We start from the raw sequence: 57,671 nt of genomic DNA, 5'->3' as shown, positions 1-57,671 counted from the left end.
TGCGCAACTGCTCGAAGAAGGCATGCAGCCCTTGTTGGGCCTGATCGTGCGCGAGGCGGGCAAATCGCTGCCCAATGCCATTGCCGAGGTACGCGAGGCCGTGGATTTTCTGCGCTATTACGCGGACCAGGCCGAACGCGAATTCAACAACGATACCCATCGTCCATTGGGCACTGTGCTGTGCATCAGCCCCTGGAATTTCCCGCTCGCCATCTTTACCGGCCAAGTCGCCGCCGCGCTGGTCGCAGGCAATAGCGTGATCGCCAAGCCCGCCGAACAGACCTGCCTGATCGCGGCGCAGGCCGTACAGATTCTGCGTGCGGCAGGTGTGCCGAGCGGCGCGGTGCAATTGTTGCCCGGCCGCGGCGAAACCGTCGGTGCGCAGCTCGTCGAAAGTCCTGCGATTGATGGCGTCATGTTCACCGGGTCCACCGATGTGGCGCGCCTGATTGCGCGTACGCTGGCGCGCCGCCTGGACGACCAGGGCCACACCATTCCACTGATTGCGGAAACAGGCGGGCAAAATGCCATGATTGTGGATTCGTCCGCCCTGGCCGAGCAGGTCGTGTTCGATGTCCTGAACTCGGCCTACGATTCCGCGGGCCAGCGTTGTTCCGCCTTGCGCGTGCTGTGCTTGCAAGAAGACAGCGCCGATCACATCCTGCACATGCTGCGTGGCGCGATGCGCGAATTGCATGTCGGCAATCCCGATCAATTGGCCGCCAACGTCGGCCCCGTCATCGATGCCGAGGCGCGCGACAACATCCTGCGCCATATCGAGGCCATGCGTGCCGCCGGCCATCGTATTGATCAGGTCGAGCTTAATGCCAACTGCCGTTATGGCACGTTTGTGCCGCCGACCCTGATCGAAATCGGCAGCATCGACGAACTCACGCGAGAAGTGTTCGGCCCGGTATTGCACGTGCTGCGTTACCGGCGCGATGCCTTGGATCAGGTGCTGGATCAGATCAATGCCACAGGCTACGGACTGACCTTTGGCGTGCACAGCCGCATCGATGAAACCATTGCACATGTCACCGGGCGCGTGCATGCCGGCAATATGTACGTCAATCGCAACATCGTCGGTGCGGTGGTGGGCGTGCAACCGTTTGGCGGCGAGGGGCTCTCGGGGACGGGGCCTAAGGCCGGCGGCCCGTTGTACTTGTATCGTCTGCTGGCCGTGCGCCCGGCAGGGCTGCCGCCCTGCGTGGACGGAACCTCCTTGCCTGCCGCGCAGATCTTGCCCGGTCCGACGGGCGAACAGAACACCTATCAGTTGCAGTCCCGCGGTACGGTGCTGTGTGTGGCCGCCACCGAGACAGGCGCGCAGGCCCAGTATGCGGCCACGCAGGCCTCGGGGAACAAGGCTCTGTTCCTGGATACGCCGGCCGCCCAGGCGTGGCGTGCTGCAGCAGGCGCAGGCGTGAACGTGACGCTGTTGACTGACGACAAAGTCGACGAGACTGCATTCCAAGGCGTATTGTTCGAAGGGGACGGCGACGACCTGCGTGCCTGGAACGAGCGGATTGCCGCGCGCAATGGCCCGATCTTGATTGTGCAGGGCTTGACCCCGGATGCGCTGGCCGCCGGCGCCGCCTATACGCTCGAGCAGCTCGTGGCCGAACGTTCCATCAGTGTCAATACGGCCGCGGCAGGGGGCAACGCCAGTCTGATGTCTATCGGTTAATCGCAGATCCGCCGTATGACGCTGCGCATCCGTGTCGGCGTCGGCGGCAATGGTCTGCAGCCGCACGGCCGATCGCCGTTTGGTTGTAGAGCAACGCGCGGGTTATCGCCAATAGCCGAAAGGTTGTACTCGATCAAAAATCCGGTGCAACTTTTTTCGGTGCAGATTCAGAAGAGTCAGGCCGCTGCGCCAAAAGCAGCAGTGTGCCTATGCAGTACCTAATTCACACAGGAGGGTATAGAGATGACATTCGCATTTTCCCGGCCAGTTCTGCTGGCAGCATTGGCCGCCGCCAGCCTCGTCGGCGTGGCGCATGCCGAAGACATCAAATTCGGTTTTGCGGCGCCGTTGACCGGGCCGCAATCGCACTACGGCGAAGACATGCAGAACGGGCTGACGCTGGCCCTGGAAGAGGCCAACAAAAAAGGCATCAAGGTCGACGGCGAGACCGCCAAATTCCAGTTGGTGTCGCGTGACGATCAAGCCGATCCGCGTACCGCTGTGCAGGTGGCGCAGCAACTGGTCGACGAAGACGTCGACGGTATTCTGGGCCATTTCAACTCGGGCACTACCATTCCGGCTTCGCGGGTCTACAACGAAGCAGGCTTGCCGCAGATCGCGATGGCGACCTCGCCGGAATACACGGCCCAAGGCTACGACACGACATTCCGCATGATGACCAGCGACACGCAGCAGGGCGCTGCCGTGGGCCAGTTCATCGTTGAAAAGCTCAAGGCGAAAAAAGTCGCCATCATCGACGATCGCACTGCTTACGGACAGGGTCTGGCCGACGAGGTCGAAAAAGCCGTCAAAAAAGCCGGCGGTGAAATCGTGCGCCGCGAATACACCACTGACAAGGCCAACGACTTCACCGCTATCCTGACCAACATCAAGGCTGCCGCGCCGGACGCGATTTTCTACGGCGGTCTGGACGCGCAGTCCGGTCCCATGAAGCGTCAATTGGCCAGCCTCGGTATCAAGGCGCCATTGGTGTCGGGCGAAATGACGCGCAGCGATACGTTCCTGAAGTTGGCTGGCGATGCCGCAGAGGGCACCTATGCCTCGCTGGCTGGCGTACCGCTGGACAAGATGGCGGCCGGCAAGGATTTCGCGCAACGCTACGAGGCCCGCTTCAAAAAGGCTCCTGGCGTTTATGCTCCCTATGCCTATGATGGCGCCTGGACCATGATCACCGCGATCGAACAGGCCGGCTCCGCAGACCCTGAGGATTATCTGCCCAAGCTGGCCAAAATCGAGCGCAAGGGTGCGACCAGCGAACACATCGCCTACGACGACAAAGGCGATCTGAAAGAAATCTCGGTCACCATTTACGAAGTCAAGAACGGTAAATGGGAAATGGTCGAGACCATGGTCAGCCAAGCCAACTAAGCCTGGCCTCGTCTGCGGGCGCCGCGCGCCCGCAGCGCCGCATCAGTGCCGCGCGGCATGACGTCCGCGCGGCGCGGCAACCTCTCTTTACGAGCACATCACAGGCTCAGTATTCCTATGGATATTTTCATTCAGCAGCTCATTAATGGCCTGACGCTGGGCAGCGTATATGCGCTTGTCGCGTTGGGCTATACGATGGTGTACGGCATCATCGGGCTCATCAATTTCGCGCACGGCGATGTGGTCATGATCGGGGCCATGGCGGCCACCATGATCGCTACCGCACTGGTCGGCGGTGATCCCACTGTCTCGGCTTTTGCCGTGCTGGGGGTAGGCTTATTGGTGTCGGTGCCCTTGTGCATGGCCGTGGGCTGGACTGCCGAGCGCGTAGCTTACCGGCCGTTGCGCCGCGCGCCGCGCCTGGCCGCATTGATCACGGCCATCGGCGTTTCGATCATCCTGCAAAACCTCGCCATGATGGTGTGGGGGCGCAACTATCTGAACTTTCCCCAAGTCCTGGAACCCCGTGTGTTCGAGCTGGCCGGCGCGCGTATGAGCTCGCTGCAGATGGCTATCGTGCTGATTGCCGCGTTGATCATGGGCGCGCTGCTCGCGGTCGTGCATAAAACGCGATTGGGTACTGCCATGCGCGCCACCGCGCAGAATCGTGAGGTAGCGGGCCTCATGGGCGTGAATATCAATACGGTGATCTCCGCGGCATTCTTGATTGGCTCGGCATTGGCCGCCATCGCCGGCATGATGGTCACGACCTATTATGGGGTGGCGCAATACACCATGGGTTTCATGCTGGGGCTTAAGGCTTTTACCGCCGCCGTATTAGGCGGGATCGGTAATCTGGTCGGCGCGATGGCGGGTGGCTTGTTGTTGGGCATCATCGAGTCCTTGGGGGCGGGTTATATCGGCGACATTACCGGAGGATTCCTCGGCAGCCATTACCAGGATGTGTTTGCCTTTGTCGTATTGGTGCTGGTGTTGATCTTCCGCCCGTCGGGTCTGCTCGGCGAACGCGTAGGAGACCGCGCATGAATACCACCATATCCTCTCGCGGCCTGTCGAGCCGCCATTTGCTGGGCATCGTGTTGATAGGCGTTGTCCTGGCCGTGTTGCCATTTGTGCTGGGCATGGCCGGACAAAGCTGGGTGCGTATCGTCAACTTTGCGTTGCTGTACGTCATGTTGTCTTTGGGCCTGAATATTGTCGTAGGCTTTGCCGGCCTGCTCGATCTAGGCTATATCGCGTTCTATGCGGTGGGCGCCTATACATGGGCACTCTTGGCCTCGCCGCATTTCGGTTTGCATCTGCCGTTCTGGGCCATTCTGCCCATCAGTCTGGGCCTGGCGTGCGTGTTTGGTGTGTTGCTCGGCGCGCCTACCTTGAAACTGCGCGGCGATTACCTCGCGATCGTGACCCTGGGTTTTGGCGAGATCATCCGCATCTTTCTGAACAACCTGAACGCACCAGTGAACATCACTAACGGGCCGCAGGGCATCAACCGCATTGATGGTTTCAAAGTCGGCGAATTCATGTTCAGCCGTTCAGAAACCATCATGGGCATGCGGTTCACCAGCCCCGAGAAATACTACTACCTGCTGTTGGGCATCACGTTGTTGATCGTCCTGGTGTGCATGCGCTTGCAGAATTCCCGCATCGGCCGCGCCTGGGAGGCTATCCGCGAAGACGAAATCGCCGCCAAGGCGATGGGCATCAACACCCGCAACGTCAAGCTCCTGGCATTCGCCATGGGCGCGTCGTTTGGCGGTGTAGCGGGGGCGCTGTTCGCCTCGATGCAGGGGTTTGTCAGCCCCGAGAGCTTCAGCCTCACCGAATCCATTTCCGTGTTGTGCATGGTCGTGCTCGGTGGCATGGGCAATATTCCGGGCGTAATTCTGGGTGCGATTCTGCTGGCCGCATTGCCCGAGTTCTTGCGTGCCGTTGTAGAGCCCTTGCAGCGTTTGATTTTTGGCGAGGTCGTACTCGACCCCGAGGGCATCCGTATGTTGTTGTTTGGTCTGGCCATGGTGTGCGTCATGCTGTTCCGTCCTGCAGGGTTATGGCCGTCTGCCGTGCGTAAACGCGAGTTGGCCGGCACGAACGGAGGCCAGGCATGAGTATCATTTTGCAAGCCGAAGGCCTAGGTAAGCGCTTTGGCGGTCTGCAGGCGCTATCGGGCGTCAGCTTCGATATCCAAGCCGGCGAAATCTACGGCCTGATCGGCCCGAATGGTGCGGGTAAAACGACGTTGTTCAATGTGTTGACGGGTCTGTATATCCCGGAAGAAGGCCGCTGCACGTTCAACGGTGAATCCCTCATCGGCCGCAAGCCGCACGAGGTCGCCGAAGTCGGTCTCGCGCGTACCTTTCAGAACATTCGTTTGTTCGCCAATCTGAGCGCGATCGAAAACGTGATGATCGGCCGTCACGTCCGCACGCGTGCAGGGGTGTTTGGCGCGGTGTTTCGCACTCGCGCTACGCGTGCAGAGGAATCTGCCATCGAACAGCGTGCGCACGAGTTGCTGGATTACGTCGGCATCGGCGCGCGTGCCAATGATGTGGCGCGTTCGTTGTCGTATGGCGACCAGCGGCGGCTGGAGATTGCCCGGGCGCTTGCCACCGAGCCCAAGCTGCTCGCGTTGGACGAGCCCGCTGCGGGTATGAATGCATCCGAAACTGTGGTCCTGCGTCAGCTGATCGAGAAAATCCGTAACGACGGGATCACCGTATTGTTGATTGAACACGATATGAAACTCGTCATGGGACTATGCGATCGCGTGCTGGTCCTGGAATACGGCAAGGTCCTGTCCATGGGCAAGCCGGCCCAGGTCCAGCGCGATCCCAAAGTCATCGAAGCCTATCTGGGTGCGGGCGCGGCCCAGGATGCCCAGGCGATTCCTGCGGAGCATCCCCAATCATGAGCGCAACCCGACCTTTATTGGATCTGCGCGGCCTGGAGGTTGCCTATGGCGGTATCCGTGCTGTGCGTGGCATCGACCTGCACGTCGATGCTGGCGAACTCGTTTGCCTGATCGGGGCGAACGGCGCTGGTAAGAGCACCACGCTGCGAGCCATATGCGGCCTGGTACCGTTGGCAGGTGGCGATGTGCACTACGATGGCCAGTCCGTCAATGGCTGCAAATCGTTTGAACTCGTACGTCGCGGCCTGGTGATGGTTCCCGAGGGGCGAGGCATTTTCGGCCAACTCACCATCGAAGAAAATCTGGCGATGGGTGCCTATACGCGACGCGATGTCGCGCAGGTACGGCAGGACACCGAGCGCGTGTTCACGCTATTTCCGCGTCTGGCTGAACGCCGCAAACAGGCGGCCGGCACGCTGTCGGGAGGTGAACAGCAGATGGTCGCCATGGGTCGTGCCATGATCGCGCGTCCGAAATTGCTGCTGCTCGACGAGCCTTCGATGGGCCTCGCGCCCTTGATGGTGGAAAAGGTCTTCGAAGTCGTACGCACCATCGCCAATGAGGGTGTGACCATTTTGCTCATCGAGCAGAACGCCAAGCTTGCGTTGGAACATAGCCATCGTGGTTATGTGATGGAGTCCGGTGAACTGACTCTATCGGGGCCTTCCGATCAGTTGTTGACTGATCCGAAAGTTCGGGCGGCGTATCTGGGTGAGGTGTAAGTCGGTTGCTGTTGGAGGGGCGAGTGCTATTGGACGTCGAGGCGGGGCAGTGACCGTGTTGGCGCTTCACGGAGTCGGTCGGCCGCCTGCGCGGCCGACTGCCGCATCGCTCGTCTCGTCCGGCCCCTTCGGGCCTACCTACGACCTCCGCTCGCGCGACTCCGAGGCGCGCCAACACGGTCACTGCCCCGCCTCGACTCGCAGAATCTCGGATCCCCTCGTAGCTGGCACGACTGGTCTTCGTAGGCTTCGTAGCACTGGCGTTTGCAAGGAGGAAGATCTTGCAGGGCCGCTATTCATGGCCGCCTACGGGCGCGGCCATGAATAGCGTTCGGGATCTGCATGCGAAGGTTGTGGCATCAGCGGCAAACGGAAAATCTCTCGAGCTACGATTTCGTCATACCTAGAGATGAACTACGCATCATCGTCGCATGCATCAACGCTAGCCAAGCAGATCTTCCAACTTGGCAACACGCCACCCCGCCGCATGCCCGGACCGATCGCTATTCGCGCGTGTGCAGGGCACGCGCGAATAGCAGCCCTGCAAGATCTTCCTCTTTGCCAACACGGCCACAGAAAAACGCCAAGCACGAAAATCGTGCCAGCGATGTGATGAGCTTGAATTACTGCGAGTCGAGCCGAGGCAATCGGGCCGTGCGGGCGCCTCAAAGCCGAGTGGAGCGGAGGCTGAAGGGAGGCCCGTAGGGGCCGGACGAAGCGAGCGAACACGATGTCCGGCGCCCGCGCGCCGGACCGGCTTTGTGAAGCCCGCACGGCCCGATTGCCTCGGCTCGACGTCCAATAAACACACCAGCCTCACTCATTCCCCTGACGGAATCCACAGCTAGCCACACCTACGCCGTCGCAGCCTCACGATCAATCGCCGCCACGACCCCAGTCTTGATCAAATCGTCAATCTCCGACTCGCTATAGCCAAATTCCCCCAGAATAGCGACAGTATCTTCACCCAACTGCGGAGCAGGCCGATGATACTGCGCCGGTGTAGCCGACAACTTGACCGGCATCCCCACAGTACGCACTGTGCCCGCGACAGAGTGCTCCTGTTCCACCACCATGCCCCGCGCCAGTGTCTGCGGATGCGACAGCGCCTGTGCGATCGAATGCACGGGCCCGGCCGGTACGCCAGCTTCATCGAAAATATCCAGCCATTCCTGTGCACTGCGGGTTTTCAAGATAGCGGACATGCATTCAACGAGCTCATCGCGATTGTTCATCCGATCCCGGTTGCGTGCAAAGCGCGGATCCTCTGCCCATTCAGGTTTGCCCAACGCTGCTGCAATACGCTGCCAGTTCTTTTCGTTGGCCCCGCCGATGATGATCCAGTCCGTCCCTGTCGGAAATGCCTGGTACGGTGCGCTCAATACGTGCGCCGATCCGGTAGGCCCAGGCGATACGCCGCTGCCAAAATAAATCGCGGCATGCCAATACAACTGCTGCAGACTGGCCTCCAGCAGCGAGGTCTCGACAATCTGGCCTTCGCCCGTGCGCTGTTTGTGCTGATACGCAGCCAATACGCCGAATGCCGCCAGCAAGCCCGCATTGATATCGGCCACCGAATTCCCCGTGCGCAACGGCGGCCCGCCAGGTTCACCGGTAATGGCCATCAGGCCCGAGAAACCCTGCGCGACCAGATCAAAGCCACCCTTGTCCGCATAAGGACCAGACAGGCCGTAACCCGATACTGCGCAGTAAATCAGACCCGGATTTTCCTTGCGCAACGTCTCGTACCCCAGGCCCAGTTTCTCCATCGTGCCCTTGCGAAAGTTCTCCGTGACCACATCGGCGTCGCGGATCATGCGCAGCAGGACTTTCTTGCCCTCGGGATGCTTTAAATCCAGCGCGATGGCGCGCTTGTTCCGGTTCAACATCAAATACGGCGCCGAGATCCCATTGATCTGCGGGTCGCGATACTGCCGCGAATCGTCGCCGCCGTTGATTTTTTCGACCTTGATCACGTCGGCGCCCAAGTCGGCCAACATCATGCCGCAGGTGGGGCCCGCCATGATCTGCGACAACTCGATCACGCGCATGCCTGCTAGCGCGCCTTTCGCAGCGCCACTAGCAGAGGGGGGATTGGATGCGTGCTTTTCCATAGTGTTTCCTGAAACGAGGCTCAGCGTCCGTTGAATTGGGGTTTTTCTTTTGCCAAAAACGCGCGATAGCCGGTGCGGAAGTCTTCCGTATCAAAACAATCGAAGGCCTCGTCGCGATCAGCGTCGGTCAATGGCGTGCCCGCCATCAGATTGCGGACGAATTTCTTGTGCCAACGCGCTACCAGCGGCGCGCCTTCGGCAACGCGGCGTGCGGTCGCCTGGGCCTCGGCAGCGACCTGATCGTCCGCGGCTACGCGCGTGACTACGCCCAGCCTCAGGGCCTCGCTGGCGTCGAAAATCGTGCCTTCCAGCAGTACCTGCAGCGCCACGGTAGGTCCCACCAGACGTACCAGGGGCGACAGCTCCGAGTACGACATCACCAAGCCGAGATTCTTGATCGGCACGCCAAAACGCGAACTCTCGCCGCAGATGCGGATGTCGGCCAGGCTGGCGATTTCCAGGCCGCCGCCTACGCAGATCCCATGAATCTGCGCCACGATCGGATGGCGGCAGTTGGCCAGTGATTCAATCGTGCGGCGCATGACCGCACCGTACGCGACGGCTTGTTTTTTATTGCTGCGCGAGGTTTCGAATTCGCTGATGTCGTTGCCGGGCGAAAAGGATTTTTCCCCGGCGCCGCGCAATACGATGCAGCGTACGCTGTCATCATCGTTCAGTTCCAGAAAGGTATCGCCCAGCAATCTCCAGCCATCGATGGTGAAGGCATTGAGCTTTTCCGGACGATTCAGGACGACGGTCACGATGCCGCCATCGCGTTGCACCTGGACCAGCGATTCGCCGGCAGCGTTGGTGGTGGAAGTTGTGTTCATTGATTCTCCGATCGGCCTCGATATTGATGCCGGGTGGGAAAAGGGCGCAGCCGCCAGGCTGCAGGATCAGTCAAAAATGTTGCGTATGGCGTCTCAGACGCGCAGCCGTCCGGTGAGCCGGCAGGTCTACTGCTTGCTCAACCCCAGGCTGCTGGTGATTTTTCCGTATTTGCTCCATTCGTCCTTGATATAGCTGGCGAACTCGACCGGCGTCTCGGGGCCGCCGCCCAGCTCCATGCCTTGGTCGGCCAGTTTCGCCTGGATTTCAGGATCGGCCAGCGTCTGTGCCACGGCTTGGTCTAGCTTGTCCAGAATCGGTTTGGGTAGTTTGGCAGGCGCCAGCAAGGCATACCATTGGATGATGTCCATTCCCTTGATGCCGGCCTCGGCCAGGGTAGGGACCTCAGGCAAACGCTTGCTGCGCTGCGCGCTGGTGACAGCCAGCGGGCGCAATTTGCCGGCCTGGACCTGGCCGATCGCGCCTGGCAGCGTATCGAAATTCATGTCCACGTTGCCGCCCAGCAGGTCCGTCATCGCCTGGCCGCTGCCTTTGTACGGCACGTGTTCCATCTCGACGCCGGCAATCTGCGAGAACCGGGCGGCGCTCAGGTGCTGCGGGCTGCCCTGGCCGGATGAGGCGTATAGCAATTGCTTTGGACGAGCCTTGGCATCGTCGATCAGATTTTGCACTGTCTTGTAGTCGTGCTTGGTGGGATTGATCACCAATACGTTCGGCACCGACCCGATATAGCGCACAGCGGTGAAATCCCTGATCGGGTCGATGTCCGACTGGACCACATAGGGCGCGGACACCGTCGACTGCATATTGGCCAGCATCAGGGTATAGCCGTCGGGATCGGCCTTGGCCACGTAATCGGACGCGATCAAGCCCGAGGCGCCGGGTTTGTTTTCCACGACGATCTGCTGGCCTAAAACGCTGGACAGTTTCGCCGACAGAATGCGCGCTGATACATCGGTGCCGCCGCCGGGTACAAAACCGACAACCAGGCGGATCGGCCGTTCAGGCCATTTGGACGCGTCCTGGGCTAGAGCAGGGGAGCCGGCGGAAATCAGAGTGGTGATCGCCAAGGCGCTGGCCCAGGCACGAACGGGGGTATGCATAGGGGTGTGTCTCCTCAGTAAGTGAGCCTGTCCGGGCATTGCTTGCTCTATGATTGGTACAGGCTTGGTATGCCTTCGGTGTTTGGTATACCAGATACAACAATAGACGATTTAGGACGTACGAACAACCCATGGCTAACGCTGAAGCTTCGGTTTCCGACCAATCTCCCCTGGATTTGGCCATTCACCATCCCACTTTGCCGGCCGTCGTGGCTGAACGGCTGCGCCAATTGATCATCGATGGCACGCTCAAACCGGGCACCTGGCTCAACGAGCGGGATCTGTGCGACCGCCTGAAAATTTCGCGCACGCCGTTGCGCGAGGCCTATCGGATGCTGGCCTCTGACGGGTTGTTGACGCTGCAGCCTAAACGCGGCGCCATGGTGATAGAGCTGTCTGCCGAAGACATCGAGAACATCTTCGACGTCTTGGCGGTACTGGAAGGCTTGGCCGCCCGCAGTGCGGCCGAGCGCGCCACGGACGAAGAGCTCGCGCACATCGCGCAGTTGCACGAGCAGACCCGCGATTACTACAACAACCGCGACATCCGTGCCTATTACGCCACCAGCATGGGTACGCACATCGCGATCAACCGCGCGGCGCACAACCCGGCGCTGACGCACGCCTACGACCGATTCAATCTGCAAGTCCAGGCACTGCGCTATCGCTCAAATTTCGATCTGGACGAATGGACCAAGGCGATGAACGACCATGAGGCGTTTGTAGGCGCCTTGCTGCGGCGCGACGGGGAAGAGGCGGAATCCCTGATCCGCGGTCATTTAAAGGGACGCAAGGCTTATCAGATGCGGACGGTGCGCACGGCGCCGGCCGCTGCGTCGTGAGTTCTGAAATCGCGCGTGCCCGCGCCCGATAAAGGCGGGATAACGTCGTCGCCGATGGCGTACGCGATCGGCCTTGTCGTTTCTACTCGTTCGAATTCGGTTCGTCTCATTTCTGGACTCTAATCGGCGCATTTCCGCGGTTTCCGAAAGGTCGTGGCTCAATAACTCGCGTCATCTAACTGAGTGGGAGCGAGCGAATGATCACGATCTGCAAACTCAACGGGAACTCGGATGTCCGTGGCTGGGTGGTGTCCTCGGCAATGCGTAAGCGCGGGCGAAAGCCATCCGCAAGGGGCAAGTCGTTTGTCTTGCTGACGTGGTTGTTCCTGCCCTGCGCCGTTCAGTCTGCGGCGGGGCCGCATGTCGGCAACGATAGCCGCCTGTCTCAAGCCGTTCCTTTCTCTGAGTTCCGCAGTGAAAAGCAGTCCTGGCCTGAACGGGTTATCTGGCAACGGCCCAAGGTGTTTTTCGGCTCTCAAACCGTGATTGTCCGTGACGGTATGAATACACGGGACGATCATCCCTTCGAGGACGTGCATATTGTCGGTGATCACCTGGGCAAATTGATCATCAGAGGGGGAAGCATCTCCAAGCCGTTGGTCATGCATGACAACGATTTCAAGGGAGAAATAATCCTCGATGCGGGCACGCTGCAGGTGGACGATAGCCGTATCGCTGCAAAACTGATCAGAGTGAAAAATGATACGTGGTTAGTAGGAAGCGGCTTGGCCCTGCCCCTCGATGGGCCTCGACGGCAGCATGATCAACACGTTCTGATAGAGCGTGGTGGATCGCTGCAAGTAGGCTCGTTAGAGGCAAAGAAAAAAGATCAAATCAAAAGCTTTGTAATCAAAGGCAATCTGACTGTCCATGGGGACGTTTGGATTCACAATTTGGAAAGCGGGGCTGGCAGTACGCTGTATGTGGAGGGGGACTACCATGGCGAAAAAGGAAGTGTCGTGCATATGGCAATCGATGAGCGCTCTCGTCTGGTGGAGGTGGTTGCTCCGTCGCACAGCATGGCCCACGACAAATTGGTGATCATGGGAAATAGCAGCGGCGAATCCAAAGTCAGAATCATCAATTTGGGTCGTGGCGCCGATATCGATTACGCTCGCGGCCTTATCAAGTTGATTACCGTACGGGGGAATTCGGAGGCGGAGTTCACCCTGGCGGGGCGCGCCGTGGCGGGTTCCTATGAGTACCGTCTGGTACGACGAGATGATCGCGACCCAGCTTCGAGCTCGTTGAAGGACTGGTATTTGGTGAGTGATGCATCACCAACATCGGGGAATAAGCAGCAATCAGAAGAACCCGCGGGAGATTCATCGAGTCCAGAGGGCGGCACGTCTACCGAGCCGGTCTCCGAAGGACAGTCCGAGAGCGAACAGAACGCTGCGGCCAACGCTGGTCGTTCCTCAGACTCAAAGCTCAACACTGCACAGGGGAAAGCCCTCAGCATGCGGGCGCCCCTAGTGCCACGTATCAAAATCATCCGCCCCGAAGCGGGCTCCTACAACAGCAATGCCTTGGCAGCCAACACCATGTTTCGGATGAATCTGAACGACCGGCTGAGCAGCTACTATCAGGGCGAGGGCCATGGCCATCATGGCAGCGTATGGGTGCGGTACAACGGCTCCCGCAATCACCTCAATGAGGCTTCGGGGCAATTACGTATCCGGGGCAACAAAAACATGGCGATGCTGGGCATCGATATGCTGGCGAGCTCAACCAACCTGCTCGATCAGATCACCATTGGCGTCATGGGCGGATACGGACACTACGGTGGGCGCACGACATCGCGTGTGTCGGGTTATTCGAGTCACGGCAAAGTGGATGGTCACAGCGTGGGGATCTATGGCACCTATCAGCAAAATGCCGACACCCAGAGCGGGATATACCTGGACACCTGGGTGCTATGGAACCGGTTCAACAACAAGGTCAAAGGTGATGACCTGCCGCTCGAAAAGTACACCTCGAAAGGCGTCACGGCCTCGGCAGAACTCGGCTACAACGCCAAGATCGCCGAGCGCAATAACGTAAAGTACGTGTTGCAGCCCCACGCGCAGATCATTTATCAGAACGTACGCTCGGCTAATCTGCAGGAGGCTAACGGTACGCGCGTCGACTTCCTGAATCGAGGCCGTACGCAGACGGTCGTCGGTTTACGGGCGGCCGCACACATCCCCAGCGGCCTGACCTCGACCATCACTCCGCACCTCGAGCTCAACTGGCTGCGTTCCAGCAAAAACTACGGGGTGCGTATGAACGGGGTGGGCGCCGAGATGGACGGCGGCCGCAACGCGGGCCAATTGAAATTGGGCGTGGAGGGCGATATCAACCAGCGTGTCTCGCTCGATGTTGCCTTGTTCCGCAATCAAGGCAACTCGGGATATTACGAGACCGGTGGAAATCTGGCGTTGAAATATCGCTTTTAAGCCAAGCTCAGGTTGCTGCCAACGGATTCGGCTCGGGCGCTCTGCCCGAGCGCCGAATCATCAGCGCCAGGATGGCCGCGATGATGCCGGTCGCTCCCGCCAACACAAACGCCACCAAATAGCTGCCTTGCGTGTCGCGGATATAGCCCGCCATCCATGCCGCCGACGCAGCGCCGACCTGATGGCCCGCGACGATCCAGCCGAACACGATCGGCGCATCGCGCTCACCGAACGCCTCGGTCGTCAGGCGCAATGTGGGCGGAACGGTCGCTATCCAGTCCAGACCAAAAAATATCGCAAAAATCGACAGACTATAGAACGAGAAATCGGAATAGGGCAGGTACATCAGCGCCAACCCGCGTAGCCCATAGTAAACAAACAGCAGCTTGCGCGGGTCATAGCGATCCGTCAGCCATCCAGAGGCCGTCGTGCCGATCAGATCAAAAATCCCCATGACGGCCAATAGTCCTGCCGCACGCACTTCGGGAATGCCATGATCACCGCACAGAGCAATCAAATGCGTACCCACCAGACCATTCGTCGTGAAACCACAGACGAAAAACGTCGCAAACAAATACCAGAATGCGCGTGTGCGAATCGCACGATTCAGCGCACCGAATGTCGCGGTCAGCAAGCCTGTGCGCGGCGCCGGTGCCACCAGCGGCGTATCGGGCGCAGAGCCATAGGGTGTCAGGCCCACGCTGGCCGGCCGGTCACGCACCAGCCACCAAGCCAGCGGTACCAATGCCGCGGTCGCCGCAGTCACTGCCCACACCGCACGCCGCCAGTCGCCGGACGAGGCTAGTGCGGCCAAACCGGGCAAAAACAGCAACGTCCCAGTCGCCGTACTGGCGGTCAGCAAACCCATCATCAGGCCACGGCGTGACGAGAACCAGCGGTTGACCACCGTCGCGCCCAACACCACCGCCACCGCGCCCGAGCCAATACCGGAAAACACACCCCAGGTCAGCAGCAGATGCCAGGGTTCGGTCATGAAGCTGCTCAGCCCGGTGGATACCGCCATCAAGCTCAATGCAGCGATCAACACGCGGCGTACGCCAAACCGTTCCATCGCTGCCGCAGCGAAGGGGCCCACCAAACCGTACAGAAAAATCCCCACGGCGGCCGACAATGACGTGGTGGCGCGAGACCACCCAAAGTTTTCCTCCAATGGGACGAGCAACACGCTCGGCGTAGAGCGCAGGCCTGCCGAGGCTAATAGGGATAGAAAGATGACGGCAACCACGACAAAGGCGTAGCGTTGCCCATAGTGCCGAAAGGGGCGAGGGAGCTGGGATATACTCATGTTACTGACCAGTACGTATCGGGAACTCGTATGCTACGTACCGGTCAGTAACATCGTCAAGTAAAAAATATTGATCCGATGTCAGGAGTATTGCCATGACCCGTAAAACTGCGTCCTCTGCTGCGGCTGAGTTGTCCCCCCAATCGGCGTCGCCCAAGCTGGCGTCCGAGCGTATTCGCGAGACCGCGCGCCGCATGTTCTATGAGGACGGCATTCGCGCGGTGGGCGTAGACGCCTTGGTGGCCGAGGCGGGTGTGACCAAGCCCAGTCTGTATCGCAGCTTTTCGTCGAAAGACGAGTTAGCGGCGTCGTATTTACGCGACTACGAAGGGGAGTTCTGGGCCAAGTTCAATGAGGGAGCGGCCCTGTACCCCGATGATCCGCGCGCTGCATTGATGGTGTATTTCGAACGCCTGGCTCAACGGTCGGCAGGTAGGCGGGCACAGCCGGAATCAGATCGCGTTGTTGCGGACGAGGCTTTCATGCCCCCGGCCACCACGCGCTATCGGGGTTGCGGTTTGACCAATGCCGTCGTCGAGTATCCCGAACCCGATCATCCCGCTCATCAAGTTGCCGTGACGCACAAGGCGGCGCTGCGCGCGCGCATGGTCGAACTCGCGACGGCGATGGGAGCCGCCGAGCCGGCAATCCTGGCTGATGGCCTGGTGCTGCTGCTGGAGGGGGCGTTTGTGTCCGGCCAGATATTCGGCGAGGGCGGGCCGGCGCGCTATCTGCCCGAAGTCGCCAGCCGCCTGATAGACGCCAGCATGGCGCCTCCAGAGCCGGCGGCGCCGCTCAAACGCTGAGCAGCCAACCGGTTCAACGGCACATCACCGCGCATGGGCCAACACTGGCTGAAACCGCGTTGCGTCACGGCCATCGCATAAAGGCGTGAGGTCGGTGTTCTTCTGCGACAAATATCGCAGACAGCAGACACGTAAAAACGACGCAAAGCTCATGGGCATGTCCCCATGACGAGCGAGCAGTTCATCGTGCAATTTGATCGCGAACTGACTCGTCGTCAGGTCTTCGCGTTCGGCGATTTCCTGCAAGACGTTCCAGAACAGATTTTCCAATCGGACTGTCGTCACCACGCCATGAATGCGCAACGAGCGCGTGCGGGATTCGTAAAGAATCGGATCCGTATTTACATAGATCTGGCACACGATTGTCCTCCTACCTTGATGAATGGCGCAGCCCGGTCGAGCGCCGGGCTTGTCGCAATGATGTTACGCCGATTTCGTATTCGCTGGTGCGGGTACAGTATCGGCGTCGGTGACGAGAGCAGACGCAATGTGGCGTGCTCTCTGTTTCAAGGCCTCAAGCGTTCAAATGGATCCTTGCTTCATCTGTGCGGCAATGTAGTCCGCCTGGCGAATGGCCAATGACACGATCGTCAGCGTAGGATTCTCGGCCGCACCAGTCGTGAATTGGCTGCCATCCGAAATGAACAGGTTACGGATATCGTGAGATTGGCCATGCTTGTTGACGACGCCGTCTTCGGGCTTGTCGCTCATCCTCGCCGTGCCCAGATTGTGCGTGGAAGGATAGGGCGGTACACGATAGGTGTCTTTCGCACCCGCGGCTTTGTACAGGGCCTCCGATTGCTTGAAGCCATGTTCGCGCATGGCCACATCGTTTGGATGGTCGTCGAAATGCACGTTTGCGGTTGGCAGGCCGTATTGGTCCTTTAACTCGGTATTCAGCGTGACGCGGTTGGAGGATTGGGGCATGTCTTCGCCCACGATCCATAGCCCTGCCGTGTGCGCATACTGATCCATGGCATCCGCGAACTTCGGACCCCATGCGCCCGGATCCAGGAATGCCGCGTAGAACGACAGGCCCAGAGATATCGTCTCCATGTGATAGCCGCCTGCGAATCCTCGCGAGGTATCGTGGCGCGCCTCGTCTTCGACGATGCCTGCCATCACCGTGCCCTTGTACATATCGACCTTATTCGCAAACGTGGCGTAGACCGAGCCCGTCGTATGGCGCATGTAGTTGCGGCCCACCTGATCCGAGCTGTTTGCCAACCCATTGGCGAACTTCGCCGAGTGTGAGTTCATCAGCAGGCGAGGTGTTTCGATCGAATTCCCCGCCACGGCAACGGCGCGGGCTTTCTGTCGTTGCAGCGCGCCTTTGGCGTCGTAGTACAGCACGGCATTCACCTTGCCCGTCTCATCATGCTCGATACGCGCCACGTGTGCCTCGGTACGCAACTCCGCATGCCCGGTTTCAATTGCGCGCGGCAGCTCCGTATACAACGTCGACCACTTCGCACCGAATCGACAGCCCTGAAAACAGAATCCCCGCTGATAACAGTGCGCCCGATCGTCATTGGTCACGCTGTTGATGGCCATATGGCCTGTATTGACGTGCTTGTAGCCGATCTTGGTAGCGCCTTCGTGGAATATTTTGAAGTTGTTGTTGCCCGGCAGTCCGGGCAAGCCGTTGGTACGTGTCACACCGAGTTTTTTCTCGGCTCGTGCATAGTAGGGATCGAGATCCTCGCGCGAGATCGGCCAGTCGAGCAACGTTGCGCCGTCGACTTTTCCGTATGTCGTCAGCGCCTTGAATTCGTACGGTTGAATGCGCAGGCTCGCCCCGGCCCAGTGCACCGATGTTCCTCCGACGGTTTTACAGATCCATGCGGGCAAGTTGGGAAAATCTTTCGCGATACGCCATGAACCCGATGCGGTACGCGGGTCGAGCCACGCCAGTTGCTGAAACGACGCCCATTCGTCAGCCAGAAAATCCGCTTGGGTATGCAGTTTTCCGGCTTCGAGGATGACGACGTCCACGCCTTTCTGCGCGAGTTCATTGGCCAATGTGCCGCCCCCTGCGCCTGAGCCGATCACTACGATGACATGATCGTCGTCGAGAGAAAATTTTTTGCCCGGCTGTTCTTGGGTATTTGTGTTTGCCATGTCTGGTCTCCTCGTTTTAATCAGTTTGCCGGGATCGGCCCGCTGTCTTGTTCCGGGGGATTCGGCAGCCACGCCAGATCATTGAATCCCTTGTATAGATAGCCGCCGTCGCCTGCCTGCGCGCCATAACCGAAATGGGCATAGGCCAGGGCGTTGGAGTAGAGCGAGACCACTGCCGTCGAGCGTACAGTCTGAAAAAACGACGTGTCCGCCAGCGCCGCGATATCCCGGTCCTGGTCGCCAGCCGCACGCGCGGACCAATCGCCACCTGCTTGCGCATCGAGTTTGCGTACACCCTCGGCGAGTTGGTCACGTATCGTGGCAGTGTTTGCGGCCTTGCCATCCAGGTCTTTGATGACGAGCGCGTACACCGCGTCTTCTAGTGTGGCATGGGGATAGATGCGCTTGACCAGCGCAAGCAGGACTTTTCCTTGGTGCTCGTCCAGGCTTTTCAATTCCAACGCCCAGGCTCGGCTGGGCGCGATCAGGGCCAGCGCGGACGACATCGCCAAGGTGCCAAATAGCACGCCCGTGCCTTTTAACAAGGCTCTGCGCGTGAGCGAAATACAGGGCTTGCCTGTGGCGCGTGACTGTTCTCGCTCGACAGCGAGCGCGATGTGTTTGGATTGCATGCTTGTCTCCTTCTAGCCCCGTGCTTGGGCTTTTCTCGTGCGCAGGCTCTGATGCTCTCAGAGTATGGTGCGGCGGCAATAGCCTACTGATAATGCCCGTGGCGTTCGAGCACTTCGATCTTGTAGCCGTCTGGGTCCTGGATAAAGAAATAGCGCGCGATCAATGCACCGTCCGCGGCAAAGAATTCTTTGAGATCATTGGGCGTGAAGCCCAATGCGCTCAGGCGCTCGCGTTCGTGAATGGCATCGTCCACCACAAAGGCCACGTGCCCATATCCATCGCCGTGAGAATAGGGCTCAGCTCGGCCCTTATTCCACGTGAGCTCGATTTCAGTTTCGCTTTCACTGTTGCGTAAATACACGAGCGAGAAACTATCGAAATCCAGGCGATAACTCGGTTCCAGTCCGAATGCGCTTTGATAGAAGCTCAGCGATTTATCGAGATCGCGCACACGTATCATCGTGTGGATCAGTTTTGCCATGATGCAAGTCTCCAGCAGTTTTTATAGTCAGCAATGCAGTTCGTCATCGCTGCATGGAGAGCAGTCTAGGCAGATTTGATCGGGGATGGGTAATAGCGGGCTAAATACGGAAGCAAATAAAAATGTCTCCCACGCTGCGCCTGCGGCTTGCTGCCCCGGCGATAAAAAAACCACCGATGCTCGCACATCGGTGGTTTTTCCCCTTGGGGAGACGGTACGCCGCAGTGCGGCGTCAGCCCCTTCCTTTTAACTGTGGTATGCCGATTCGCCGTGGCTGGTGACATCCAGGCCTTCGCGCTCTTGGTCTTCCGGTACGCGGATGCCGCAGAGCATGTTGGCGACCTTGTAGGCAATCCAAGCCACCACGCCCGACCATACGATGGTCAGCAGCACGCCTTCCAACTGCACCCAGAGCTGAGACATCATCTCACCGGTGCCGGCGCCCAGACCGCCCAACGCTTTGGCATTGAAAACACCCGTCAGCAACGCTCCGACGATACCGCCGACGCCGTGCACGCCGAACACATCCAGCGAGTCATCCGCACGCAGCATGCGCTTCAAACCATTGACGCCCCAGACGCAGACAATACCCGCCAGCACGCCGATGATCAGTGCACCGCCAGGGCCCACGAAACCTGCGGCAGGCGTAATACCTACCAGGCCTGCAACGGCACCCGACGCGGCGCCCAGCATCGAGGGCTTGCCCTTGATGGCCCACTCGGTAAACAGCCAGGACAGAATCGCACCAGCGGTCGCAATCATGGTGTTAAAGAACGCCAGCGTAGCGCCTTCGTTCGATGCCAGCGCCGAACCGCCGTTGAAACCGAACCAACCCACCCACAGCAGTGCGGCGCCGATGAAGGTCATGGGCAGGCTGTGCGGCTGCATGGCTTCGCGGCCATAGCCTACGCGCTTGCCGATGACATAGGCGCCTACCAGGCCTGCAATCCCCGCATTGATATGCACTACGGTGCCACCGGCGAAATCCAGCGCCTTACGGGCATTGAGCAAGCCGGGTGCGGTCTCCGAGGCAAACCACACCATGTGCGCAATAGGCACGTAGGCAAAGGTGAACCAGATGACCGTGAACACGAGCACGGCGGAAAAGCGTGCGCGCTCGGCAAAGCTGCCTACGATCAGCGCGCATGTCAGCCCGGCGAACGTAGCCTGGAACGACGCAAACAGCAGTTCGGTCAGCGAACCGGACATGGCGTAGGTGCCATCCGCGGAATTGAACATCCCAGAGAAAAACGCGCGCGACAGTCCGCCAAAAAAGGCATTGCCTTCCGTAAAGGCCAAGGAGTAACCATAAACGAACCACAGCACGACGCCCAAGGCGAATGTGCACAACACCTGCAGCATGACGGACAGCACATTCTTGCTGCGCACCATGCCGCCGTAAAACAATGCCAATCCGGGCGCTGCCATCATCAGTACCAACAGCGTTGATACCAGCATCCAGGAGATATCCGCTTTATCCATTTTTCAGGCTCCAATGCTCTTGCTTTGTTGTTGTGCTTACAGGGCCGCTTCGCCGGACTCACCTGTGCGAATACGAATGACTTGCTCCAACGGAGCGGTAAAGATCTTGCCGTCGCCGATCTTGCCAGTGCGCGCGGCCTGCTCGATCACGTCGATCACTTGGTCCACCAGGTGATCCGGCACGGCGGCTTCCACGCGCAGCTTGGGCAAGAAGTCCACGGCGTATTCCGCACCGCGGTACAGTTCAGTGTGTCCCTTTTGACGGCCAAAGCCTTTGACTTCGGTGACCGTCAGCCCCTGTACGCCGATCCCGGAAAGCGCTACTCGTACTTCGTCGAGCTTGAACGGCTTGATGATGGCGATGATGAGTTTCATGGCAGTTCCTCTGATGGTTGCATTCACGCATGAGCAATAAAGCAATATGCGTGCCATCTTTTGGACGCCGCGCCGCCGCAGGACAAAAAAGCGTTGTCAGGGCGCAAATTCGCTATGAGCGCACTGGGAATGCCGCGCGGCGACGCCGTTGATGCCGTGGAGGCGCGGGGCGCTGATCAAATTTTGAACAGATATAGTGCGCCATTGCACTATTTTGGTGCATTTATGCCCTGGGTTAGTCCCTTGATTGGTGCGCAGCACCGGGGTAGGGACGGTTGAAACAAAACATTTGCCAACGGCTAGGGTTGTATCGAATTGCTGCGTCTGTTTCGGCCTCTCGCAGCAATGTATCGAATTTGTTGATACGCGGCATTACACCCAGTGGCTTGTTGTCGGCGGCAACGTCAGGAAGAATCAAACCGTACCAGATGCAGTGCGACGGGCACTCGGACAGTGTGTTTATCGCAAGCAATGGCTCTGGTGCAATTCGATTTTCTCCTGTGCTTTGAGGCGGTGCCGTGTACGGCCCGCCCATTTTTTTGTAGCTAGGGTTTGGCAGGGCTGAAGCGGCTACACTCTATACATTCAGAACATCGAATGCGAGGACGTCATGAACCGCACCCAATGGCTCGAAGATTTCCAGAAAAATTTATCCGACTTGATCGCCCGCAGCCCGGCCGCCGATCTGGAACGCAATGTAAAGGCGATGATGGGGCAGGCCTTTACGAAAATGGATCTGATCACCCGCGAGGAATTCGACGTGCAGGCTGATCTGCTTGCACGTGCGCGCGAGCGTGTGGATCAACTGCAGGCTCAGGTGCAGCAACTGGAGCTGCGCGTGTCAGCTTTGGAGAGCAAGCCGGAATAGGTTGGGCTCGCGCTGCCCTCGAAGGGCGGCGCGCAATGAATAGACAGGGATCTCTGCCGCTGCGTCGAGCGGTGCATTGAACTGTGGCTTTACGACGTGGTGCGCGGATCTCCGTCAAGCAGCATTTGCGCCATTTTCCTGAGCTCGTGCTTTTGCACCTTGTTGGAGTTGGCGCTTTGCACCATTGGAAACTGCTGCACAAACGCGACCCGTTCAGGGACCTTGAATTTTGCCATTGAGGCCTGACAGGCGCGAATGATGGCTGCCTCGTTCACATCGGCTCCAGGTATGGCAATGGCAAATGCCACCGGTACGGTTTTCCCGCCGCGTTCGGCGCCCACGACTTGCGCCGCTTGAATGCCCTCGAGCCCGCGGATGAATGTCTCGATTTCCATCGGGTTGACCAGAAAACCTGCCAGGCGCAGATGCTCCCCGTCTCTGCCCTGAAAAACAAACGTGCGTTCATCGACGGTGAAGCCCAGGTCGCCAGTGCGGAAAAATCCATCAGGATGGATCGCTTTGCTAGTGGCCTCAGGATTATCCAGATACTCCGACATCAGGCTCGGGGCCTTGATTTCAATCTGCCCGATGGCTCCGTGAGGCAGCGTGTCGCCATGCTCGGGATCCACGGCACGGACCCTGCCGGCTGGCGAGGCCAAGGTGCCTCCGGCGGCACGTCGATATTGCCAGTCTGCATCGAGCCTTTGGCCGGCGACCAAGGCCTGGAGCTCGCTGGATCCGTATAACCCGGCAATGGGAATCCCCGCCCGTAACGCGCGTTCGGGCAGATCGTCCATCGAGGGAGCAAAACTGGCGTAGCCCACATACTGCAGCGTAGGAAAGGGCCGCGCATTGCCTGCCGTTTCCTTTAGCAGCAGATCAATGAGTTCGTTATTGGCAAAGGTATGGGTCACCGCGTGATCGCCAATCTGCCGCACAGTAGTGCTGGCCTCGAATACTGGCAGTGAGACCAAGGAGGCGCCAGGGACCAGGCCGCTGAGCATCGTGGAAAACCCAAACGCGCCGCACATCGGCGCGGCAATGAGCACCACGCTCTGTGGCGTGACACCATAGGCCGAGGCTGCGATGGCTCCGTGATTGATCAGCCCCTCTTGTCGATGCAAAACAAGCTTTGGTGCGGAGGTGGTGCCCGAGGTGGTGTACACCAACGCGCCGTCATAGGCCTGTCCAGGGTCGGAAACGGCAATCCCCGCCGCGGTGTCGGAGTACGGGATCAGATCGAGCGCGGGCCACGCGTTGCGCAAGACTTGAGCGGTGTCTGCGTTGGCCTGGATGGCAATGACGCCTTTCAGTTGACCAACGATAGCAGTGTCCACGCGCTTGAGCACGTCAACAAACGGCAGCCCTTTAAAGGCCGGCCAGAATGCCAGCCAGCGGCATTGGCCGCGTTGCAACAGTTGGCCGACCTCATGTTCCTTGAAACGGGTATTGACAGCGATCACCGTCATTCCCAATCTGGCACAGGCGAGAAACGTCACGAGCCATTCAATGCAATTGGGCATCCACAGCGCCAGACGGTCTCCTCGGCGAGCCCCGCGCGAGGCCATCAGCGCAGCCACCCGATCCACCTCGGCCAATAACGCCGCGTAGTTCAGCTGGCGGTCTTTATCTTGAAACGCGATCCGTGCCGGCGCCGTCCGAGCATGTTGTGAAAGCAGGGAATAGAAATCCACTTTCTACTCCTTAGATCGTGGAAATCAATGTCATGAGTCTGTGTCCCGTAGGTCGGCCGATCTCTTTGCTGGCACCCGTCACCAGCACTCGCTTTGTACTCATCCGTGTCTCCTTGGGTTCTTGCGGCTTGTACGTCCTTGGTCAAACTCTACTAGATTGCTGCAGCATCATCACGAAAGGTCGAATCGGTCTTTTCTAATCGACCTTTTCTGCACTGATCGTATAGCCAAAGCCGCGAGCGGTGCGCAGCAGGGGGAGTTCGCCCTCTTGTTCGATCTTGCGTCGCAGATAACGGATATAGACATCTACCACCTTGGTGCCCGGATCGAAGTCCATTCCCCAGACGTCGCGCAATAACCGCGCACGGCTGACCACTGTACCGGCATGCTCCATCAGATAAGCCAGCAGCGCGAATTCGCGCGCCGTCAGTTCGATGCGGCGCTCGCCACGATGCGCAGTTCTGGCGGCGAAATCCAGCCGCAGATCGCCGACGCTGAGCGTCGTGCCTGGGGCGCGGCCATCCTGGCGCCGGCGCAACAGCGCCTGCATGCGCGCCACCAGCTCGTCGAATGCGAATGGTTTGGACAGATAATCGTCCGCTCCTTGTTTTAAGCCTTGAATCCGTTCTTGCAGTTCCGCTTTGGCCGTCAACATCAGAATCAGGCAGCGGCAACCATCCGCGCGCAAGCGGGCGCAGATTTCAACGCCCTCCATCCGCGGCAACATGCGGTCGAGGATGATGAGATCGAATTCGCCGTCGCGAGCGGTTTCGTATCCATGCTGGCCATCGCGCGAGACTTCGACGCCGTAGCCTTCGGCTTGCAGGCCGCGCTGCAGGAAAGAAATAATGCGAGGGTCGTCTTCGACCAGCAAAATTCTGGCGTTATACATGTTGATGTCTCAATGGCAGTCGAACGGTGAATGTCGAGCCTTCCCCGACGGTACTGCTGAACTCGACGGTGCCTTGGTGTTTCTGCACAATCCAGCGAGCGATCGACAGGCCCAGGCCGCTGCCGGCTGCCCAGCGCTCACGTGCCGCCGTACCGCGATAGAAGCGCTCAAAAACATGGCACAGCTCGTCGGCAGCGCAGCCCACGCCGTGGTCACGGATGACCAGCTGCGCCTGTGCGCCTGCGTGTACCGAGATCTCGACCGTCGTGCCGGCGAGTGAATACTTGATCGCGTTGTCCAACGCGATCATGGCGGCCTGCTTGAGCCGTGCCCGATCGCCCCATATGGGCACGCCGTCCGCTGGCGCATCCTGACGCATCACCAGACGCACATCCCGGTGGCAGGCCAGCACATTGGTGTCATGGATGGCCGCCCGCGCGACTTCCTTCAGGTCCAGGGCGTCTTTTTCAAATGCAATATCATCGCCCTCCGAACGCGCCAGGAAAAGCAGGTCTTCGATCAGATGTCCCATTTCCTGCGCGCGCGCCACCACCGCAGCGAGCGCCTCACGGTACATCGTTTCGTGCCAGGCTTTGCCGCGCAGCGCAATCTCGGCCTCGCCCCGCAGCGCGGTCAACGGAGTGCGCAGTTCGTGGCTGATATCGGCCAGAAGGCGTACGCGCTGCTGGTCTACCTGGGTCAGCCGATGATTGGCCTGGGCCAGGTCGCGTGTGCGTTGCGCAACCTCGCATTCCAATTGGCTCTTGGACGCGAGCAATTGCGCGTGCTGTGCATGCAGTTGCTCGGCCATCGCATCGAAACTGCGCGACAGTACGCCCAGTTCGTCACGCGCCTGGCTGCCGATGCGATAGTGCAGCGAGCCTTGTTCAATGGCGCGCGTGCCTGCTGCCAGGGCTCGGATAGGGCGGCCAATGGAGCGGGCCAGCAAATAGCCCGATACGGAGATCAATGCCAGCAGGGCTGCCAGCAAACTCAGCATGGACACCGTCACCTTCTGTCGCAATTGTTCAGTGACAGACTCCAGCGCGTCGACCTCGGCTTGTTTGCTGCGGACATTCTCGGCAATCAGATATTCGAGCTCCGAATCCAGCCGGTTCTCGATCTGATAACGGAACAGGGCAATGGCCTCATCGCGTTTGCCGGTCAAGGACAGGGCGAGCAACTCATCGACGGAGCCGCCTATGCTGTCGATAAGCAGATGCATGCGCTCATAGAGCGACAGCGTCATGATGTCGTCGCGCTCCGATTCTGCCTTGATGCGCAGATCCAGCTGCTTCAAGTCGAAGAACGATTTATAAACGTCGGCACGGGCGCTTTCGAAATCAGACAGTTCCGCAGGGCCGATCAATATCAGTTCGGCGATCTGCTCCGCATAGCGATTGGCGTTGATCGCCAGATCAGACGTCAGGGCCAGCTCTTTGCGCGCATGCAAAAGCCGGTCGAAATAATCCTTGGCTGTGCGCGTGGCAAAGACAGAAGTAATCGCCATGACTATGACGGAAAAGGCGACTATGGACTGGAACACCCAGATCCGAGTCTTGATACTCAAGTTATCCTCATACACTCAGAGTACGCGAATGGGCCGCGCATCATACTTGTGCGGAGGCGCCCGGCGAGGGCATCCTTTTATATATTTACTTCCGCACATGCATGTTCTGATGTATGTAGATGTTTCGTCTCTTTAACTGATTGGAGTTGCCCTGCATCCAGACGCCATACCGCGTCGGCCGCAGATAGCCATTGCGGATCGCTGGTGACCAGCAGAATCGTCGTGCTGCGGCGTCTTAACACCTGCGCAAGCGTACCGGTACGTACCTCGTCGAGCATGGCGTCTGCATCATCGATCAACAGCAGGCGCGGCCCGCCCATTACCGCCCGTGCCACGATCAGCCGCTGCCGCAGCGCTGCAGGCAGATCGGCGCCACGCTCGGCGATGCGGGTATCCAGGCCGCGTGGCAGGGCGGCAATGGCCTGCTGCAATCCGCACAACTGCAAGGCGTCGGCAATCTCGGCATCATTGGCGTCGCTCGCACGATAAGTCAGATTTCGCCGAATCGAGCCGCGCAACAGCGGCAGATCGGGCGAGATCATGCCTACCGCTTGGCGGATAGAGGTCAGATCATGCGCGGCCAGCGCTTGTCCGTCCAGGCGCACCGTGCCTTGGTCGGGATCGAACATGCGGGCAGCCAGCCCCAGTATCGTGGACTTTCCCGCGCCGCTGCCGCCTGTGATGGCGATCAGCGAGCCTGCAGGCGCCTCGGCGCTGACCTGCGTGAGCGCACCGGCCACCGATACCTGGTCCAGCGCCAAATGGCCTGGCCCAGGACTCAGGGGCGGCAGGCGCCGGCCCGACGCCAGCGTGGGCAGGCGCAAAAAGCCGCCCAGCACATCCCGCGCCGCGCGGAAGTTCTGCCAGAACACGAAAATACGGCCCAGATCGCGTAACGGCGAATCCAGCAGGTTGACTACCAGGATGGCCGCCAACAGGGTGCCCCATCCGGCCTGCTGCACGCGTAACAGGCCCGCAGCCAGCACCAACGCGGTCAGAATGGTCGACGCGGCATCCGGCACCGCACGCAGCAAAGCAGCCAGGCGAGCCTGTGATACGGCCGCCTGCGCCAGCCGCGAACTTTGCTTCTGCAGGCGCGAGCGTTCGCCGCGTGTGCGGCCGAATACGCGTACCGGCGAATAGACATTCAGTTTTTCCCCCAGATTGGCAGCCATGCGGCCGCGTGCGCGCCGTAGTTCGCGCACGCGCAGGTACAGGGGCGAACCGGCCGCCGCCAGCGTTGCCACTGCCACCGCGATCGCCCCAGCGACACAGGTGGCGATGAGTGGATCGAGCCAAGCCAATACGCCCACGGCCGACACGATCGTGATCGCCGCCACCGCCAGCCGAGCCAGCCCGCGGCTGACCCAGTCATTGAGCGCATTGAGGTCAGCGACAAAACGCACCATCAGGACGCCCTGAGTGCGTTTTTGCAGCACGCGGCTGGGCAGATTGTTCAGATGATCGAAAAGCCGCAGGCGAGTCGCCGTCAGATAACTCTGGCCCAGTCTTTCCGCCGTGGTCCGCTCTGCCATACGCAGCCACATCAGCGCGAGGCCCAGCACGGCAATTGCCGCGGCATGGGCCAGTACCGAATTCGGCGCAACTTCCGGTTGATGCAGCCCGTCAAAGCCATGCCGCGTGGCGATCGCGATACCCGCCATGGTGGCTGCTTGCGCGATTCCGTTGGCCAGCAGCCACGCCATCAGTCCACGACGGCTGCCCGCCAATACGGCTGGAAGCGGCCCGCGGCGCTTCACAGGACGGCCTGCACCGATTCCGCGCCGGTCAATTCTTCCAGCATGGCCGGGTCGCCCAACGCATCCAGGCCCAGCACGGGCAGCCCGACAGCCTCAGTGGCTTCCTGGATGGCCAGGGGCGCAATGGTGATGATGCCGCTGATCGCCAGCGTTTTGAGATGATGCCGCGCCAGCCAATCGACGCCGGCCTTGGCGCCGAGTGCGTCGCGCGCGGCGAAAAACACACCATCGACCAACTGCTGGAATTCCGGCGATTGCAGCAGCATCGCCGTTTCCCGCTGGTACAGCCCGTCGGCGATTTCCAGTACCAGAACATCGATGCCGGTCCTCATGGCATGCGATGCCAGGGTGAAGCAGATACGCAACAGCTCTGCGTGCTCTACCTTGTACGTGGACACCACGCCAGCAGAGGTGAAGTCCAGAGCAGGGCGGGCGCCGGCGTCCATCATGCGCCACAAATCGCCGCCTGCTCCGGTGCCCGTGACTTTCGCAGAACCGACGCGATATCCTGCAGCGCGAAAACCGCGTATCAGGCTCACGGCGGTTGTGGTTTTGCCGGCGTTCATCGACGCACCGATGACAGCGTAGACACGAGCGGTCTTGGGCTCACGTAAAGTTGGCAACGCCGCATCGGCCACGTTCAGGATCCGGCCCGTGCGATCGGCCAGCAACCCCACGGGCGTGATGGTAGTCGCAGCACTGGTTTTCGCGCTGCGCGACAACACATTGGAAGCGATGCCGCCTGCGGCGACCAGGTCACATGGGCCCAGGTCGCCGCGGATTTCCGCTTCGAATTGATCCGGTGCGTAGCGATTACCGTAAGCCACCACGATTTCGTCGCCGACAAACAAAGTGCAGCGCCGGCCATCACGCGATTCCAGCGCCTTGTGATGGCCGAGCTTGCTCACTACCGCGAGGACCAGGTCACCCGCGCGCGGGCTGACAGTGGTGACCAGATCCGTGGCCATGGACAGATCAACGTGGCGGGTGCTGTATGCCGTCTTGCAATGTTGCAACCGCTGGTGCAGGTCGAGGTCGTACATGTCTATCTCCGCAAGATATTCGATCGTGAAAAGTTGATGTGCTCACGATATCAAGCGCACCTCGCGCGCAATTGAGAAATAGAAAAGCGCCAGATTAAAAACAGGTAAGAGCCCCACGAGTTTCAAATCCGCGTGCTACAACGATTTCGCATCATCAATTCGCGCGGCACAGTGCCGCGCTGTGCACGAGGTAGGAGGCGAATCCGGTTTGAACCTGCGACACGTTTCAGATGCCGGGCATGCGCGCCGCCTCTGGCTGCGCGAAGGCCTGGCCTGCGTCTATATCAGCGACAGCACGTTGGACGAACCCCAGCCTGGCATACGTCGTGCAGTACTGGTCGTCCATGGCACCGAGCGCGACGGCCACCGTTATTGGCGAGCGTTGGACAGGGCCGCGCGTCTGGCGGGACGAGGCATCCGTAACCAGACCTTGCTGGCCGCGCCGCAGTTCTACACGCGACGCGAGGCCCGTGCGCGGGGCCTGGGCGCATCCACGCTGGCCTGGGCGCCGCAGGCCTGGAAACAGGGTGATGCATCGCGCCACGGCACAGGCATCAGCGCGTTTTCAGTGCTCGATGCCATGGTCCGGCGCCTGGCGTGCCGAGAACGCTTTCCCGATCTAGAACGCCTCGTTATCGTGGGACATTCGGCAGGGGCACAATTCGTGCAACGCCATGCGGCAGCGAGTTCTGTTCCTGCGTTGACCAGAGAGCTGGGCATTGCGCTGCGCCACATCGTGGTGGGGCCGTCGTCGTATCTGTACCTGGACGCCGCCCGCCGCGGCCACGGGCCCGATGGCGCATACGGCCAACCATCCGGGCAGGCCTTGCTGCATTGCCCGGATTACGACCATTACAAATACGGCTTGCAGCGACCCAACGCCTACGTCAGCCGCATCGATCCGGACGAACTGCGCCGCAGCTATGCCGGCAAAGAGGTCGTCTATCTGGTGGGTGAGCACGACAATGATCCCAACGATCCGCACCTGGACCGCAGTGCAGCGGCCATGCTGCAAGGCAGCGACCGGCGGGATCGCTGTCTCGCCTACCGAGACTATCTGGCGTATTTGTATGGCAGCCTGCCGGCCAGTCATGTGTTCGAGATCGTGCCGCGACTTGGGCACGAAGGCGCTCGCATTTTGCGTTCGCCGATTGGCCTGCGGTGGCTGTTTGATATGGAGTGACGGCGGGGCTAGTGCCGTTGCCTAATTCAGGAACGCCATCCATCGCCGCCGCAAATCAGATGAAGCTTTTTCTGCACCATAAAAAAGTGCCTGAAAAGCGTGACATCGCTATCACCATGGCACTGCCCAAGTCGAGTGCATTTACGCATACTGGCCGTCGTTTTCACTTCAGACGCCGCCATGACTCTAGCCATCCTTGCCAGCCGCGCCTTGTCCGGCGCCGACGCGCCTGCCGTGCGCGTAGAAACGCATTTGGGCGTGGGATTGCCGGCCTTTACCGTGGTGGGTCTGCCAGACACCGAGGTCCGCGAGAGCCGTGAACGGGTCCGTGCCGCAATCATCAATAGCGGCTTCGAGTTCCCGAACGGCCGTATCACTGTCAATCTGTCTCCTGCCGATCTGCCAAAGGCATCGGCGCGTTTCGACCTGCCCATCGCATTGGGCGTGTTGCTGGCGTCGGGTCAAATTGCGGTGCCAGGCGCGCATGGCGATGCCGCGCCATCGGGATTGCAGACGTTGGTGTTTGCCGGCGAGTTGTCGTTGACTGGGGCATTGGTGCCCGTTGGGGCGCCTCTGGCATTGGCGCTGGCTGTTGCCCGCGATCAGCCTGGCAGCACCATGATTCTGCCTGCGGCCAGTGCCGCCATGGCGGCGTGGGTGCCGGATTTGACTGTGCTCTGTGCAAACACCCTGGCCGACGTGGCGGCGCATTTGACGGGCAGCATGACACTACCGGCGGCGCAGCCCAGCCCATGGACCGAGGCGGCACATCCGCCTTGCCTATCCGACGTACGGGGTCAACCTCTGGCCAGACGGGCGCTCGAGGTCACGGCAGCAGGCGGGCACAGCTTATTAATGGTCGGCCCGCCAGGGGCGGGCAAGAGCATGTTGGCGCAGCGATTGCCTGGCCTGCTGCCGCCTCTCTCTCGAGTGCAGGCTCTCGAAGCCGCAGCATTGTCGAGCCTGGCAGGAGCGCTCGCCGCTGCGTTGCCAGGCCAGCCGCCGTTTCGCGCGCCGCACCATGGCGCCTCAGCCGCCGCCTTGATTGGCGGCGGCGCTTATCCCAGACCGGGCGAGATCAGCCTTGCCCATCATGGCGTCCTCTTTCTGGACGAGCTTCCCGAATTCAACCGCAGGTCACTGGAATCGCTGCGAGAGCCGCTGGAGACGGGCAGGGTGGTTATCGCCCGGGCCAGACATACGGTCGAGTATCCTGCGCATTTCCAGCTCGTTGCGGCGATGAACCCGTGTCCTTGCGGCTGGCGCGGGCATCCCAAACGCCCCTGTGCGTGTACCCCCGAACAGGTGGCTCGATATGTCGGCAGATTGTCCGGGCCGCTCGTTGACCGGCTCGACTTGTTGATCGAGTTGCCGGCGACAGGCACAGACTGCCTATCTCTGCCTGCCGGGGAACCTTCCGAGCCCGTACGCGAACGCGTTGCCCGTTGCCGCGAGCATCAACAGCAGCGGCAGGGGTGCACCAACGCCCAGCTCCAGGGCCCGGATATAGACTCTCACTGCGAGCTGGATGCCGAGAGTCAGCAGTTGCTGATTCAGGCCATACAGCGTTTGCACGGCTCCGCCCGGGCCACTCATCGCGTGCTCCGCGTGGCCCGCACGGTCGCCGATCTGGACGGACAGCCTCGTATACAGGCTCGTCATGTCGCCGAGGCGCTGCAGTATCGTTGTCGTTTGCGATAGGCTCCACCGGAGCCAGGGTTCTGCGTCGGCCGCCTGTGAATGGGCAATAGGGGACACAGTGTTCTCGGGATTGAGCACCACCTTGAACATTGGCAGCAATCAAATTAGACAAAAATCCCAAAATCACCATATAATCAAAGGCTTTCCCGGATCTTTCGGGGAAAACCAGAAGTGGATCCAGGTCCGGCAAGTCTTGCCGTGCCGGCAGGCGATGCGTCTGCCAGCCCGTCGAGCACCTGTGCGTCCATATTAAATTAACAAACGTAGGAATCATCATGCCCAAGATGAAAACCAAGAAAAGCGCATCCAAGCGCTTTCAGGTTCGCGGCAGCGGATCGATCAAGCGTGGCCAGGCTTTCAAGCGCCACATCCTGACCAAGAAGACCACCAAGAACAAGCGCCAGCTGCGCGGTTCGGCTGCGGTCCATGAAACCAACGTGGCTTCCGTGAAAGCCATGATGCCTTTCGCTTGATAACGGAGATCTACTATGCCTCGCGTCAAACGCGGCGTTACTGCCCGCGCCCGTCATAAAAAAGTCATTGCCGCCGCCAAGGGTTACCGTGGCCGCCGCGGTAACGTATTCCGCATCGCCAAACAGGCGGTCATGCGTGCTGGCCAATACGCCTATCGCGATCGCCGCAACAAAAAGCGCACGTTCCGTGCCCTGTGGATCACCCGTATCAACGCCGCTGTGCGTGAGCAGGGTCTGAGCTACAGCGTGTTCATCGCCGGCCTGAAAAAGGCTTCGATCGAACTCGACCGCAAGGTTCTGGCCGATCTGGCTGTGCGCGACAAGGCCGGCTTCGCCGCCATCGTGCAGCAGGCCAAGGCAGCATTGGCTGCCTAACGTGCGCTGATCGCATCGCGCATCGCGCATCGCTGCAAACGGGGCTTTTTGGCCCCGTTTGCGTTTTGTCTGGGACTGTACTTAGACAAAACACCCCTTGTGGGGCAGCAAGCCATCGAACGTAGTATCAGGGCGTATGCGCCCATCGAGCTGCGTCTTTAGGCAAAATGCCTCTTCGAGGCTTAGTTGCGTTTTGCCGTCGGGCCGCCCCAAGGCAAAACAGCCCCTCAAAGGGGGCAGCAAGCCGCCAGGCGCGGCGTGGGGGCGCATTTTATGGCACTGACTCCATGACTTTATTGGCTGAAGACCTGGTCTCCCAGGCCCAAGAACGATTCGCCGAAGCCACCGACGCTGCGGCTCTGGAAAATGCCAAGGCGCGTTTTCTGGGCAAAGAGGGCGCACTCACCGCGTTGCTCAAGGGTCTGGGCAAGCTCGACCCCGAGCAAAAACGCGAAATGGGCGGCCGCATCAACCAGGCCAAGCAGCAGATCGAAGCCCTGCTGAACCAGCGTCGTGCTGAACTGGCTCAGGCCGAGCTCGATGCTCGCCTTGCTGCCGAAACCATCGACGTCACCTTGCCTGGCCGTGGCCGTGGAATGGGCGGCATTCACCCCGTGGCCCGCAGTTGGGAACGCGTCGAGGAAATCTTCCGCTCCATCGGTTTCGACGTGGCCGACGGTCCCGAAATTGAAAACGACTGGACCAACTTCACCGCACTGAACAACCCCCTGGATCACCCCGCGCGATCCATGCAGGACACGTTCTACGTCGATCTGCAAGACGGCGATGGCCTGCCGCTGCTGTTGCGCACGCACACCAGCCCCATGCAGGTGCGCTATGCCCGCATGAACAAGCCACCCATCAAGGTCATCGCTCCGGGTCGTACGTATCGCGTCGACAGCGACGCTACGCACTCGCCCATGTTCCACCAGGTCGAGGGCCTGTGGATCGCCGAGGACATCTCCTTTGCCGACCTGAAAGGCGTCTACACCGATTTCCTGCGCCGCTTTTTCGAGAGCGACGATCTGGTCGTGCGATTCCGCCCGTCTTTTTTCCCGTTCACCGAGCCCTCGGCCGAGATCGACATGATGTTCACCTCGGGCCCGAACCGCGGCCGTTGGCTGGAAATCTCCGGTTCGGGCCAGGTGCACCCGCAAGTCGTGCGCAACTTCGGCCTGGATCCCGAGCGTTACATCGGCTTTGCGTTCGGCTCCGGCCTCGAGCGCCTGACGATGTTGCGCTACGGCGTCAACGACCTGCGCCAATTCTACGAAGGCGACCTGCGCTTCCTGCGCCAGTTCAACGTATAACCGACGGCTGATCATGCAATTTCCTGAATCTTGGCTACGCGCCCTGGTTAACCCCGCGATCACTACCGACGAACTGGCTCATCGGCTCACCATGGCCGGCCTGGAAGTCGAAGAAACCACCACCGCCGCGCCGCCGTTTACGGGCGTGGTCGTTGCGCACATCGTCTCGATCGCGCCGCACCCCGATGCCGACAAGCTGCGCGTCTGCCAGGTTGACGACGGCTCGGGCGAGCTGCTGCAAATCGTATGCGGTGCCCCCAATGCCGCCCAAGGCCTGACCGTGCCCCTGGCCCGTGTCGGCGCCGAATTGCCCGGCGGCATGAAAATCGGTATCGCCAAAATGCGCGGCGTTCAGTCCGCCGGCATGCTGTGTTCCGCTCGCGAACTGGGCCTGTCCCAGGATCACGCTGGACTGCTCGAGTTGCCCGGCACCTTGACCCCCGGTCAGTCGATCCGCGAGGCGTTGGATCTGGACGACACGCTCTTTACCCTGAAACTCACGCCCAACCGTGCCGATTGCCTGTCCATCCTCGGCGTCGCACGTGAGGTCGCAGCCCTGACTGGTGCTCCGCTGTCGGTCCCGACCGCCGTCGCCGTGCCGGTCGCCTTGCAGGATCGCCTGCCCGTGACCGTCTCCGCGCCGGATCTATGTGGCCGTTTCGCCGGCCGCGTGATCCGTGGCGTCAATGCGCGCGCCGCGACGCCCGAATGGATGAAGACCCGCCTCGAGCGAGCAGGGCAGCGTTCGATCTCGGCGCTGGTGGATATCTCCAACTACGTCATGCTCGAGTTGGGCCGTCCGTCGCACGTCTTCGATCTGGACAAGATTGGCGGCGATATCGACGTACGCTGGGCGCGCGAGGGCGAGACCCTTGAATTGCTCAATGGCCAAACCGTCGAGCTCAACCCCAAGGTCGGCGTTGTCGTGGCGGGTGATCAGGTCGAGAGCCTGGCCGGCATCATGGGCGGCGAGGCCACCTCTGTCACGCTGGATACGACCAACATCTATCTGGAGGCAGCGTTCTGGTGGCCCGAGGCCATCGCCGGCCGCGCACGCCGCTACAAATTCAGCTCCGAAGCCAGCCACCGATTCGAACGCGGCGTCGACTACGCCAGCATTCCCGAGCATCTGGAATTCATCTCGCGTCTGATCATCGACATCTGCGGTGGCCAGGCCGGACCCGTTGACGACCAAGTCGTGAATCTGCCTACACGCCAATCCGTACGCATGCGCCTGTCGCGCTGCCATCGTGTGTTGGGTGTCCCCGTGCCCCAAGCCGAGGTCGCGCAGATTTTCAACAGTCTCGGTCTGTCGTTCCAGGTCGATGGCGATGATTTCATCGTCGACCCGCCTTCTTATCGTTTTGACCTCGAGATCGAAGAAGACCTCATCGAAGAAGTCGCCCGCATCTACGGTTTCGAGCGTCTGCCCGATGTGCCGCCCATCGCGCGTGCCCAGATGTTCTCGCAGCCCGAGCAACGCCGCGGCCCGCATATGTTGCGCCGCATGGCCGCAGCCCAGGACTACCAGGAAGTCGTCAATTACAGCTTCGTCGAGGCCGATTGGGAACGCGACTACGCCGGCAACAACGAGCCCGTCCGCCTGCTCAATCCGATCGCCAGCCATCTGTCGGTCATGCGTTCCAGCCTGATCGCAGGCCTGGTCGCCAACATCCGCTACAACGCCAATCGCAAGCAATCGCGTGTGCGCGTCTTTGAACTGGGCCGCGTGTTCCTGCGCGACTCGGCGCACCAGGACGGTCCGCTCGATGTGGCCGGCGTACGCCAGCCCTTGCGCCTGTCGGGTGCTGCCTGGGGGCCGGCGGTTGAGGAACAGTGGGGCACGCCGACTCGCCAGGTCGATTTCTACGACGTCAAAATGGACGTAGAGGCTCTGTTCGGCGCGCGCGCCAGCGAATTGCGCTTCGAGGCTGCCACGCATCCTGCGTTGCATCCCGGCCGTAGCGCTCGCATCGATCTCGATGGTCAGCCCGTCGGTTGGATCGGTGAATTGCACCCGCGTTGGGCGCAACAGGCCGACTTGGCGCATGCCCCCGTCGTGTTCGAACTCGACGTCCAGGCCCTGTCGCAGGGACAGCTGCCTCAGGTGCGCGAGCTATCGCGTCAGCCCGTCGTCGTTCGCGACCTGGCCCTGTGGGTCGATTTGCCCGTCAGCGCGCAGGCGATGCTGGACACCGTTGCCGCAACCATCGCTGCAGATGCTACATTGGCTGTAGTGCAAGACACGCGCCTGTTCGATGTATGGCGCGACAAACCCCAGGACGGCAAACCCGTCACCGAGAAAAGTCTTGCTTTCCGTTTCTGGCTACAAGACACTGAAGTCACGCTGGACGAAGCCCGTGTTGCCGACTGCCTGGCCCGCATCACTCAGGCGCTCATCAGTGCACACGGCGCGCGTCAACGTACTTGATCATGGGAACCTCTATGCTTGCTGAGCCGCGTACCTTGACCAAAGCCGAACTCGCCGAATTGCTGTTCGAGCGGGTCGGCCTGAATAAACGCGAAGCCAAAGACATCGTCGATACGTTCTTCGAGGAAATCCGCGATGCCCTGGCGCGCGGAGATGCCGTCAAGCTATCGGGATTTGGCAATTTTCAGGTGCGCAACAAGCCTCCCCGTCCCGGGCGCAATCCCAAGACGGGCGAGACGATTCCCATCGCTGCGCGGCGCGTGGTTACGTTTCACGCGAGTCAAAAATTGAAAAGCGTGGTCGAACAGACCGAGCCGGCGGGTGCGGACTCCAACGAGGAGTGATACGCTTTGTCGGCAATTGTTATCGGCTTAACGTCCATCACGGCATAAAATCAATCCATGACTCGTCCCGAACCCACCGTTGCGCTTCCGCCCATTCCCGCCAAACGCTACTTCACCATCGGTGAGGTCAGCGATCTGTGTCTCGTCAAGCCTCACGTGCTGCGTTACTGGGAACAGGAATTCACGCAACTCAGTCCGGTAAAGCGTCGTGGCAACCGCCGCTATTACCAACACCACGAAGTCCTGCTGATACGCCGTATCCGTTCCTTGTTGTACGAACAAGGCTTCACGATCAGTGGCGCGCGCAATCGTCTCGGCGATACGCGCGATACACCGCATGATCAGGATGCTGCAGTGCGCTTGAGTGGGGCAGAGTTGCAGTCGCTGCGTACCGAATTGGGCAACATCTCGACGATGTTGGCAGAGGCGTTGAATTCATCATCGGGTGGCGCTGCTCCGACCGTTTCGGCAGGGCAAGCCGGCAGCAATGTATAAGTCTGTCTGGCATATCGAAGTCATCAAGTCGGTATCGCAAAGCCTTAAAAAATTTTTCGCATTTTTCTTCAAAAAAGCCTGCATTTCGATGCAGGCTTTTTTTATCTCTGCTATACTCTTTTTCTTTCGGGGCGTAGCGCAGCCTGGTAGCGCACTTGCATGGGGTGCAAGGGGTCGCGAGTTCGAATCCCGCCGTCCCGACCAGCAATACCGAGGGCCTACAGAGTTTTCTCTGTAGGCCCTTTCTGGTTTCTGAGCGAGCAATTCTGCGGGTATCTCACTCACTGATATGCAGAAACTCCACCGAATTCGGATCGACGCCTCCATTTCGCAGTCGTGCATCGATATCCTCTGACTGTCCATCATTAGTCTCTACCACAGGCAGGCTCTTGGCATGAGCTAATTCGCGTTTGGCGTGTACCAGGTCGGAAATGGCTCCGTCGACAAGCGCTACGCCATCGCTTCCATCGGTCCTTTTGAAGCTAATCTGCGTTTTCATTTTCGTCTCCTTTTTGCGGATGTTCGTACGGTAACCGTAACACCCTATAAGGCAGAGCCCCAACTCAGCCTGATTTCCGATCGATCAACAATCTTGATCCACCGATGCCAAAATTCTATTTGAAGGATCAAGGGATTGATTCCTACTATTGCAGCTCCGGCATCCTGATCCTTGCTTCTGCCATGGGATGCGTCTATTACCTATACCAAAAACGGAGACATCACCATGCAGAATCCTTCACGCCGCCGGCTATTGCAGGCTGGCGCTTCAGCGACGTTCGGGCTGGCAGTTTCACCTGTGTTGGGGCGTTCCGCTGATCCCGCTCTACCCAAAGGGCCGATTAATCTGGTGGTCCCTTTCGCCGCGGGCGGTGCGACCGATGTCGTTTCCCGTCTGGTGGCGCAAAAGCTCGGGGACCGTATCCAACGGACCGTCGTGGTGGAAAATTTATCCGGAGGCGGTGGTGCAATCGGTGCTGCGAAAGTCGCACGCGCTACGCCCGATGGCCATACCCTGTTGATGGGCACCATCGCCACGCACGTGATCAATCCGCTGTCTATGGGGCAGCAGTTGCCATACCACGCTCAGACCGATTTCACGCCCGTGTCGTTGGTCGTGACGGTGCCTAATGTGCTGCTGGTCAACAAGTCGGTCAAAGCCAACAACGTACAAGAGTTGATCGCCTTGGTGAAGGCGCAGCCCAATCAATTCAGCTATGGCTCATCGGGCGTGGGTACGCCACCGCATTTGTCTGGCGAGCTGTTCAAATCAATGATGGGATTGCAGATGGCCCATGTGCCATACAAGGGCGGCGGCCCGGCAATGACGGATCTCATCGCAGGCCACATTCCGATTCTGTTCGACGTATTGAGCGGCGCAGCGTCGCATATACGCGCAGGTTCGGTACGCGCGCTCGCGGTGACCACGAGCGAGAGGGTAGCGTCTTTTCCTGATCTGCCCACGATGGCGGAATCCGGTGTGCCGGGCTACGAGACATGGACATGGAACGCCGTATTCGGGCCTGCCGGTGTGCCCCGTCCTATGGTCGACGCGCTGAGCGGCGCCTTGCATGAGGTGGTTGCGCAGCCGGATGTGCAGGCTCAGCTCAAGGACTTGAGCGCAACCCCTGTGGGCTCGACGCCTGACGCGTTGACCCAATTAGTCGATTCCGAGACTAAAAAATGGCGGGCCGTGATTCAATCGATCGGCGGCCTGAATAAGACTTGATAGATTTGCTATGCTTGGCGGCATACCTACCTGGAGCCGCCGGCATCATGCATATCCATCGTTTGGCATCATCGCGAGTCCCGTTGGCGATCATGAGCGCGCTGCTCGTCTCGTGCGCCAATACGGCGTTCGAGCCTCCTGAGGTACAGGGTTCATCGCCGCCGGAATACACCTATACCGCAAAGGATGGCGATACCGTACACGTTGCGCCAAAACCCCGGCTGACGATCCAGTCTGGCGAGGGTGAACGATTAAATCTCCCCTGGTTCGTCAGGGATACACAGAACTGGATCAACGAGTAGTTGCTGCATTCAGAAGTCAGGGGTTTGTAAGTCGTCCCTATTTACGCTAGGGGCCTCGGATTTTTACCCGTTCACAACCAGCGAGCATGCGACGTGGCGACTTCAACGACTACCTTGGGCGACCCGAAAACCTGTCACTATGATCGCTTGACGATCTTCTTTCATTGGGCAACGGTGTTTTTGGTGGTGGGGCTTTTTGCCTTGGCGGAAATCTGGGAATTTTTGCCCAAAGGCACGCCGGTGCGGCGCCTGTTGCAGTGGCTGCATATTTCGTTTGGTTTGCTCTTCGCCGTGGTGTTCGTGCTGCGCATACTGTGGCGAGTGTCGTTGGGCCGGCGCTTGCCGCCTGCCTCGAGCGGTCTGATGCAAAGCGCCGCAGCGACTGTGCACGGCGTGTTCTACTTGTTGCTGGCTGCGCAGATTGTGTTGGGTTTTTTGTTCCGGTGGGCACAGGGCGAGCCTTTTACGTTCTTTGGGCTGTTCTCCATTCCCACACTGATTCCGATCGCTCATGAACAGCGCCAGCTCCTTGGCGCTCTGCACTACTACGTGGCCTGGACCATTATGGTATTGGCAGCTGGACATGCACTCTCGGCGCTGTTCCATCACTATGTATTACGCGATGGGGTGCTGCGCCGAATGACTTCCAGCCGGTAGACGTCAATACCCTCGTAAAGGATCGACGAGCCCATGAGGGTCTTTGCCCGCTAGTATCCGTTGCATATTGGCGATCGTCGCGGCGGCCGCGCTGTCGGCGCGCGTGTGTGCGGCAATATGTGGCGTCAGCACGACCTTCGCGTGAGACCATAGCGGATGATCAGCGGGCAGCGGCTCGGGTTCGGTCACGTCGACAAACGCGGCTTCCAATTGTCCGCTATCCAGTGCTGCCAATAGTGCATCCTGGTCCATGTGTTTGCCACGGCCCACTTGAACGAGCGAGGCCCCGCGAGGTAATTGCGCAAAGAGTTCGGCGTTCAAAATGTAGGTGGTCTCGTTGGTGAGTGGCAGCAGGCAGATGAGGATGTCGGTTGCAGCCAGCATGGTCCGCAATCCATCAGGACCATGATATGCATGGATGCCTTCGATGTTTTTCGGGCTGCGGCTCCAGCCGGCGAGTTGGAACCCGAATGGTTTGAGCGCCTCGAGCGACGCGCGCCCGAGTTCACCTAGACCCAGCACCGACACACGGCGTTGATCTGCCCAGACGAAATCGAGATTTATCCATTCATGGCGCCGCTGTTGCTCCAGATAAGCCGGCAGGCGGCGATGCAGCGCCAGGACGCTCATCACGACATAGTCCCGCATCAGGCTGGTCAGGCCGCTTTCTATCATGCGTACCAGCTTTGCCCCAGGCGGGACCGGCGTCTGGGCAACCTGATCGATGCCCGCACCCACAGAAAAAATCACTTCCAGATTCGGGTAGCGGTCAGCCAGATCGTCTGGAAAGGTCCACGTCATCAGATAGCGCACCGCATGCGGATCGACCTGCGTCGCGTCGCTGTAGAACGGGACGCTGGGTAAATCACGGGCGAAAGCGCGGCGAAACACTTCGACGCGTTCGGGATAGGACAGCATGAGAAAAGCCATCAGACATCCTTATGAAATCAAAACTGCCGAGCGCGTCCCAGGCTGGAACTGCGCAGGCAGAACGTATTCAGCGCTCGGCGCGAGCCAGCGCCAGGCGATCCTGCAGCCGATAGACCTGGATGAGCGCAGGCATAAAGTATGGTTTGCCGGCGTAGAGAGGAATGGCAGGGATAGGCCGGAAATCAAAAGCCGATTTCCGTTGATCGTCCGCCAATAGCTTGTGCGCCGCACGGCTGCCGATCCAAGGGGCCCACACGACGCCCGAGCCGCAAAAGCCCGTCGCGTAAGTCAGCCCATTGTGTTCAAAGATTCGAGGCAGCATGTCGCGGTGCATGGCGACATTGCCAAACCAGCTGTGGCTGAGTTTCACATCCGCGAGCTCTGGGAAAAGATTGATCAATCCGTCGCGCAGCTGGACGGTAGATGCCGTCGGATCGCCGCTTTGCGATGCATCGCGACCGCCCAGCAGAATGCGTTTTCCGTCGGGCGATGGACGATAGTAATAGCCAAGCACCTTGCCTTCGCCGCACATCATTCTGCGTGGCATCAATTGCGCCATCAGTTCGGAGGGCAGTTCCTCAGTGGCGATGATGCGGCTGCGTACGGGCACCAGGCGCCGCCGCAGCCACGGATTGGCGCCATCCGTATAGCCATTGGTGCAGATCAACACCTGACGGCCGATGATGGTGCCCGCCGAAGTCTCAACCCGAAAACCGGTGCCGTTATTCGAGATGGATTTCACTGCCGTGTCAGAATGCACGGTAACGCCGGCCGCCAATGTCACACGCAGAATCTCTGCATGATATTTGCCGGGATGCAGTCCGCCTATATCCATGCGGACCGACCCGCCTCGATAGTAGCCGGTGCCCAAATACTGACGCTGCTCGGCATACGGAACCGCATAGGATTCGATTCCCAGCGTTTTCTGCAGCTTTTCAGCACTACGGGCCATCGTCTCGTATTGCGCTTTCCCGATGGCGCCGTAAAAGCGGCCGGTCAAACTGAAATCGCAATTCAGGTTTTCGGTCCGAATAAAGTCGTAGATGAATTCGCGTGCGGCCTTGCCTTCGGCTTCGATAGCCATGGCGCGTGCTTCGCCATATTTCCGTACCAGTTCGGCATAGCTCAATCGGATGTTGCCACTGGTGATGCCGCCATTACGCGATGATGCGCCTTCGCCGGGATTCATCTTGTCCAGCACCACGACGCGGCGGCCTGCGCGCGCCAGCGTCAACCCCGCTGTCAACCCAGCGTAGCCGGCGCCCACGATCACGACATCGGCTTGTTTGGCCAACGGTTGTGTCGGCAGCGGTCGGACCGGCGCAGCTTCCCACCAATAGGGGGTGCTCTTGTGGGCGAGAGGGGGCTGTTGCATGGAGGATCTCCTTGTGCAGGATAGGGGGCTAGAGGAAACGATCGAACTGGACTGCTCCGATGATCCACAGAACCTCGGTCGGAGCATCGCTGGTATTGCGCAGGGAGTGCGGCCGGTTGCTATCAAAGACGAAGCTGTCACCGGTCTCCAACTCAGAGGCTTCATCATCGACGGTGAGAACCACCTTGCCTGACAGGACGAGGCCGCCTTTCTCTGCCGGATAGCTCAGGGCATGCCCGCCCGATTTACCGCCAGGCTCCAGCCGCAGGATCATGATCTGCAGATTTTGCCGGTCAGACGGCGTGAGAAGTTCTTTGTGCAGCATGCCCAGATCGATGACTGGCCGCTGTGCACGGCGACGCACAAAAGAGGGTTCGCCGGTCTTGAGCGCCTCGTTTTTCGTTTCGCCAAACAATTCCTGCATCGAAATGTTCAACGCTCTGCGCAGTGAGGTCAGCAGCCGCATTGATGGATTCGCGATACCGCGCTCAACCTGACTGATCATTCCCATGGAAACCCCCGAGGCCTGAGCGAGGCTCTCGAGCGACATTCCCTTTTGCTTGCGCAGTTTTCGCAGATTGGCGCCGACATGAAATTCAGCGGCATCCGCATGGTGGGCGGTGTCACGCTGATTTGCGCTTTTCCCGGATGCCGGCATCGAAATCCCCTATTGACAGGAAATGATCGTCTAGCAAGATAATGAAGATATCTACCAGATTTTCAATATATCCTAAATTTTTGCTCGAACGCCATCACTATCACTACAGGGTAGGGGGATTTGTGGCTTCTATACCGGCAAGCAGTACAGCAGCCTCTGAGGCGACACTCTCGGTGCGCAATCTGACCGTCAGTCTGCCGGTTGGCATGGAGCGCGCCCATGCCGTCGACGATATTTCGTTCGATCTGGTGAAAGGGCAGATTCTTTGCATCATCGGCGAGTCGGGCTCGGGTAAGTCCGTTACCGCCAATGCCATCATGGGCTTGCTGCCCAAGATCATTCGTGTCTGTGGCGGTTCGATCCGGCTCGGTGATGACGAGATCATTGGTGCCGCGCCCGAGCGCTTACGCGACCTGCGTGGGCGCGTGGTTTCCATGATCTTTCAGGATCCGCTGTCGGCATTGAATCCCTTGATGACGGTAGGCGAGCAGATTACCGAGGCGTTGACAGCTCACGGTGTGGGCACCGCAGACAGCCGCAAGGAGCGCGCCCTCAAACTGTTGACCGAAGTCGGTTTGCCGGACCCGGCCTTGATGTATCACCAGTATCCGTTCCGTCTGTCCGGCGGACAACGGCAACGGGTGATGATCGCGATCGCACTGGCGCTGGAGCCCACTATCCTGATCGCCGACGAGCCGACGACCGCGCTCGATGTGACCACGCAGGCGCAGATTCTGGATCTGATTCGCGATATCCAGCGGCGCAAAGGGATGAGCGTGATGTTCATCACCCATGACTTCGGCGTGGTGGCGGAGATCGCCGATAGCGTGGTGGTGATGGAAAAGGGAAAAATCGTCGAGCAAGGGCCTGCAAGCCGGGTGCTGAAAACTCCAGAGCATCCCTATACACAGCGTTTGATCGCAGCTGTCCCTCATCTGACCGGCACCGACCGCGAGTTGTCGCCGACGACCGACACGCCGATTCTGAAGGTCGAAAATCTGGTCAAGACTTATCGCAGCGGCAGTCGTCTGCTGCGTAGCGAACGACTCGTCAAGGCCGTCGACGATGTCTCTTTTGAACTGAAACCCGGTCGCACGCTTGGCGTCGTGGGAGAAAGTGGTTCGGGAAAAACTTCGCTTGGACGGCTGTTGATCAAGCTGATGGACAGCGATAGCGGCCGGATCGTCTTTGAGGGCACGGATATCGCTCCGATGAGCGAGGACAAATTCCGTGCGATGCGTCCAAAGATCCAGATGATCTTTCAGGATCCTTTCGCGTCGCTCAATCCGCGCTCGACCATTGCACATATCCTGACCGTCGGGCCGGTCGCGTATGGCATGCCCGTCGCGCAGGCTCGTGAACAGGCCAAAGCGCTGTTGTCGCACGTAGGCCTGGATGCGGGGGCTTTCGAGCGCTATCCGCATGAGTTCTCTGGTGGGCAGCGTCAACGTATCGGCATCGCCCGGGCGTTGATGTTCAAGCCCAAGCTGTTGGTGGCTGATGAGTCTGTCTCGGCGCTCGATGTATCGATTCAGGCGCAAATCCTGATGTTGCTCGATCAAGTGCAGCGCGAGACGGGCGTATCGATGGTGTTTATCACCCATGATTTGCGCGTTGCCAGCCAGATTTGCGACGAAATCATTGTGATGCAGAGGGGCAAGATCGTCGAGATGGGACCACCCTCACAGATCTTTCTCAATCCCCAATCTGCCTATACCCGCGAGCTGGTGGCCGCCATTCCCGGCCAGGAGCCAGGCCAGCGCGAGCTGGTAAATGAAGACTTCAGCGCTAACCATGCCGTATTCCCACGGAGGATCTCCCATGACTGACACAAACACCTCGATGAGCCGTCGTTCCGCACTGAAACTGATGGGGCTCGCCGGTGCGACGGGTTTGTTTGCAACGAATCTGCTGGGCAAACCTGCTTTTGCCCAGACGCCGCCTGCCGCGCCAACAGGCCGAGTCATTGTTGGTCTGTCGCAAGAGCCGACCGTGTTCAATCCGTTGATGCTCAAGATTGAAGTCGATGACGGTCTGCATTTTTCGGTGTTCGATGCCTTGTTCCGCACCATGCCGGATGGTTCGATTGTGCCCAACCTCGCGACAGAAGTGCCCAGTCAGGAAAACGGCGGCCTGTCTGCAGATGGTCTGCAATGGCGAGTGAAGCTGCGCGACGATGTGAAGTGGCATGACGGCACGCCCATGACAGCCGAGGATGTGAAGTTCACACTCGAGCTGATCGTCGATCCGAAATTCCGCAGTTGGCGCACCGCTGGGCACAATCTCGTTCAGGACATTACCGTCGTTTCTCCGACCGAATTGACCTGGAAGATGAAAGAGCCATTCGCGCCGTATATGTCGTTTCTGACGGAGACGTTTATCGTTCCCAAGCATGTGCTGGAGAAAGAGGCCGACAAGAACACTGCGGCGTTCAACCAAGCCCCGATCGGTACCGGCGCATTCAAATGGGGCCGCCGCGTTGCGGGCGACCACGTCGAGTTGGTCGCTAATACCAACTACCACGGCGAGGGGCCTTACATCGAACAACTGGTATTCAAATACATCCCCGATCTGACGGTGCTGTATACGCAGTTCAAGAGCGGCGATATTGATCTGGTGGGACGTCAATACATCACGCCCGATAACTACGCAGAGGCCAAGACGCTGAAGAACCGCGTTGTTGAATTACAACCGGCGCCCACCGTTGAGCAGATCTATCTGAATCTGGAACGTCCGGTATTCAAGGAGCTCGCCGTTCGCCAGGCGATCTATGCGGCCATCGATAAACAAGCGATCATCGACGCGCTGTACTATGGCTTGCCCGAACCCGTCGAGTCTTATATGCCGCGTGGCTCGGTCTACTACAACCATGATTTGCCCAAACACGAATTCAGTCTCGATAAAGCACGCAAGCTGCTCGATGATGCGGGCTGGGTCAAAGGCTCGGATGGCATTCGTGCCAAGAACGGGGTACGGCTCGCCTTCAGTTGCTCCACCACCTCGGGCAATCACTTGCGCGAGCAACTGCAGCAGTTTGTCCAGCAGACCATGAAGGAAATCGGCATCGAGATGAAGATCTCGAATCTGCCGGCGGCCGTGATCTGGGGCGATTTCTGGACGCTGTCGCAATATGACTCGGTCGTCGTGGGCATCAATTATCTAGTGGGCGCCGATCCCGATGTATTCAACCGATTCCATACGGGCGCGATTCGCGCCAAGGGCGGGCGCGGCTCCAACACGGCGCAATACAGTAATCCACGCGTAGACAAATTGCTGGAAGAGGGCGCCCGCACCTTTGATCAGAAGCGTCGCGTTGAGATCTACAAGGAGATCCAGGCTCAGGTGCGTGCCGATCTGCCTTTTCTGCCGCTCTTCTCCGAAAACGTGATTCGGGGGCGGAAATCCGACATCCAGGGTACGGCCAGCAATAGCAATACGCGTACCGAGTCCTGGCATGCGGCGGGGTGGTTTCGCACGGCTTGATGAGGGCCCCGGTAGTGCGTCTTTTGTAATCCGTCGTGAGGGATGAATGGCCGGATTTCTGCTTAATCGTTTGTGGCAAAGCATCATTTTGCTGCTAATCGTGTCGATCATCGGCTTTGCGGTGCTGAATATGATCCCCGGTGGCCCGCTGTCGCAATTCGCGCTGGATGCGAGTATGACGCAGGCGGATATCGATCGCCTGACGCGCCAGCTGGGCCTGGATCAGCCTTTGCCGCTGCGGTATCTCGATTGGGCTTGGCAGATGCTGCAGGGCGACTGGGGACGGTCTTATCGTGACGGCACGCCGGTCCTGCAAGTCATCGCGCGCCATTTACCCGCGACGCTGTTATTGATGGGAACGTCGACAGCCATTTCCATTGCCATTGGCACATGGATCGGTATCCGCGGGGCGACGCATCGCTATTCGGGCTTTGATTATGTCGCCACCATCGGCGCCATGGTGGCATTGTCGATCCCGACCTTTTGGTTTGGCTTGGTGGGGATCTACATTTTTTCGCTGAAACTCGGGTGGGTGCCCGCGGGCAATATGTACACCATCGGGGATCAGTCGTGGCTGAATTACCTGCATCACCTGGTGTTGCCGAGCCTGGTGCTGTCGCTGGTGCATGTCGCTACCTGGAGCCGCTACATGCGATCGGCCACGTTGGACGTGATCAATCAGGACTTCATTAAAACCGCTAGGGCCAAGGGAGTACCCGAGCGCCGCGTTCTGATGAAGCATGTGGTGGGCAATGCCTTGCTTCCCATGATCACATTGGCGGGGATGCAACTGCCCACGATTTTGGGAGGGGCGTTGGTGACCGAGACGGTGTTCACCTGGCCCGGCATGGGGCGCTTGTTTCTCGATAGTCTCGGTTATAGCGATTATCCGGTGATCATGGGGCTGCTGATGCTGTCTGCCTTTTTGACCCTGCTGGGAAACCTTATTGCCGACATTATTGTGGCGATGGTTGATCCGCGCATCCGACTTAGCTGAACCCATCCGCTCAGGACTTGTCATGACTACTATCGCCGTCCCCTCAGACCGCAACCATTGGTGGCAGAGCCGAGCTGTGCGCCGGTTCGTTCGTCACCGGTTGGCGTTGGTGGGCATAGTGATGATTACGGTGTTGGTATTGGCCTGCATCGTGGGGCCGTGGCTGCTGCCATACGACTCGCTCTATGTCGATCTGCGCGCACGTTTCGCGCCGCCCTTTTCGGGGCTGCATTTTCTAGGCACTGACCCTCTGGGGCGCGACCAGACGGCCCGTTTGTTAGAGGCAGGGCGGATCTCGCTGCTGGTGGGATTTTCCGCGATGGTGTTGTCTACGATTATCGGCACGGCGGTGGGCGTGATCGCCGGTTATCGTGGCGGCAGGGTAGGCGCTGCACTGATGCGGATGGTCGATGCTTTTCTGGCCTTCCCCTCGATTTTTCTCGTGCTGGCGCTCGCCGCGTTGTTAAAGCCCAGCCCGACCATGATCACGGTGATCATTGCGATCACCAGTTGGATGGAGGTAGCGCGTATTGTCGAAGCCGAGGTGCGTTCGCTGCGCGAGCGGGAATTCGTGCAGGCGGGGCGGATGCTGGGTTTGAGCGGTACTCACATCATGTTTCGCGAGATCCTGCCCAATGTCGTGGGGCCGATTATCGTGGCCGCGACGCTCACCGTGGCGCGTGCGATCTTGCTGGAAGCCTATGTCAGCTTTCTCGGCTATGGGATCCAGCCGCCATTGCCGAGCTGGGGCAACATGCTCAACGGTGCGCAGCAGTATCTGGCCAGTGCGCCTTGGTTGGCCATCGTGCCGGGCATAATGATCACGATGGCGGTTACCAGTTTCAACTTCATCGGCGACGGATTGCGCGATGCACTCGACGTGCGCAACGATCACATGTGAATATGGCCAGTTGCCACTGCTATTGACCCGACGCCGGAGCCGTCGAAGAGTCCGTGGACGCAGGTTTTGCCGGTTGGGTTGTAGTTGGGGAGGTCGTTTGCTCCGGTGCTGTTTTGATTGGCGTAACAGGCAGGCCCGGTTTCTCTATCTGCTGCTTCGCAGCGGCATCAGCCGCTTTCGGATTCTGTCCCGGCGTCGTGCCCGAGTCGATCGCAGCTTTTGCTGAGGTCAGATTCTGTTCCAATTGTTGAAAAAAACCCTCGTAGAACACGCCGCGCGATATCGTTTCGCTGGAGGTTTTGACTAACGAATCGTCGCTGGCCCCCAACGGCATGGACACCGAGCCCAGCACGCTCAGACCCACGCTGGCAGAATTGCTCGACCGCTTCATCGTATACAGCTCGCGCAGCGCGTTGGCGTAGACCGTGGCCTCGTTCGGGCCGCTCGTTGTGCAATTAACGTTGAACAGGATCTGTCCGTGCTGATTATCGTTTTCCTGATCCTGGTAGTTTTTGTGGCCGCTGACCTGATTGGATTCGGCCTTGTCGATGATATATCCCTGGCCCAGCAAGGCGCGCCGTCCGGCTTCGCAGGCAGCCTGGCTGGACGTGGCTGCAAAGCGATGGGAATAGGTGCTTTCCTGCGTAAAGGAATCGCGCTCGTCTATGGTCGGAGTGGGCGCGCAAGCGGTCAACAACACGACAGAGGCCAGCAAGCCCGCCCGCCCGGCGAGTGACGAATACTGGGGCGCAGTGGGACGGATAGGCGGTAAACGCATAGCGGTAAAGCCTTGGTAGTGACAAGGATTCATTATTTCCGATCAATGGGCCCGCGCCTACGTCCAAACGTGTACATGTCGCTATATTTGTTACCAATGCCGAGGTCTGAGAAAAAGCTGCAAGCTGGGAATCCAACATGCGCTCAAGTCCGGATTGGTGCGGTTCACTTGGCCGTTGACGGCGATGCTGCCACCGACATGTTCCGTACAGAGGATCGCGTTTGTTCGCCTCGCCGCTGAGCGAATCAGACCAGTCCTGCGCTCTTTTGGGCGGGGGTCTATCTTGCGTGCGCTGTTTGACGGGTGTATGCCGCAATGCCAGCAGGGGCAACGTGCTGGCGTTGCTATTATTCTCTACAACTCAAAACCGCACCAAAATACCCGTCCGACAATACGGTCGTCGGGTTCGATTGGGATATCGGGGTAGTCGTCCGAGTGCGTGGCGTTGTGCGATCTCGCGTACCAGACGCCTTTGTGTTTGACCAATTGCTTGACGTACAGCTGGCCATGGAGCCACAGGACGTACACCTTTTTGGATATAGGGTCAGTCTTCTTTTGATTTGCCAGCACGACAGCGCCATCGACAATGTGCAGATCCGACATGGATGCGCCATCAACATGAAAGGCGAGGGTGTCCTCGGGGCTGGCGTCGTGCTTTGCCAGCCAGTCGCGGCGGAACATCAATGTCTTTGCGACATCGTCCGAAAAAACGAGCTTGCCTTTCCCGGCCGAGGCCCTGGCATTGACGAAACGGATCGGTGTGTGATCGTCTGCGACAACGGGTGGTGGAACAACGTGCTTGGGTTTTGTGCCGTCAAACAGCCATTTGGCATTCACGCGCATCAGGGGCGCGATTTTCATGCAGGTATCCATATCCGCACCGTTGGAACCGTCAAACCAGAACGTGGCAGCCGCGGACGTCATGCCTGCTGTCTTCCACAAATCGGTTTTTGTCAGGCGCGGCGCGCCCTCCGCTTTGCGGCGGTGGTTTTCCTCATTGAAGGCGGTTTGAATGCGGTCTTTGAACAGCAACATCTTAGTAGGCTAAACAAATTCAATCTTAGTTGGCTGTGATTTGGTTGCTTATGTATTATTAGTCAACTAAAATTTAAACATGAATGAGCAAAAGACTGATGGTGACTTAATTGACGCGCTGGGCGGCACCAGTGAAGTTGCGCGTCTGTGCGACCTGACAACGGGGGCCGTGTCTCAATGGCGGACAAACGGGATCCCCCGAGCATGGAAGAAATTCCTGAGGTTGGCAAAGCCCCGTATTTTCAAGGCGTGGGAGCGGTCGCGTTAGCGACCGTCCCTGATTGGGTTTGGGCGCAGCGCAAGGCCGGATCGGTCCGGTTTGAGTTGTGCTCTGGATGAATGTCCAGTCGTTTTCGGGAATGCAGCTAGTATCGCGCTGGGTGGCTTTTACTGATGTGGAAGCCTTCCTCGTTCGCGATTTCCGAGCCGCCCTATGGACATTGATCCGATTTTTGCAAATGCGCCGTCAACCCTGACCCCTGCTGATCTTTACCATTGCCCAAACAAGGAGGAGGCCAGTGGAGACATTTTTCGTGCCATCGAAAGTGCTGACATACGTGCTGTTCGCGCGATGTTGGATGACCCGCATGTTGATCTGAACGTTGAGAACGACAGTGCGCAGAATCCGCTTCACTACGCCGTTTCCATCGGCAACAACGAAGCGGCGCTGGCGTTGATCGAAAAATGCGGCGGTGATCACAACTTCGTCAACGCGTGCGACAGGTATGGCTATACGCCGCTCATGCGAGCGTCGGAGAACAACAATATCGCGCTGATGGTGGCCTTGATTCGTGTCAGAGCCGCAATCATCAATGGCCATGACGTGAACTGCTCGCCTTCGATGCTCACCGCGAAAAGAACGGCCATTTCCAAGGCGTTCATCTTGCAGGATGCAAAGGGCAATGTCTTCGCGGCTTTGTTGATCGCCGCGACACGTGGAAATATTTCGGCGGCCGAGTCGTTCATCGCGGCCGAAGCGGACCCATCCGCTGCGCTTTGTTCTGTCTCGATATGTGGCAGCCTCCACGAGGCAGCGACCTTGGTCGCGGCAGGGGCGGATCCCTCTCATGCCTTGATGACGGCCGCTTTTGGTTCGCTGGATAGCGCCAAGAATCGAGCGAAAGCTGTGCAGATGTTGCTGTCCGTCGGTGCAGATCTGTCGACGGCATTAGCCTATGCTGTGGCGGCCAATCAGATCGTCTCGGTACGCATACTGCTCTTTTTGGGCGCAGATGGTGCACATGCTTTGGTATCCGCGGTGCAGGACCGCGATGCAAAGGGCACGGCACTATTGATCGATGCGGGAGCAGACGCCTCGACGGCACTGGAACGCTTTGCCGAACTTAACGATGTTGAATCGTTGAAATTCATGGTTGCTGAGCGCGCCGATGTTCGCACCGCATTGAAAACTCTGGCTGCCAACGACCGCGCCAATGCCGTCAAAGCCTTGCTGGCCGTGGCAGAGAAAAGCGCGGCTGTGGTTTTGACGAGCGTCGTCGAGGGCCGCAATAAGGCGGCAGTAACGGCGCTGATCAGTGCCGGGGCGCCGACGTACGACGTAATGTTGGCATTTGTACAGCGCCGAGATATCGCGGCGTTGCGGCTGTTGATCGCATCGGGTGCAGATCCCTCAGAGCTGTTGATGCACAATCTAAAGGCAGGGAAACTGTTGAATGCGGCCATATTATTGGCCAGTGGCGCAGATGCATCCCTGGCGCTGCAGCGGGCAGAGTCAAATGACAGCGTAGCATTAGCAGAGACATTGACGGCGGTACGCTCGGAAGTCTCTCTGGTGTTGAATGAGGTCGGTGTACCTGACAATACGGCGGTGGTGGCAAAACTGCTCGCCATCAGAGAGCCGCGCCTCTCCTTGCAACGGGCGTCGCATCAATCTGCAGGTGTAGCGTTACGGGATCTGCAGGCGCTGGTTCGTAATACCACGGTCGGCGCTACTGCTCTGGGATTCGCTCTGTACAGCGGCGATTGGAAAAATATCAAGTCCCTGAGTCAAGGATTCCCGGAGGCGGCACGCAAGACGTTGGCACTGGCCCTGGAGGAGCGCGATGCTACCGCAGCGCAACTGTTGATTGCCGCGGGAGTCGGCTATTCAGCACTGTTTCGCGCAGCTGCCGAGCGCGGCGACGTTGCCACGCTGGCGTTCTTGATCAACGCGGGCGTTGACAGACCTCGTGCACTGAAACTGCTCATCGCCGAGGAACTGGCGCATTTGGCAAAAGCGTTGATCCAGAATGAGGGCGTCGACTATCTTGATGTTCTGAAAGAGTTGACCGAATCCGGAATGCCAGGCGCATTGAAATGGTTTATTCCAGATATGGTCGATGGCAGCGATGCGTTGATCCGTGCGATAAAAAACAATGATGATGCACTGATCAGCGCGTTGCTATCGGCTGGCGCAGATAGCGCCAAGGCGCTCGTGAATGTGATAGGCAAGGCCGATATCAAGGCGGCACGCGCGCTTGTCAAATACGGCGTCGATATGTCTGCCGCGTTGGCCTACGCCATGGCGGCCAATCAAAAAGGTGCCGCACAGGTTCTGATCATGATGGGCGCAGAGGTGTCGGTGGCACTCATGTATGCCTTGAAAAGCGGGCAGGCGAAAGCGGCTGATGCCCTGGTTGATACCGGGGCAGACTATGTCGATGCACTGGTGCAGGCAACTGGCCGGGGGGATCTCAGAGTTGCCGTTCTCTGCATGCAAAAAGGCGCCAATCAGGCGGCAGCATTACGAATCGCCGCAGTAAACAGTCAGCCCAGCGCAGCGAGAGTATTGGTGGTCGGCGGCGCAGATATACGCCTTGCTTTGTCAGGGACAGCTGCCCACGATGGACTGACTGCGGTGACAACGATGCTTGCCGCTGGGGTCGATATGCCGCTGCTGTTGCTGCATGCCGCCGTGTCAGGCTGGCCTGATGCCGTGCGGGCGTTGATTACCCGGGGCGCCGATTTATCGGTGGCATTGGCATATGCGATCGACGACGGCTCTCAGGCGGCAATACGCGCATTGCTGCTGCTGGGGGCGGACGGCACCACTGCGCTGATATCCGCGATTGACAACGGAAAATACAAAGAAGCGCAATCATTGTTGCAGGCAGGACTGGATCCGTTGGTAGTGGTTAAACAGGCTGTGGAGCGTGGTCTGCTGAATGTCGTTCAATGGTTGGTGAATGAGACAGCCGACGTATCTGCCGTCATGAGAAAGCTCGCCCAATCCGGCGATATTCGAGCGATCAAATTGTGGTCCGATGCAGGCGGAGACACATATATGGTGGAGCTGCTTCTGGAGCTTGCCAAAGCAGGCAATGTCCCGGCGATAAAGTCATTGATCGACGCGGGACAGAACTCTGTGATTGCCCTCACCGACACCGTGATAAAGAAAGATCTCCGGACGGCGGCCATGTTGATCGCTGCAGGAGCAGATATATCGGGTGTGTTGAGATCAACGCCAAAAAGGCGTTTGGACGAGCGAAAAGCTTTTATTGAGGCTGCGAAACGAGAGATGACGGTTTTGTCCCTGGGCATGGCGACAGCCCCCACAGCACGGGACGCCAACAGTCTGCTTTTGATAAAACCCAGCGATAGAGGCACGAGGGGGGGATCACACGACGCGACGGTTATGGTTACCCGTGGAGCCAGGCTGGTGGACGCGTACGAGGCCGTCATGCGGACCGCGCAACCCGGTGATCAGTATTGGCGTGAGATGCTGAGTGCCGCGGGTGTCGATGCTGCCGCGGCGTTGGGCATCGCGATTTCCAAGGGACACATCGTCGCCGTCAGAGAGCTGGTTTCATTGGGCATCGATCCGACTGTCGCCATGAAGGACGCAGTGACCGGCGAATACATGGCCCATCCCGCCGTATTCCGCCTGTTCGGCGCGGATCTCTCCGCTGTGCTCATGCATGCAGCAGCCATCAGCAACCAATATGCAGTAGAGCAGTTGATTGGCATGGGCGTGGATGCTGCGGCTGCGATAAGACATGCCGATGAGCGCGGCGACTGGAAGGCGATGAATCTATTGACGTCCGCTTCCGCCGCACAAAAATCCCGCCATTGAAACCCTCGGAAATCGTCAATTGGGCGACGGGCATCAGCGTGGTCTCGAGGAAAGACCTGTATTCCCATGCGCCCAATGAAGAGCGCCCCAACTCGAGATGAGTCTGGGGCGCTCCTACCAAGTTTCGTACGCATTGGGTATCAGAACACTTGGTGAGTTCAATGTAGCGCTGCGATTTTGCGGATGCAAGCCCTAAATTGTTTCCAGCACGGTGAAATCTTGGCATAAAGGCAACACCGCCGTGTGGCCGGGTTCCAGCTCGGCACAGCGGGACGGCATGCTATCGTAGCCCCCGGTTTTGCACATCTATTCGGACACCCGTTATGCCCCGTATCAACGTTCAACAAGGCGAATTAGCCCAATGGTTACAATTCATCTCGGATGGTGAGGCGGCAGGGGTATCGCGAGAACAAATTCCGTCACATGTCGCCGAGGGATTGCTGATCCTGCTGTGCATAAAAGAAACCGATCAGGGCAAGCTGGTTCTGACCGACAAAGGGCGCCTGGCGCTACGCATGGAGTCCCCGGGCGCTATTCATCTCGGCTAGCGCTCGTGCACTTTGCAATGCTTTGCATTTTTCGGCTGCAGAACTAGGGAATATCCCAGGGGATTTGGTCACGTTTGCGACATGGTTTGAGTATCGCAGCCGACAACTACTGGGTAAGATGAACTTGCGTGACAAAGACGTGTCCAACATGCATCTGCATTGGATCCCGCTCTCTGTTGCGCGTGGATTCACGCGTTTGGATAACCGACTGGGAGGAAGCCATGCAGCATCAAGACCAGGAAGTGCTGATCGACGTATCCACAGCAGCCATGGATACCGGCGGGTACGGCGTACTGCTGACGGTAACGGCTGAGGGAGGCACCGAAGTCGATGCCGCCTTTTCCTATCTGGGGGTTTGTTCTTCATTGCATGAGGCACGTGATCGTGCAGAGATCTTTGCCCAAAATTGGGTCGAGGAAAACATCGTTCGCTGACATGGGGTAGGTGAAAACTTGATGCAAGTCACGCGCGCCGCATGAGGTCGGAACGACGCCGGTTCTGGTGGTAGCATGATTCGGGTTATCGTCGTTACTTCGTCATTTCCGGCGCGCGTTGATGCGCGCCATGTCCCGATGGCTAATTCTGTCCCTACCGAGCTCGCGCACACCATTCAGGCGCTGCGACAGCATTTCAATGATGTGATTTTGCCCTTGTGGGCAGGACGCGGTTTTAACGAACGCATGAACCTGCCTTACGAGGCATTGGCGGGCGATACCGGATTGCCGTTGCCCGTGCAGCGCTATCGTGCGATGGCATGCGCGCGTCAGTTGTATGTCTATGCAGGTGCCCCAGGGGCAAGATATGCGCATCACGCGGATCGCTTGTTCGATGCGTTGCTGCGTCATTTTCGCGATGACGTGCATGGCGGATGGCGCTATAGCATCGATGCTGACGGGCTGCCGTTGGATGATGCACAGGACTTGTATACGCACGCGTTTGTAGTGTTTGCCTGCGCCGCGTATTTCGAACGCTCGCGCCGGGCCGAAGCCAGACAAGCGATGCTGCAAACCGCCCAACAGATCGAAGCGCGGTTTCGGCGTGAGGACGGCCGCTATCACGCATCGATGTCGGCGGATTGGCAGAAAGCGCTAGCCGGCCCGGCGCAAAACCCCGTCATGCATCTGACCGAAGCCTATCTGGCAGCTTCGCGCGTTGCGGAGCCCGCCTGGTTTGCGCAGACGTTGCGTAGTTTGGTGCAAAGCGTGGCGGATACTTTTGTGCATGCGCCGACCTTGTGTATTACTGAAGCGCCGTCCGGGCAGGCCGACAATCACATAGAGCCCGGACATCAGTTTGAATGGTTTGTGTTGCTCAATAGTGCGCCGGCCGTGTTCGCGGATCTGGAATTGCCTCTGACGCTGCCACGCGGTTGCGAATGGGCGCGAGAGCAGGGAGTCGCGGTCAGGACCGCAGGTGTGTGCGCCGCACTGCACGAGGATGGCCGGATCAAGGACCCGACAGAACGTATCTGGGCGCAGGCCGAGTACGCGCGTTATCTGGCGGCGTTGGGGGAATGGGCCGAGTTGGCGCGGCACCTGCAGCAGTTCCAGAGCCGCTTTCTGCACCCGGGTGGCTGGCGCGAATGCCTGGATGGCAGCGGCCGACTCGCACGCGCGGATATGCCCTCGTCAACGCCTTATCACCTGGCTACCTGTTACGCCGCATTGCCTGCCGCTTGAGAGCAGACAGTGTTGCCAGTTTGGCACATCTGCTAGCGATAAGAACGCTCCCACAATGAGGGTTTTTTGCCGCAAAAACGGTCGCCAGGGCCGGATCTCCGGACCCCGATCACGAAGGGGAGGTCAATAATTGGTGTAATCGCTTACAATTTGCCAATTATCGTTCAGAGATTGGTCATGAGCATCATGTGTCCAGCGTGCCAGGCAATCATGCCGGGTGTACCGGGAACAGAACCCCACGGTGAATTGGGGCATCAGGGCTTTATTTACTCTACCCAAAGGGGGCGGGAAGGCAGTCGCGAGGACCGTTTCCGCTGCCTGGTTTGCGAGGCCAAATGGCTGCGCGAGACGGACAAGTGGGGCACAGACCTCGGGTTCAAGCTGGCCCCCTGAGAGGGACATGCAAGGTGGTTTTGACGCGATCGAGCACGACCGCGGTCCGGAACCATTTCACGTTCGGATTATCGTGAAACAGGCGCTGCGCCAAGTCCTGAAAGACGGTCATATTGGGCACGGTCAAGATCAACAGAAAATCCGCGTCGCCGGTCACGTAATAGCACTGCTGGATCTCCGGCCCGGAAAACGTCTGTTTCATCACGTCCAGATCCGCAGATTGGGTTCGATCGGCGTGCACTTCCACCACCATGGTGATGACTTGTCCCAGTTTTTCCGGGTCGATAACCGCCGAATTAGCCTGGATATACCCGGCTTTACGTAGGCGTTGAATGCGCCGTTGTACCGATGCCGTGGATAAGTGCACATGCTCGGCCAGTTCGCGCAACGGCACGCTGTTGTCTTGCTGCAGGGCGTCCAGCAAGGCGAGATCATAGTTGTCTAAAACGATGTCGGGTTTCATCAGGCGGCGTAACCAGTCTCGATGGAGGCGGGACAATAAACGAGAAATTTTATTGTGCAACGCTGAAAAATGAGACCATTTATTAGGCGATTTGCAATAAATTATCGAGCCTTGAGGGTCACATCGCATTCCCGCGTTTTACCCTTGGGTTGATTGAGCAGAGGCCGTTGGCGAATTAATGAGTACGGGTAATACGGGTACGAGCAGTACCGTAAGCACCTCTATCGGGGTGGGGTTCAACGTCCTGGCATCGGT

At 59.1% G+C, this 57,671-nt stretch carries 53 protein-coding genes and 1 tRNA gene (2 of these 54 cut by a window edge); 32 read left to right on the top strand and 22 right to left on the bottom strand.

The window, feature by feature from the left end; all coding sequences use genetic code 11:
* The 6 genes from putA to CAL20_RS13900 all read left to right on the top strand — a co-directional run.
* Positions 1–1,687, top strand: partial view of a trifunctional transcriptional regulator/proline dehydrogenase/L-glutamate gamma-semialdehyde dehydrogenase gene (gene putA, locus CAL20_RS13925; RefSeq protein WP_094838151.1) — the final stretch only. Its footprint begins 2,126 nt before the window's first position; the window shows 1,687 of its 3,813 coding nt (coding positions 2,127–3,813); the start codon falls outside the window, past its left edge; it ends in the stop codon at positions 1,685–1,687.
* 243 nt (positions 1,688–1,930) lie between these two features.
* Entirely contained in the window at positions 1,931–3,076 is a 1,146-nt protein-coding gene (locus CAL20_RS13920; protein WP_094821727.1) for a branched-chain amino acid ABC transporter substrate-binding protein, read from the top strand.
* A 57-nt stretch (positions 3,077–3,133) separates the two neighbouring features.
* Positions 3,134–4,123, top strand: a complete 990-nt coding sequence (locus tag CAL20_RS13915) for a branched-chain amino acid ABC transporter permease (RefSeq protein ID WP_373558296.1) — start codon at positions 3,134–3,136, stop codon at positions 4,121–4,123.
* Positions 4,120–5,205, top strand: coding sequence for an ABC transporter permease subunit (locus CAL20_RS13910; RefSeq protein WP_094821725.1), 1,086 nt, complete (start codon positions 4,120–4,122; stop codon positions 5,203–5,205). The genes CAL20_RS13915 and CAL20_RS13910 overlap by 4 nt, the downstream gene beginning before the upstream one ends.
* Entirely contained in the window at positions 5,202–6,008 is an 807-nt protein-coding gene (locus tag CAL20_RS13905) for an ABC transporter ATP-binding protein (protein WP_094821724.1), read from the top strand. The genes CAL20_RS13910 and CAL20_RS13905 overlap by 4 nt, the downstream gene beginning before the upstream one ends.
* Positions 6,005–6,730, top strand: coding sequence for an ABC transporter ATP-binding protein (locus tag CAL20_RS13900; RefSeq protein WP_094821723.1), 726 nt, complete (start codon positions 6,005–6,007; stop codon positions 6,728–6,730). Before CAL20_RS13905 ends, CAL20_RS13900 begins: the two co-directional genes overlap by 4 nt.
* 854 nt (positions 6,731–7,584) lie before the next feature.
* Here the strand turns inward: CAL20_RS13900 and CAL20_RS13895 are convergent.
* The 3 genes from CAL20_RS13895 to CAL20_RS13885 form a co-directional block, all read right to left on the bottom strand.
* Positions 7,585–8,844: a CaiB/BaiF CoA transferase family protein gene (locus CAL20_RS13895; protein ID WP_094838150.1), complete on the bottom strand. Its 1,260-nt coding sequence runs from the start codon at positions 8,842–8,844 to the stop codon at positions 7,585–7,587.
* Between the two features lie 20 nt (positions 8,845–8,864).
* Positions 8,865–9,674 (bottom strand): enoyl-CoA hydratase/isomerase family protein, encoded by an 810-nt coding sequence (locus CAL20_RS13890; protein ID WP_094838149.1) that lies wholly within the window; start codon positions 9,672–9,674, stop codon positions 8,865–8,867.
* Positions 9,675–9,800: 126 nt separating this feature from the next.
* Complete coding sequence (locus CAL20_RS13885; protein WP_094821720.1) at positions 9,801–10,796, bottom strand: Bug family tripartite tricarboxylate transporter substrate binding protein; 996 nt, start codon at positions 10,794–10,796, stop codon at positions 9,801–9,803.
* A 131-nt stretch (positions 10,797–10,927) separates the two neighbouring features.
* On the opposite strand from CAL20_RS13885, the gene CAL20_RS13880 reads away from it, so the two are divergent.
* Positions 10,928–11,638, top strand: a complete 711-nt coding sequence (locus CAL20_RS13880) for a GntR family transcriptional regulator (RefSeq protein ID WP_094838148.1) — start codon at positions 10,928–10,930, stop codon at positions 11,636–11,638.
* 197 nt (positions 11,639–11,835) lie between these two features.
* Positions 11,836–14,076, top strand: coding sequence for an autotransporter family protein (locus tag CAL20_RS13875; RefSeq protein ID WP_094838147.1), 2,241 nt, complete (start codon positions 11,836–11,838; stop codon positions 14,074–14,076).
* Positions 14,077–14,083: 7 nt separating this feature from the next.
* Here the strand turns inward: CAL20_RS13875 and CAL20_RS13870 are convergent, their stop codons facing one another.
* Positions 14,084–15,382 carry an MFS transporter gene (locus CAL20_RS13870; protein WP_094821717.1) on the bottom strand — a complete coding sequence of 433 codons (1,299 nt, stop codon included), beginning with the start codon at positions 15,380–15,382 and terminating at the stop codon, positions 14,084–14,086.
* Between the two features lie 95 nt (positions 15,383–15,477).
* On the opposite strand from CAL20_RS13870, the gene CAL20_RS13865 reads away from it, so the two are divergent.
* Positions 15,478–16,188 carry a TetR family transcriptional regulator gene (locus CAL20_RS13865; protein WP_094838146.1) on the top strand — a complete coding sequence of 237 codons (711 nt, stop codon included), beginning with the start codon at positions 15,478–15,480 and terminating at the stop codon, positions 16,186–16,188.
* A 24-nt stretch (positions 16,189–16,212) separates the two neighbouring features.
* Here CAL20_RS13865 and CAL20_RS13860 read toward each other — a convergent pair whose 3' ends face one another.
* The 6 genes from CAL20_RS13860 to glnK form a co-directional block, all read right to left on the bottom strand.
* Positions 16,213–16,548, bottom strand: coding sequence for a ribbon-helix-helix domain-containing protein (locus CAL20_RS13860; protein WP_094821715.1), 336 nt, complete (start codon positions 16,546–16,548; stop codon positions 16,213–16,215).
* A 162-nt stretch (positions 16,549–16,710) separates the two neighbouring features.
* Complete coding sequence (locus CAL20_RS13855; RefSeq protein WP_094838145.1) at positions 16,711–18,309, bottom strand: GMC family oxidoreductase; 1,599 nt, start codon at positions 18,307–18,309, stop codon at positions 16,711–16,713.
* Between the two features lie 20 nt (positions 18,310–18,329).
* On the bottom strand, positions 18,330–18,941 hold the full coding sequence (locus tag CAL20_RS13850; protein ID WP_256981493.1) for a tat (twin-arginine translocation) pathway signal sequence: 612 nt from the start codon (positions 18,939–18,941) through the stop codon (positions 18,330–18,332).
* 83 nt (positions 18,942–19,024) lie between these two features.
* Positions 19,025–19,423, bottom strand: a complete 399-nt coding sequence (locus CAL20_RS13845; RefSeq protein ID WP_094821713.1) for a VOC family protein — start codon at positions 19,421–19,423, stop codon at positions 19,025–19,027.
* A 246-nt stretch (positions 19,424–19,669) separates the two neighbouring features.
* Entirely contained in the window at positions 19,670–20,905 is a 1,236-nt protein-coding gene (gene amt, locus CAL20_RS13840) for an ammonium transporter (protein WP_094821712.1), read from the bottom strand.
* Between the two features lie 36 nt (positions 20,906–20,941).
* Positions 20,942–21,280, bottom strand: a complete 339-nt coding sequence (gene glnK / locus CAL20_RS13835; protein WP_012249555.1) for a P-II family nitrogen regulator — start codon at positions 21,278–21,280, stop codon at positions 20,942–20,944.
* A 610-nt stretch (positions 21,281–21,890) separates the two neighbouring features.
* Between glnK and CAL20_RS13830 the strand changes: the two genes are divergently transcribed.
* A complete protein-coding gene (locus CAL20_RS13830) occupies positions 21,891–22,148 on the top strand; it encodes an accessory factor UbiK family protein (protein WP_094821711.1) in 258 nt (85 codons plus the stop codon).
* Between the two features lie 89 nt (positions 22,149–22,237).
* Here CAL20_RS13830 and CAL20_RS13825 read toward each other — a convergent pair whose 3' ends face one another.
* From CAL20_RS13825 to CAL20_RS13805, 5 genes are all read right to left on the bottom strand, one after another.
* Positions 22,238–23,842, bottom strand: coding sequence for an AMP-binding protein (locus tag CAL20_RS13825; RefSeq protein ID WP_094838144.1), 1,605 nt, complete (start codon positions 23,840–23,842; stop codon positions 22,238–22,240).
* 196 nt (positions 23,843–24,038) lie between these two features.
* Entirely contained in the window at positions 24,039–24,734 is a 696-nt protein-coding gene (locus CAL20_RS13820) for a response regulator transcription factor (RefSeq protein ID WP_094821709.1), read from the bottom strand.
* Positions 24,727–26,304, bottom strand: coding sequence for a sensor histidine kinase (locus CAL20_RS13815; RefSeq protein ID WP_141217687.1), 1,578 nt, complete (start codon positions 26,302–26,304; stop codon positions 24,727–24,729). Before CAL20_RS13815 ends, CAL20_RS13820 begins: the two co-directional genes overlap by 8 nt.
* A gap of 77 nt (positions 26,305–26,381) precedes the next feature.
* Entirely contained in the window at positions 26,382–28,064 is a 1,683-nt protein-coding gene (locus CAL20_RS13810; RefSeq protein WP_094821707.1) for an ATP-binding cassette domain-containing protein, read from the bottom strand.
* Positions 28,061–29,107, bottom strand: coding sequence for a DUF1611 domain-containing protein (locus CAL20_RS13805; protein ID WP_094821706.1), 1,047 nt, complete (start codon positions 29,105–29,107; stop codon positions 28,061–28,063). The genes CAL20_RS13810 and CAL20_RS13805 overlap by 4 nt, the downstream gene beginning before the upstream one ends.
* Positions 29,108–29,315: 208 nt before the next feature.
* Here CAL20_RS13805 and CAL20_RS13800 point away from each other — a divergent pair, with 208 nt between their 5' ends.
* From CAL20_RS13800 to CAL20_RS13760, 9 genes are all read left to right on the top strand, one after another.
* Complete coding sequence (locus tag CAL20_RS13800; protein ID WP_094838143.1) at positions 29,316–30,290, top strand: hypothetical protein; 975 nt, start codon at positions 29,316–29,318, stop codon at positions 30,288–30,290.
* A gap of 180 nt (positions 30,291–30,470) precedes the next feature.
* Entirely contained in the window at positions 30,471–31,991 is a 1,521-nt protein-coding gene (locus CAL20_RS13795; protein ID WP_094838142.1) for a YifB family Mg chelatase-like AAA ATPase, read from the top strand.
* A 275-nt stretch (positions 31,992–32,266) separates the two neighbouring features.
* The gene (gene rpmI, locus CAL20_RS13790; protein ID WP_012249552.1) at positions 32,267–32,464 is read left to right on the top strand and encodes a 50S ribosomal protein L35; all 198 of its coding nucleotides are present in this window, start codon (positions 32,267–32,269) and stop codon (positions 32,462–32,464) included.
* A gap of 15 nt (positions 32,465–32,479) precedes the next feature.
* Positions 32,480–32,839: a 50S ribosomal protein L20 gene (rplT, locus tag CAL20_RS13785; protein ID WP_094821703.1), complete on the top strand. Its 360-nt coding sequence runs from the start codon at positions 32,480–32,482 to the stop codon at positions 32,837–32,839.
* Positions 32,840–33,126: 287 nt separating this feature from the next.
* A complete protein-coding gene (gene pheS / locus CAL20_RS13780) occupies positions 33,127–34,149 on the top strand; it encodes a phenylalanine--tRNA ligase subunit alpha (RefSeq protein WP_094838141.1) in 1,023 nt (340 codons plus the stop codon).
* Positions 34,150–34,162: 13 nt separating this feature from the next.
* Positions 34,163–36,580: a phenylalanine--tRNA ligase subunit beta gene (gene pheT / locus CAL20_RS13775; RefSeq protein ID WP_094838140.1), complete on the top strand. Its 2,418-nt coding sequence runs from the start codon at positions 34,163–34,165 to the stop codon at positions 36,578–36,580.
* A gap of 2 nt (positions 36,581–36,582) precedes the next feature.
* Positions 36,583–36,924, top strand: coding sequence for an integration host factor subunit alpha (locus CAL20_RS13770; RefSeq protein WP_094821700.1), 342 nt, complete (start codon positions 36,583–36,585; stop codon positions 36,922–36,924).
* Positions 36,925–36,981: 57 nt separating this feature from the next.
* Positions 36,982–37,419: a MerR family transcriptional regulator gene (locus tag CAL20_RS13765; RefSeq protein WP_094838139.1), complete on the top strand. Its 438-nt coding sequence runs from the start codon at positions 36,982–36,984 to the stop codon at positions 37,417–37,419.
* 127 nt (positions 37,420–37,546) lie between these two features.
* A tRNA-Pro gene (locus CAL20_RS13760) sits at positions 37,547–37,623 on the top strand.
* A gap of 73 nt (positions 37,624–37,696) precedes the next feature.
* Here CAL20_RS13760 and CAL20_RS13755 read toward each other — a convergent pair.
* Complete coding sequence (locus CAL20_RS13755) at positions 37,697–37,918, bottom strand: hypothetical protein (RefSeq protein WP_094821698.1); 222 nt, start codon at positions 37,916–37,918, stop codon at positions 37,697–37,699.
* Between the two features lie 225 nt (positions 37,919–38,143).
* Here CAL20_RS13755 and CAL20_RS13750 point away from each other — a divergent pair, with 225 nt between their 5' ends.
* The 3 genes from CAL20_RS13750 (at position 38,144) to CAL20_RS13740 (ending at position 40,104) form a co-directional block, all read left to right on the top strand.
* Positions 38,144–39,145, top strand: coding sequence for a Bug family tripartite tricarboxylate transporter substrate binding protein (locus CAL20_RS13750; protein ID WP_094821697.1), 1,002 nt, complete (start codon positions 38,144–38,146; stop codon positions 39,143–39,145).
* A 47-nt stretch (positions 39,146–39,192) separates the two neighbouring features.
* Positions 39,193–39,447 carry a hypothetical protein gene (locus tag CAL20_RS25480; RefSeq protein WP_141217686.1) on the top strand — a complete coding sequence of 85 codons (255 nt, stop codon included), beginning with the start codon at positions 39,193–39,195 and terminating at the stop codon, positions 39,445–39,447.
* A gap of 93 nt (positions 39,448–39,540) precedes the next feature.
* Positions 39,541–40,104, top strand: coding sequence for a cytochrome b (locus CAL20_RS13740; RefSeq protein WP_217903928.1), 564 nt, complete (start codon positions 39,541–39,543; stop codon positions 40,102–40,104).
* A gap of 3 nt (positions 40,105–40,107) precedes the next feature.
* On the opposite strand, the gene CAL20_RS13735 is transcribed toward CAL20_RS13740, so the two are convergent.
* From CAL20_RS13735 to CAL20_RS13725, 3 genes are all read right to left on the bottom strand, one after another.
* Positions 40,108–41,034, bottom strand: coding sequence for a 2-hydroxyacid dehydrogenase (locus CAL20_RS13735; protein ID WP_094821695.1), 927 nt, complete (start codon positions 41,032–41,034; stop codon positions 40,108–40,110).
* A 67-nt stretch (positions 41,035–41,101) separates the two neighbouring features.
* The gene (locus CAL20_RS13730; RefSeq protein ID WP_094838138.1) at positions 41,102–42,409 is read right to left on the bottom strand and encodes an NAD(P)/FAD-dependent oxidoreductase; all 1,308 of its coding nucleotides are present in this window, start codon (positions 42,407–42,409) and stop codon (positions 41,102–41,104) included.
* Between the two features lie 28 nt (positions 42,410–42,437).
* Positions 42,438–43,067 carry a cupin domain-containing protein gene (locus CAL20_RS13725; RefSeq protein WP_094838137.1) on the bottom strand — a complete coding sequence of 210 codons (630 nt, stop codon included), beginning with the start codon at positions 43,065–43,067 and terminating at the stop codon, positions 42,438–42,440.
* Positions 43,068–43,273: 206 nt separating this feature from the next.
* Here CAL20_RS13725 and CAL20_RS13720 point away from each other — a divergent pair, with 206 nt between their 5' ends.
* From CAL20_RS13720 to CAL20_RS13705, 4 genes are read left to right on the top strand one after another with little or no spacing between them, the layout of a single operon-like run.
* Positions 43,274–44,896 carry an ABC transporter ATP-binding protein gene (locus CAL20_RS13720; RefSeq protein WP_256981550.1) on the top strand — a complete coding sequence of 541 codons (1,623 nt, stop codon included), beginning with the start codon at positions 43,274–43,276 and terminating at the stop codon, positions 44,894–44,896.
* Positions 44,889–46,550 (top strand): peptide ABC transporter substrate-binding protein, encoded by a 1,662-nt coding sequence (locus CAL20_RS13715; RefSeq protein WP_094838135.1) that lies wholly within the window; start codon positions 44,889–44,891, stop codon positions 46,548–46,550. Before CAL20_RS13720 ends, CAL20_RS13715 begins: the two co-directional genes overlap by 8 nt.
* A 46-nt stretch (positions 46,551–46,596) precedes the next feature.
* On the top strand, positions 46,597–47,547 hold the full coding sequence (locus CAL20_RS13710) for an ABC transporter permease (protein ID WP_094821690.1): 951 nt from the start codon (positions 46,597–46,599) through the stop codon (positions 47,545–47,547).
* 22 nt (positions 47,548–47,569) lie between these two features.
* Complete coding sequence (locus CAL20_RS13705; RefSeq protein WP_094821689.1) at positions 47,570–48,448, top strand: ABC transporter permease; 879 nt, start codon at positions 47,570–47,572, stop codon at positions 48,446–48,448.
* Positions 48,449–48,467: 19 nt separating this feature from the next.
* Here the strand turns inward: CAL20_RS13705 and CAL20_RS13700 are convergent, their stop codons facing one another.
* Positions 48,468–49,226 carry a DUF2242 domain-containing protein gene (locus CAL20_RS13700; RefSeq protein WP_179266672.1) on the bottom strand — a complete coding sequence of 253 codons (759 nt, stop codon included), beginning with the start codon at positions 49,224–49,226 and terminating at the stop codon, positions 48,468–48,470.
* Between the two features lie 354 nt (positions 49,227–49,580).
* Positions 49,581–50,261, bottom strand: a complete 681-nt coding sequence (locus CAL20_RS13695) for a S24 family peptidase (RefSeq protein WP_094821687.1) — start codon at positions 50,259–50,261, stop codon at positions 49,581–49,583.
* A gap of 433 nt (positions 50,262–50,694) precedes the next feature.
* Between CAL20_RS13695 and CAL20_RS13685 the strand changes: the two genes are divergently transcribed.
* From CAL20_RS13685 to CAL20_RS25820, 5 genes are all read left to right on the top strand, one after another.
* A complete protein-coding gene (locus tag CAL20_RS13685) occupies positions 50,695–54,333 on the top strand; it encodes an ankyrin repeat domain-containing protein (protein ID WP_094838134.1) in 3,639 nt (1,212 codons plus the stop codon).
* A gap of 323 nt (positions 54,334–54,656) precedes the next feature.
* Complete coding sequence (locus CAL20_RS13680) at positions 54,657–54,881, top strand: hypothetical protein (protein ID WP_094821684.1); 225 nt, start codon at positions 54,657–54,659, stop codon at positions 54,879–54,881.
* A gap of 221 nt (positions 54,882–55,102) precedes the next feature.
* On the top strand, positions 55,103–55,315 hold the full coding sequence (locus CAL20_RS13675) for a hypothetical protein (protein WP_094821683.1): 213 nt from the start codon (positions 55,103–55,105) through the stop codon (positions 55,313–55,315).
* Positions 55,316–55,453: 138 nt separating this feature from the next.
* On the top strand, positions 55,454–56,560 hold the full coding sequence (locus tag CAL20_RS13670) for an AGE family epimerase/isomerase (protein WP_094838387.1): 1,107 nt from the start codon (positions 55,454–55,456) through the stop codon (positions 56,558–56,560).
* A 177-nt stretch (positions 56,561–56,737) separates the two neighbouring features.
* Entirely contained in the window at positions 56,738–56,953 is a 216-nt protein-coding gene (locus CAL20_RS25820; protein WP_094821682.1) for a hypothetical protein, read from the top strand.
* Here CAL20_RS25820 and CAL20_RS13660 read toward each other — a convergent pair.
* Positions 56,937–57,416 carry an Lrp/AsnC family transcriptional regulator gene (locus CAL20_RS13660; RefSeq protein ID WP_217903927.1) on the bottom strand — a complete coding sequence of 160 codons (480 nt, stop codon included), beginning with the start codon at positions 57,414–57,416 and terminating at the stop codon, positions 56,937–56,939. The genes CAL20_RS25820 and CAL20_RS13660 overlap by 17 nt on opposite strands.
* Before the next feature lie 178 nt (positions 57,417–57,594).
* Between CAL20_RS13660 and rarD the strand changes: the two genes are divergently transcribed.
* Positions 57,595–57,671 carry the beginning of an EamA family transporter RarD gene (gene rarD, locus CAL20_RS13655; protein ID WP_094838133.1) on the top strand. Its footprint extends 853 nt past the window's final position, so only the first 77 of its 930 coding nucleotides appear in the window; it begins with the start codon at positions 57,595–57,597; the stop codon falls past the right edge of the window.

It is taken from the genome of Bordetella genomosp. 4 (genome assembly GCF_002261185.1).
Classification (GTDB): domain Bacteria; phylum Pseudomonadota; class Gammaproteobacteria; order Burkholderiales; family Burkholderiaceae_B; genus Bordetella_A.
The sequence above is the reverse complement of the archived record's forward strand: the minus strand, read 5'-3'. Positions and strand labels throughout refer to the sequence as shown.

Bases quoted from the DNA above. Each gene is read 5' to 3' on its own strand.
- CAL20_RS13870 (WP_094821717.1), bottom strand. From the start codon at position 15,382: ATGAGTATATCCCAGCTCCCTCGCCCCTTTCGGCACTATGGGCAACGC.
- CAL20_RS13720 (WP_256981550.1), top strand. From the start codon at position 43,274: ATGGAGCGCGCCCATGCCGTCGACGATATTTCGTTCGATCTGGTGAAA.
- CAL20_RS13820 (WP_094821709.1), bottom strand. From the start codon at position 24,734: ATGTATAACGCCAGAATTTTGCTGGTCGAAGACGACCCTCGCATTATT.
- rpmI (WP_012249552.1), top strand. From the start codon at position 32,267: ATGCCCAAGATGAAAACCAAGAAAAGCGCATCCAAGCGCTTTCAGGTT.
- CAL20_RS13660 (WP_217903927.1), bottom strand. From the start codon at position 57,416: ATGAAACCCGACATCGTTTTAGACAACTATGATCTCGCCTTGCTGGAC.
- CAL20_RS13865 (WP_094838146.1), top strand. From the start codon at position 15,478: ATGACCCGTAAAACTGCGTCCTCTGCTGCGGCTGAGTTGTCCCCCCAA.
- CAL20_RS13755 (WP_094821698.1), bottom strand. From the start codon at position 37,918: ATGAAAACGCAGATTAGCTTCAAAAGGACCGATGGAAGCGATGGCGTA.
- CAL20_RS13795 (WP_094838142.1), top strand. From the start codon at position 30,471: ATGACTCTAGCCATCCTTGCCAGCCGCGCCTTGTCCGGCGCCGACGCG.
- CAL20_RS13695 (WP_094821687.1), bottom strand. From the start codon at position 50,261: ATGTTGCTGTTCAAAGACCGCATTCAAACCGCCTTCAATGAGGAAAAC.
- CAL20_RS13915 (WP_373558296.1), top strand. From the start codon at position 3,134: ATGACGTCCGCGCGGCGCGGCAACCTCTCTTTACGAGCACATCACAGG.
- CAL20_RS13710 (WP_094821690.1), top strand. From the start codon at position 46,597: ATGGCCGGATTTCTGCTTAATCGTTTGTGGCAAAGCATCATTTTGCTG.
- CAL20_RS13920 (WP_094821727.1), top strand. From the start codon at position 1,931: ATGACATTCGCATTTTCCCGGCCAGTTCTGCTGGCAGCATTGGCCGCC.
- CAL20_RS13805 (WP_094821706.1), bottom strand. From the start codon at position 29,107: ATGTACGACCTCGACCTGCACCAGCGGTTGCAACATTGCAAGACGGCA.
- CAL20_RS13675 (WP_094821683.1), top strand. From the start codon at position 55,103: ATGCAGCATCAAGACCAGGAAGTGCTGATCGACGTATCCACAGCAGCC.
- CAL20_RS13725 (WP_094838137.1), bottom strand. From the start codon at position 43,067: ATGCCGGCATCCGGGAAAAGCGCAAATCAGCGTGACACCGCCCACCAT.
- CAL20_RS13850 (WP_256981493.1), bottom strand. From the start codon at position 18,941: ATGCAATCCAAACACATCGCGCTCGCTGTCGAGCGAGAACAGTCACGC.
- CAL20_RS13880 (WP_094838148.1), top strand. From the start codon at position 10,928: ATGGCTAACGCTGAAGCTTCGGTTTCCGACCAATCTCCCCTGGATTTG.
- CAL20_RS25480 (WP_141217686.1), top strand. From the start codon at position 39,193: ATGCATATCCATCGTTTGGCATCATCGCGAGTCCCGTTGGCGATCATG.
- glnK (WP_012249555.1), bottom strand. From the start codon at position 21,280: ATGAAACTCATCATCGCCATCATCAAGCCGTTCAAGCTCGACGAAGTA.
- amt (WP_094821712.1), bottom strand. From the start codon at position 20,905: ATGGATAAAGCGGATATCTCCTGGATGCTGGTATCAACGCTGTTGGTA.
- CAL20_RS13730 (WP_094838138.1), bottom strand. From the start codon at position 42,409: ATGCAACAGCCCCCTCTCGCCCACAAGAGCACCCCCTATTGGTGGGAA.
- CAL20_RS13680 (WP_094821684.1), top strand. From the start codon at position 54,657: ATGCCCCGTATCAACGTTCAACAAGGCGAATTAGCCCAATGGTTACAA.
- CAL20_RS25820 (WP_094821682.1), top strand. From the start codon at position 56,738: ATGAGCATCATGTGTCCAGCGTGCCAGGCAATCATGCCGGGTGTACCG.
- CAL20_RS13770 (WP_094821700.1), top strand. From the start codon at position 36,583: ATGGGAACCTCTATGCTTGCTGAGCCGCGTACCTTGACCAAAGCCGAA.
- CAL20_RS13845 (WP_094821713.1), bottom strand. From the start codon at position 19,423: ATGGCAAAACTGATCCACACGATGATACGTGTGCGCGATCTCGATAAA.
- CAL20_RS13700 (WP_179266672.1), bottom strand. From the start codon at position 49,226: ATGCGTTTACCGCCTATCCGTCCCACTGCGCCCCAGTATTCGTCACTC.
- CAL20_RS13885 (WP_094821720.1), bottom strand. From the start codon at position 10,796: ATGCATACCCCCGTTCGTGCCTGGGCCAGCGCCTTGGCGATCACCACT.
- CAL20_RS13715 (WP_094838135.1), top strand. From the start codon at position 44,889: ATGACTGACACAAACACCTCGATGAGCCGTCGTTCCGCACTGAAACTG.
- CAL20_RS13735 (WP_094821695.1), bottom strand. From the start codon at position 41,034: ATGGCTTTTCTCATGCTGTCCTATCCCGAACGCGTCGAAGTGTTTCGC.
- CAL20_RS13875 (WP_094838147.1), top strand. From the start codon at position 11,836: ATGATCACGATCTGCAAACTCAACGGGAACTCGGATGTCCGTGGCTGG.
- CAL20_RS13910 (WP_094821725.1), top strand. From the start codon at position 4,120: ATGAATACCACCATATCCTCTCGCGGCCTGTCGAGCCGCCATTTGCTG.
- CAL20_RS13890 (WP_094838149.1), bottom strand. From the start codon at position 9,674: ATGAACACAACTTCCACCACCAACGCTGCCGGCGAATCGCTGGTCCAG.
- CAL20_RS13765 (WP_094838139.1), top strand. From the start codon at position 36,982: ATGACTCGTCCCGAACCCACCGTTGCGCTTCCGCCCATTCCCGCCAAA.
- pheT (WP_094838140.1), top strand. From the start codon at position 34,163: ATGCAATTTCCTGAATCTTGGCTACGCGCCCTGGTTAACCCCGCGATC.
- CAL20_RS13685 (WP_094838134.1), top strand. From the start codon at position 50,695: ATGGACATTGATCCGATTTTTGCAAATGCGCCGTCAACCCTGACCCCT.
- CAL20_RS13705 (WP_094821689.1), top strand. From the start codon at position 47,570: ATGACTACTATCGCCGTCCCCTCAGACCGCAACCATTGGTGGCAGAGC.
- pheS (WP_094838141.1), top strand. From the start codon at position 33,127: ATGACTTTATTGGCTGAAGACCTGGTCTCCCAGGCCCAAGAACGATTC.
- rplT (WP_094821703.1), top strand. From the start codon at position 32,480: ATGCCTCGCGTCAAACGCGGCGTTACTGCCCGCGCCCGTCATAAAAAA.
- CAL20_RS13750 (WP_094821697.1), top strand. From the start codon at position 38,144: ATGCAGAATCCTTCACGCCGCCGGCTATTGCAGGCTGGCGCTTCAGCG.
- CAL20_RS13830 (WP_094821711.1), top strand. From the start codon at position 21,891: ATGAACCGCACCCAATGGCTCGAAGATTTCCAGAAAAATTTATCCGAC.
- CAL20_RS13855 (WP_094838145.1), bottom strand. From the start codon at position 18,309: ATGGCAAACACAAATACCCAAGAACAGCCGGGCAAAAAATTTTCTCTC.
- CAL20_RS13670 (WP_094838387.1), top strand. From the start codon at position 55,454: ATGGCTAATTCTGTCCCTACCGAGCTCGCGCACACCATTCAGGCGCTG.
- CAL20_RS13905 (WP_094821724.1), top strand. From the start codon at position 5,202: ATGAGTATCATTTTGCAAGCCGAAGGCCTAGGTAAGCGCTTTGGCGGT.
- CAL20_RS13895 (WP_094838150.1), bottom strand. From the start codon at position 8,844: ATGGAAAAGCACGCATCCAATCCCCCCTCTGCTAGTGGCGCTGCGAAA.
- CAL20_RS13900 (WP_094821723.1), top strand. From the start codon at position 6,005: ATGAGCGCAACCCGACCTTTATTGGATCTGCGCGGCCTGGAGGTTGCC.